Annotated in this window: 49 protein-coding genes (2 of these 49 only partly in view); 29 read left to right on the plus strand and 20 right to left on the minus strand. The window is 67.0% G+C overall.

Annotation, left to right across the window (positions count from 1 at the left end; genetic code table 11):
* The 9 genes from QFZ83_RS30680 to QFZ83_RS30720 form a co-directional block, all read right to left on the minus strand.
* Positions 1-791, minus strand: the 5' portion of a protein-coding gene (locus QFZ83_RS30680) for a branched-chain amino acid ABC transporter permease (RefSeq protein ID WP_306881083.1). The gene continues 130 nt to the left of window position 1, outside the view; the window shows 791 of its 921 coding nt (coding positions 1-791); its start codon is at positions 789-791; its stop codon lies off the left edge, out of view.
* A 129-nt stretch (positions 792-920) separates the two neighbouring features.
* Positions 921-2,126 carry an ABC transporter substrate-binding protein gene (locus QFZ83_RS30685; RefSeq protein WP_013538853.1) on the minus strand — a complete coding sequence of 402 codons (1,206 nt, stop codon included), beginning with the start codon at positions 2,124-2,126 and terminating at the stop codon, positions 921-923.
* Positions 2,127-2,319: 193 nt separating this feature from the next.
* Complete coding sequence (atpE, locus tag QFZ83_RS30690; RefSeq protein ID WP_306881084.1) at positions 2,320-2,559, minus strand: F0F1 ATP synthase subunit C; 240 nt, start codon at positions 2,557-2,559, stop codon at positions 2,320-2,322.
* 144 nt (positions 2,560-2,703) lie between these two features.
* On the minus strand, positions 2,704-7,425 hold the full coding sequence (locus tag QFZ83_RS30695; RefSeq protein ID WP_307512133.1) for an RICIN domain-containing protein: 4,722 nt from the start codon (positions 7,423-7,425) through the stop codon (positions 2,704-2,706).
* A gap of 150 nt (positions 7,426-7,575) precedes the next feature.
* The gene (locus tag QFZ83_RS30700) at positions 7,576-8,436 is read right to left on the minus strand and encodes a class I fructose-bisphosphate aldolase (protein ID WP_013538856.1); all 861 of its coding nucleotides are present in this window, start codon (positions 8,434-8,436) and stop codon (positions 7,576-7,578) included.
* A 48-nt stretch (positions 8,437-8,484) separates the two neighbouring features.
* A complete protein-coding gene (locus QFZ83_RS30705) occupies positions 8,485-9,477 on the minus strand; it encodes an aldo/keto reductase (protein ID WP_307512135.1) in 993 nt (330 codons plus the stop codon).
* Positions 9,474-10,508: an ABC transporter permease gene (locus tag QFZ83_RS30710; RefSeq protein WP_041942736.1), complete on the minus strand. Its 1,035-nt coding sequence runs from the start codon at positions 10,506-10,508 to the stop codon at positions 9,474-9,476. The genes QFZ83_RS30705 and QFZ83_RS30710 overlap by 4 nt, the downstream gene beginning before the upstream one ends.
* On the minus strand, positions 10,505-12,025 hold the full coding sequence (locus tag QFZ83_RS30715; RefSeq protein ID WP_307512138.1) for a sugar ABC transporter ATP-binding protein: 1,521 nt from the start codon (positions 12,023-12,025) through the stop codon (positions 10,505-10,507). Before QFZ83_RS30715 ends, QFZ83_RS30710 begins: the two co-directional genes overlap by 4 nt.
* Positions 12,022-13,068 carry a substrate-binding domain-containing protein gene (locus tag QFZ83_RS30720; protein ID WP_206176813.1) on the minus strand — a complete coding sequence of 349 codons (1,047 nt, stop codon included), beginning with the start codon at positions 13,066-13,068 and terminating at the stop codon, positions 12,022-12,024. The genes QFZ83_RS30715 and QFZ83_RS30720 overlap by 4 nt, the downstream gene beginning before the upstream one ends.
* Before the next feature lie 179 nt (positions 13,069-13,247).
* Here QFZ83_RS30720 and QFZ83_RS30725 point away from each other — a divergent pair, with 179 nt between their 5' ends.
* Genes QFZ83_RS30725 through QFZ83_RS30735 form a run of 3 tightly spaced genes read left to right on the plus strand, consistent with a single transcriptional unit; the run spans position 13,248 to position 17,316 of the window.
* The gene (locus QFZ83_RS30725; RefSeq protein WP_307512139.1) at positions 13,248-14,795 is read left to right on the plus strand and encodes an FGGY family carbohydrate kinase; all 1,548 of its coding nucleotides are present in this window, start codon (positions 13,248-13,250) and stop codon (positions 14,793-14,795) included.
* Complete coding sequence (locus QFZ83_RS30730; RefSeq protein ID WP_307512140.1) at positions 14,792-16,552, plus strand: glycerol-3-phosphate dehydrogenase/oxidase; 1,761 nt, start codon at positions 14,792-14,794, stop codon at positions 16,550-16,552. Before QFZ83_RS30725 ends, QFZ83_RS30730 begins: the two co-directional genes overlap by 4 nt.
* A 2-nt stretch (positions 16,553-16,554) precedes the next feature.
* Complete coding sequence (locus QFZ83_RS30735; RefSeq protein WP_306881091.1) at positions 16,555-17,316, plus strand: GntR family transcriptional regulator; 762 nt, start codon at positions 16,555-16,557, stop codon at positions 17,314-17,316.
* A 13-nt stretch (positions 17,317-17,329) separates the two neighbouring features.
* Here the strand turns inward: QFZ83_RS30735 and QFZ83_RS30740 are convergent, their stop codons facing one another.
* The gene (locus tag QFZ83_RS30740) at positions 17,330-18,223 is read right to left on the minus strand and encodes a DMT family transporter (RefSeq protein WP_306881092.1); all 894 of its coding nucleotides are present in this window, start codon (positions 18,221-18,223) and stop codon (positions 17,330-17,332) included.
* A gap of 9 nt (positions 18,224-18,232) precedes the next feature.
* A complete protein-coding gene (uvrA, locus tag QFZ83_RS30745) occupies positions 18,233-21,349 on the minus strand; it encodes an excinuclease ABC subunit UvrA (RefSeq protein WP_307512141.1) in 3,117 nt (1,038 codons plus the stop codon).
* A 172-nt stretch (positions 21,350-21,521) separates the two neighbouring features.
* Between uvrA and ssb the strand changes: the two genes are divergently transcribed.
* On the plus strand, positions 21,522-22,103 hold the full coding sequence (ssb, locus tag QFZ83_RS30750; RefSeq protein ID WP_307512143.1) for a single-stranded DNA-binding protein: 582 nt from the start codon (positions 21,522-21,524) through the stop codon (positions 22,101-22,103).
* A 119-nt stretch (positions 22,104-22,222) separates the two neighbouring features.
* Positions 22,223-24,211: an ATP-binding protein gene (locus tag QFZ83_RS30755; protein ID WP_373457519.1), complete on the plus strand. Its 1,989-nt coding sequence runs from the start codon at positions 22,223-22,225 to the stop codon at positions 24,209-24,211.
* Between the two features lie 9 nt (positions 24,212-24,220).
* On the opposite strand, the gene QFZ83_RS30760 is transcribed toward QFZ83_RS30755, so the two are convergent.
* Together QFZ83_RS30760 and QFZ83_RS30765 are read right to left on the minus strand one after the other, a co-directional pair.
* Entirely contained in the window at positions 24,221-24,649 is a 429-nt protein-coding gene (locus tag QFZ83_RS30760) for a GFA family protein (protein WP_307512145.1), read from the minus strand.
* 27 nt (positions 24,650-24,676) lie between these two features.
* Positions 24,677-25,390, minus strand: coding sequence for a YebC/PmpR family DNA-binding transcriptional regulator (locus QFZ83_RS30765; protein ID WP_307512147.1), 714 nt, complete (start codon positions 25,388-25,390; stop codon positions 24,677-24,679).
* A 131-nt stretch (positions 25,391-25,521) separates the two neighbouring features.
* On the opposite strand from QFZ83_RS30765, the gene QFZ83_RS30770 reads away from it, so the two are divergent.
* The 4 genes from QFZ83_RS30770 to QFZ83_RS30785 are packed head-to-tail and all read left to right on the plus strand — an operon-like array spanning position 25,522 to position 28,382.
* On the plus strand, positions 25,522-26,367 hold the full coding sequence (locus tag QFZ83_RS30770) for an isocitrate lyase/phosphoenolpyruvate mutase family protein (protein WP_307512149.1): 846 nt from the start codon (positions 25,522-25,524) through the stop codon (positions 26,365-26,367).
* Positions 26,368-26,408: 41 nt separating this feature from the next.
* Entirely contained in the window at positions 26,409-27,167 is a 759-nt protein-coding gene (locus tag QFZ83_RS30775) for an energy-coupling factor ABC transporter ATP-binding protein (RefSeq protein WP_307512151.1), read from the plus strand.
* Complete coding sequence (locus tag QFZ83_RS30780) at positions 27,160-27,753, plus strand: energy-coupling factor transporter transmembrane protein EcfT (RefSeq protein ID WP_307512152.1); 594 nt, start codon at positions 27,160-27,162, stop codon at positions 27,751-27,753. Before QFZ83_RS30775 ends, QFZ83_RS30780 begins: the two co-directional genes overlap by 8 nt.
* Positions 27,754-27,803: 50 nt before the next feature.
* The gene (locus QFZ83_RS30785) at positions 27,804-28,382 is read left to right on the plus strand and encodes a biotin transporter BioY (protein WP_013538873.1); all 579 of its coding nucleotides are present in this window, start codon (positions 27,804-27,806) and stop codon (positions 28,380-28,382) included.
* A 3-nt stretch (positions 28,383-28,385) separates the two neighbouring features.
* Here the strand turns inward: QFZ83_RS30785 and QFZ83_RS30790 are convergent, their stop codons facing one another.
* Positions 28,386-28,853, minus strand: coding sequence for a DUF6314 family protein (locus QFZ83_RS30790; RefSeq protein WP_307512153.1), 468 nt, complete (start codon positions 28,851-28,853; stop codon positions 28,386-28,388).
* A 257-nt stretch (positions 28,854-29,110) separates the two neighbouring features.
* Between QFZ83_RS30790 and QFZ83_RS30795 the strand changes: the two genes are divergently transcribed.
* On the plus strand, positions 29,111-29,491 hold the full coding sequence (locus QFZ83_RS30795; protein WP_013538875.1) for a hypothetical protein: 381 nt from the start codon (positions 29,111-29,113) through the stop codon (positions 29,489-29,491).
* Between the two features lie 87 nt (positions 29,492-29,578).
* On the opposite strand, the gene QFZ83_RS30800 is transcribed toward QFZ83_RS30795, so the two are convergent.
* A complete protein-coding gene (locus QFZ83_RS30800; protein WP_306881100.1) occupies positions 29,579-30,619 on the minus strand; it encodes a hypothetical protein in 1,041 nt (346 codons plus the stop codon).
* A 272-nt stretch (positions 30,620-30,891) separates the two neighbouring features.
* On the opposite strand from QFZ83_RS30800, the gene QFZ83_RS30805 reads away from it, so the two are divergent.
* The 5 genes from QFZ83_RS30805 to mnmA are packed head-to-tail and all read left to right on the plus strand — an operon-like array spanning position 30,892 to position 37,190.
* A complete protein-coding gene (locus QFZ83_RS30805; RefSeq protein ID WP_306881101.1) occupies positions 30,892-31,497 on the plus strand; it encodes a hypothetical protein in 606 nt (201 codons plus the stop codon).
* Complete coding sequence (locus QFZ83_RS30810; protein ID WP_307512155.1) at positions 31,494-33,335, plus strand: VanW family protein; 1,842 nt, start codon at positions 31,494-31,496, stop codon at positions 33,333-33,335. The genes QFZ83_RS30805 and QFZ83_RS30810 overlap by 4 nt, the downstream gene beginning before the upstream one ends.
* The gene (locus QFZ83_RS30815; RefSeq protein ID WP_306881103.1) at positions 33,332-35,008 is read left to right on the plus strand and encodes an FxLYD domain-containing protein; all 1,677 of its coding nucleotides are present in this window, start codon (positions 33,332-33,334) and stop codon (positions 35,006-35,008) included. Before QFZ83_RS30810 ends, QFZ83_RS30815 begins: the two co-directional genes overlap by 4 nt.
* A gap of 45 nt (positions 35,009-35,053) precedes the next feature.
* Complete coding sequence (locus tag QFZ83_RS30820) at positions 35,054-36,031, plus strand: LLM class flavin-dependent oxidoreductase (protein ID WP_306881127.1); 978 nt, start codon at positions 35,054-35,056, stop codon at positions 36,029-36,031.
* Positions 36,032-36,089: 58 nt separating this feature from the next.
* A complete protein-coding gene (mnmA, locus tag QFZ83_RS30825) occupies positions 36,090-37,190 on the plus strand; it encodes a tRNA 2-thiouridine(34) synthase MnmA (protein WP_306881104.1) in 1,101 nt (366 codons plus the stop codon).
* Here mnmA and QFZ83_RS30830 read toward each other — a convergent pair.
* From QFZ83_RS30830 to QFZ83_RS30840, 3 genes are all read right to left on the minus strand, one after another.
* Complete coding sequence (locus QFZ83_RS30830; RefSeq protein ID WP_306881105.1) at positions 37,180-37,677, minus strand: NUDIX hydrolase; 498 nt, start codon at positions 37,675-37,677, stop codon at positions 37,180-37,182. The genes mnmA and QFZ83_RS30830 overlap by 11 nt on opposite strands.
* A gap of 7 nt (positions 37,678-37,684) precedes the next feature.
* Positions 37,685-38,125: a DUF4019 domain-containing protein gene (locus QFZ83_RS30835; RefSeq protein ID WP_013538883.1), complete on the minus strand. Its 441-nt coding sequence runs from the start codon at positions 38,123-38,125 to the stop codon at positions 37,685-37,687.
* Between the two features lie 89 nt (positions 38,126-38,214).
* On the minus strand, positions 38,215-38,919 hold the full coding sequence (locus QFZ83_RS30840; protein ID WP_306881106.1) for a response regulator transcription factor: 705 nt from the start codon (positions 38,917-38,919) through the stop codon (positions 38,215-38,217).
* Between the two features lie 428 nt (positions 38,920-39,347).
* Here QFZ83_RS30840 and QFZ83_RS30845 point away from each other — a divergent pair, with 428 nt between their 5' ends.
* From QFZ83_RS30845 to QFZ83_RS30890, 10 genes are all read left to right on the plus strand, one after another.
* Positions 39,348-40,478 (plus strand): Re/Si-specific NAD(P)(+) transhydrogenase subunit alpha, encoded by a 1,131-nt coding sequence (locus QFZ83_RS30845; protein ID WP_306881107.1) that lies wholly within the window; start codon positions 39,348-39,350, stop codon positions 40,476-40,478.
* 33 nt (positions 40,479-40,511) lie between these two features.
* Positions 40,512-40,844 (plus strand): NAD(P) transhydrogenase subunit alpha, encoded by a 333-nt coding sequence (locus tag QFZ83_RS30850; protein ID WP_013538886.1) that lies wholly within the window; start codon positions 40,512-40,514, stop codon positions 40,842-40,844.
* Positions 40,841-42,340: an NAD(P)(+) transhydrogenase (Re/Si-specific) subunit beta gene (locus tag QFZ83_RS30855; protein ID WP_307512157.1), complete on the plus strand. Its 1,500-nt coding sequence runs from the start codon at positions 40,841-40,843 to the stop codon at positions 42,338-42,340. Before QFZ83_RS30850 ends, QFZ83_RS30855 begins: the two co-directional genes overlap by 4 nt.
* A gap of 109 nt (positions 42,341-42,449) precedes the next feature.
* Positions 42,450-44,129: a long-chain-fatty-acid--CoA ligase gene (locus QFZ83_RS30860; RefSeq protein ID WP_306881109.1), complete on the plus strand. Its 1,680-nt coding sequence runs from the start codon at positions 42,450-42,452 to the stop codon at positions 44,127-44,129.
* A gap of 51 nt (positions 44,130-44,180) precedes the next feature.
* Positions 44,181-45,185 (plus strand): ABC transporter permease subunit, encoded by a 1,005-nt coding sequence (locus tag QFZ83_RS30865; RefSeq protein WP_013538889.1) that lies wholly within the window; start codon positions 44,181-44,183, stop codon positions 45,183-45,185.
* The gene (locus QFZ83_RS30870) at positions 45,185-46,099 is read left to right on the plus strand and encodes an ABC transporter permease subunit (RefSeq protein WP_373424086.1); all 915 of its coding nucleotides are present in this window, start codon (positions 45,185-45,187) and stop codon (positions 46,097-46,099) included. Before QFZ83_RS30865 ends, QFZ83_RS30870 begins: the two co-directional genes overlap by 1 nt.
* 22 nt (positions 46,100-46,121) lie before the next feature.
* Positions 46,122-47,150, plus strand: coding sequence for an ABC transporter ATP-binding protein (locus QFZ83_RS30875; protein WP_307512161.1), 1,029 nt, complete (start codon positions 46,122-46,124; stop codon positions 47,148-47,150).
* Positions 47,147-48,190: a dipeptide ABC transporter ATP-binding protein gene (locus tag QFZ83_RS30880; protein ID WP_307512162.1), complete on the plus strand. Its 1,044-nt coding sequence runs from the start codon at positions 47,147-47,149 to the stop codon at positions 48,188-48,190. Before QFZ83_RS30875 ends, QFZ83_RS30880 begins: the two co-directional genes overlap by 4 nt.
* Positions 48,191-48,228: 38 nt before the next feature.
* On the plus strand, positions 48,229-49,860 hold the full coding sequence (locus QFZ83_RS30885) for an ABC transporter substrate-binding protein (protein WP_307512164.1): 1,632 nt from the start codon (positions 48,229-48,231) through the stop codon (positions 49,858-49,860).
* Positions 49,861-49,863: 3 nt separating this feature from the next.
* Positions 49,864-50,628, plus strand: a complete 765-nt coding sequence (locus tag QFZ83_RS30890) for a 5'-methylthioadenosine/adenosylhomocysteine nucleosidase (RefSeq protein WP_307512166.1) — start codon at positions 49,864-49,866, stop codon at positions 50,626-50,628.
* On the opposite strand, the gene corA is transcribed toward QFZ83_RS30890, so the two are convergent.
* Positions 50,621-51,607 carry a magnesium/cobalt transporter CorA gene (corA, locus tag QFZ83_RS30895; protein ID WP_013538896.1) on the minus strand — a complete coding sequence of 329 codons (987 nt, stop codon included), beginning with the start codon at positions 51,605-51,607 and terminating at the stop codon, positions 50,621-50,623. The two genes, QFZ83_RS30890 and corA, sit on opposite strands and share 8 nt — an antisense overlap.
* A gap of 213 nt (positions 51,608-51,820) precedes the next feature.
* On the opposite strand from corA, the gene QFZ83_RS30900 reads away from it, so the two are divergent.
* The 4 genes from QFZ83_RS30900 to hprK all read left to right on the plus strand — a co-directional run bounded on the left by QFZ83_RS30900 (position 51,821) and on the right by hprK (position 56,330).
* The gene (locus QFZ83_RS30900) at positions 51,821-53,938 is read left to right on the plus strand and encodes an ATP-dependent helicase (protein ID WP_307512167.1); all 2,118 of its coding nucleotides are present in this window, start codon (positions 51,821-51,823) and stop codon (positions 53,936-53,938) included.
* A 321-nt stretch (positions 53,939-54,259) separates the two neighbouring features.
* Positions 54,260-54,589, plus strand: a complete 330-nt coding sequence (gene hpf / locus QFZ83_RS30905) for a ribosome hibernation-promoting factor, HPF/YfiA family (RefSeq protein WP_013538898.1) — start codon at positions 54,260-54,262, stop codon at positions 54,587-54,589.
* Between the two features lie 221 nt (positions 54,590-54,810).
* A complete protein-coding gene (locus QFZ83_RS30910) occupies positions 54,811-55,278 on the plus strand; it encodes a PTS sugar transporter subunit IIA (RefSeq protein ID WP_093127334.1) in 468 nt (155 codons plus the stop codon).
* Between the two features lie 98 nt (positions 55,279-55,376).
* Positions 55,377-56,330: an HPr(Ser) kinase/phosphatase gene (gene hprK / locus QFZ83_RS30915; RefSeq protein ID WP_013538900.1), complete on the plus strand. Its 954-nt coding sequence runs from the start codon at positions 55,377-55,379 to the stop codon at positions 56,328-56,330.
* A gap of 115 nt (positions 56,331-56,445) precedes the next feature.
* Here hprK and fur read toward each other — a convergent pair whose 3' ends face one another.
* Positions 56,446-56,676, minus strand: the 3' portion of a protein-coding gene (fur, locus tag QFZ83_RS30920; protein WP_013538901.1) for a ferric iron uptake transcriptional regulator. The gene runs 189 nt beyond the window's last position; 231 of the gene's 420 nt are visible here — the last part of the coding sequence; the start codon falls outside the window, past its right edge; its stop codon occupies positions 56,446-56,448.

Genomic DNA, 56,676 nt, shown 5'->3' on the forward strand with positions numbered 1-56,676 from the left:
AGCATCGGCACGAACGCGCGGCCGATGGTGTCGACCACGCCCACCAGCAGGGCGGCCACGAAGGCACCGCGCACCGAACCGATGCCGCCGATCACCAGCACCACCAGCGCCGGGATCAGGATGGCCTCGCCCATGCCGACCTGCACCGCGACGATGGGCCCCATCAGCGCGCCTGCCAGTGCGGCGAGTGCCGCGCCGAGCAGGAACACGCCGTTGAAGATGCGGCCCACGCGCACGCCCATCAGCTCGGCCATCGGCCGGTCGGATGCGCCCGCGCGCACCCGCATGCCGATGCGCGTGTGGTTCACCAGAAGGTAGAGCGCGAGCGCCACCAGCAGACCGCCGATGAGGATCACGAGGCGGTAGGCCGGGTAGGGCAGGCCCTCCATCAGGTTGACCGGACCCGAGAGCGCGGCGGGCGTCGGCGCCATCACCGGCGAGGGGCCCCAGGCCATCGTCACGATGTCGTCGGCCACCAGGATCACGCCGAAGGTGGCGAGCACCTGCGCGAGGTGATCGCGGGTGTAGAGGCGGCGCATCAGCAGCACTTCGAGCAGCAGCGCCACCACGACGGTGACCGCCACCGCGATCACGATGGCGGCGGTGAACGAGCCGGTTCGTGTGTGCGCCTCGGCCGCCACGTACGCGCCCGACATGAACAGCGAACCGTGCGCGAGGTTCAGCACGTCCATGATGCCGAACACCAGCGTGAGGCCCGCGGCGAGCAGGAACAGCATCAGGCCGTAGCCCAGGCCGTTGAGCAGCTGCTCGAGAACAAGAATTCCACTCATAGGATGAAGAGCGTTGCCCGTGGTTTCATTCGAGAAACACCGAGGAACCGGCTTGCCGGGCCTCAGGTGTTGCCCCCGGTGGGGGAAGGAGAAGCGGACACGAAGTGCCGCGCGGTCCTGGGGCGAGCCTTACTTCAAGGGGCACTTGTCGGCGTAGCTGTCGCCGTAGTTCGTCAGCACGGTGTTGATCAGCTTGTTCGTGACCTTGCCCTGCGCATCCTTGCCGATCACGCGCAGGTAGAAGTTCTCGATGGGGTAATGGTTGTTCGCGTACTTGAACGCGCCGCGCGTGGAGGCGTAGTTGGCCTTCTTCAGCGCTGCGACCACGGCTTCGCGGTTCTGTGCGTTGCCGCCCGATTGCTTCACGGCCGCGTCCATCGCGAGGATCGCGTCATAGGCCTGCGCCGCGTACACCGACGGGTAGCGGCCGTTGTATTCCTTGCGGAACGCGGCCACGAACGCCTTGTTGGCGGGGTTGTCCAGGTCGTGCGCCCAGTGCGAGGTGTTGAAGAGGCCAAGCATCGGCTCGCCGACGGCGCCGATCACGTCCTCGTCGGCCGAGAAGCCGCTGGTGACCAGCGTGATGTCCTTCGACAGACCCGCGCCCACGAACTGCTTGATGAAGTTGATGCCCATCGCGCCGGGCAAGAAGAAGTAGATCGAGTCGGGCTTGGCCGCGCGCAGCTGCGCGAGCTCGGCGGCGTAGTCGATCTGGCCGAGCTTGGTGTAGAGCTCGTCGGCCACCTGGCCCTTGAACTGGCGCTTGAAGCCGCCCAGTGCATCCTTGCCGGCGGGGTAGTTGGGGGCGATGAGCACGGTCTTCTTGAAGCCGCGGTCTTGTGCGAACTTGCCTGCGGCCTCGTGGAACTGGTCGTTCTGGTAGGCGGTGCCGAAGAAATACGCATTGCACTGTGCGCCCGCGAACTGGCTCGGGCCGGCGTTGGCCGAGAGGTACGGCACCTTGGCGTTGAAGAGCGTGGGGCCCACGGCCAGCGCCACGTTGGAGCCGATGGGGCCGCTGAAGATGTCGATCTTGTCGCGCTGGATCATGCGGTCGACCAGCTGCTTGGCCTGGTCGGGGCTGCCGGCCATGTCGGCCTGCACGAATTCGACGTCCTGCCCGCCGAGCTTGCCGTTCAGTTGCTTGATGCCGAGCGCGAAACCGTCGCGCGCCTCGGCGCCCAATGCCGCGAAAGGCCCCGAGATGTCGAGGGCCAAACCCACCTTCACGGGGGCGGCCATGGCCGAAGCCGCGGTACCAAGGGCTGCGCCGCAGAGCAGCAACGAGACGAGGGTGCGCGGCAGCGCGGGCGACTTCGGGGACAGGTGGCTCATGGGTTCTCCGAGGGAGGAAGGATGAAACGATGCACCGGCACCGCGTCATGCAGCACCGGCAACATCGAACCGTTGATGGCTAAATACTTTAGCCGTAAACGATTTAGTGTCAACGGTGCTAGCACGAATGGTGCCAATGAAACGTGTCACTTCCTGGTGCGGAGGCCCCGTTTCCGGGGCTCCTGAACCGTGTTCAGCCGAAGGGGTTGGCGGTCGCAAACCAGAGGCCGATGCCGGTGGCGATGATGAACGCGCCGTCGGTCACGCCCGCGATCAGGAAGAACTTGGTCTGCAGCACGTCGACCATCTCGGGCTGGCGTGCGGTGCTCTCCAGGAACTTCTGGCCGACCAGTCCGATGCCCAGGCACGAGCCGAGCGCTGCGATGCCGATCAGCAGGGCGACTGCGAGGGGAAGGATATTGAAGCCGGCCATGGTGTTTTCTCCTGGTGGTTGGTTGATCGATGGACGTACTTTCCCGCAACGGGTGCGCACGGTCCATGACGTGGGAGGTCATGGGCGGGGCGAAAAAAAGCCGGCCGCGGTGAAGCGGCCGGCTTTCAGGGGAGCATCAAACCGTCAGGGCAGCTGTGTCCAGCTCTGGTTGGTGCCGCCGTTGCAGGTCCAGGTGATGAGCGCCGTGTCCTGCGCCGTCGAGGCGTTCGGCACGTCCAGGCACGAACCCGAGGCGCGGTTCTTGATCGTGCCGCCCACCAGGCTCCACTGCGTCGTGTCGCCGGCCGAGCAGGCCAGTTGCACCACCGCCGCGTTCGTCGTCGCGGTGCCGCTCTGCGCCAGGCACAGGCCGCTGTGTTCGGCCTTGAACTGCACGTAGCCGCCCGCGAGGCTCGTCACCGTGAACTTCTCGTTGTTCGCAGTGCCGCACGGCCACTGCACCGCCGTCGCGCCGCTGGCGGTCGACACGCCCTTGATGTTCACGCACAGGTTGCTCAGGTTCGAGCGGATGCGCGTGATCGTCGGCGTCGGGTCGCTGTCCTGCGACCGCACGTACTCGCGAATCGCCACCACGTCGGCGGGCGGCAGGCTGCTGGCGTTGCCGTGGCCGCCGGCGAGCACGTCCTGCAACGTCGCGGCCTGTCCGTTGTGGAAGAAGGCCGTGGTGTTCCAGGTGCCCACGAGCGTCGGCGTGTCGAAGCCCACGCCCGCCAGCGGCTGGTTCATGCCCTTGCCCGACGAGAGCTGGATGGTGCCCACGTCGTGCCGCTGTCCGTCGCGGAAGGTGGCGCCGGTGTGGCAGGTCACGCACTGCGCCGAGGCGAACAGCGCCTGGCCCCGCGCCGCATCGACGCTGAGGCTGCCGTCGGCGTTGCGCGCCGGGCTGCGCATGTACTTGTTCAGCGAGGTGAGGTAAGCCGCGAGATCGTCCAGCTGCGCGTTCTTGCCGGCCTTGGGGGCGCCCAGCGGGTCTTGCGTGGCCGTGAAGTCCGCGTTCGAGAGGAAGCCGGTGCCGCCGAACTCGTTGCGGATGTCGTTCTCGAAGTCCTGCACCTCGTCGAAGTTGGCCGTCCAGTGCAGCTTGCCGTGGCCCAGGCCCCGTCGGCCCATGAGGCTGATGGTGCGGCGCAGGCCTTCGCCGCGTTGGGTGAAGTCCCACACCATGCCGTCGTCGCCGGCATCCGCGTGGCAGCTTGCGCAGGAGATGTAGTTGTCCTTGCTCATGCGCCGGTCCGACGCGTTGTAGAACACCTGCTTGCCGCGCAATGCCGCGGCCGCCATCGGCTCCTGCGCCACTGTCGAGACGTTCTGCAGGAAGACCGGCGCCGCGGTCTCCGAAGCCAGCACCGAGGCCACGTCGTGCACCGACACCGAGCGCGCGAGGAAGTTGTTGACGAACAGGCGCTTCCTCGCCGCGTCCAGGTACAGGCCATGCGGCGCGCTGCTGGCGTTGATTTCGCCCCGCACCGAGCGGCTGTACGGATCGACGATCGCCACGCGGTTGCCTTCCATCTGCGCGACGAAGAGGTAGTCGCCCGACGGCGAGTACAGCGCGGCGCGTGCCGGTGCCCGGTCGTCGAAGTCGATCTGCTCGGCGAACACTTCCGCGGCCGTCTGCAGGTTGACCTGCGAGAGGATGGAACGCACCGTCTGGTCGTGCGACAGGTTGGTGCCGTCCCTGAACTTGCCGCGCACGATGTTGTCCTTCTTCGAAGGCAGCACCGCCCGCGTGCCGTCCGGCGAAATGATCACCTGGCTCAGGTAGTTGGCGACGCCTCGCGCGCGGCTCTCGGTATCGACCGTGGTGGTGTCGACCGGCAGGGCGATGGTGGTCATCGCGCTCATGCTCTGCAGGTTCACTTTATGCAGTTGGCCGCCGGTCATCTTCGACTTGAAGCGCGTGACGTAAGCCACCTGCGCATCGCCGCTCACGGCAATGCCGCGCAGGTTGCCTTCGAGCGCGACCGCGCCAGTGGTGCTGCCGTTGCTCGGGTCGAAGCTCATCAGCACCGACTTGCTCTCCAGCGTCAGCAAGCCCTTGGCGCCATCGGGCGTGAAGGCCACGCCGTAGGGGCCGCTGCCGTAGGCGAGCGGCACGGTGGCCGAGACGCTGCCGTCGGCCGCGTTGAGCGCCACCAGCTTGTCCTCGCCCTGCACCGTAACCCAGATGCGGCCGTCGGGGCCGACGGCCAGCGTCTTCGCCTCGTCGCCCACGCGCACTTCCCAGCGCTTGGCCAGCGTCTGCGCGTCGATGGCGGCGACCGTGCCGCTGTCGGGGTTGACCGAGTACACCGAGTTCGCATCGCCCGCGATGTTGGTCGTGTGCGTGGGCGCCCGCGCCGTGGTCGGAACGATCACGGTGAGGTTGTAGGTGTAGAAGGTCTCGCGGCCGTTCGCATCCTTCACCGTCAGCGTCACGGTGAAGTGGCCGGGGCGGTTGTAGGTGTAGGTGTAGTTCGGCTGATTCGAGTAGGCGGTCTGCGTGCCGTCGCCGAAGTTCCAGCGGAACTGCGCGCCGCTGCTGCCCAACGTGCCGGGGTTGAACACCAGTTGGCCGTTGACCAGCTTCGGTCCGCCGCCGATGCCGGGGTCGCCGATGATGGCCTGCCCGCGCAGCGTGTTCACCTCGGTGTCGGACAGCACGCGGCCGTAGACACGCACTTCCGCCAGCGTGCCCTTGAAGAGCGCCGTGTTGCCCTGGATCTGGCCCAGCACGCTGAACTTGTTCGTGAGGCCCTTGGTGCCGGTGAGGCCCGCGGAGGTGGTCTTCACGCCGTCGACGTACACCGCCTGCGCGCCAGAGGCCGCATCGCGCGTCAGCACCACGTGGTGCCAGTTGCCGTCGTTCACCGCCGCGGTGGAGGTGGTGCCGCCGTCGTTGCCGACCGACAGCTTGATGCGCCCGCTGGTGTCGAGCCAGCCCCAGAACACATCGTCCGCGCCACCCGACTGGTCGCGCCCGAAGATGCCGGGTGCGGTCCAGGAGTTCGCACCGCCCGCCTGCGTGGTCTTCATGTAGAAGCTCAGCGATGCGGTGCCGCCGAGCACGGTGGCCACGGAATCGTTCTTCAGCGGCACACCGGCGGTGCGGTTCGCGAAGTTCATGCCGATGCTCTCGAACGCGTCGCCCGAGGCCGGCGTGCCGCCGTTGTTGCCGATCTGGTCCGAGAGATTGCCCGCCAGCGTCCAGTAGTGCATCAGGTTGATGTCGGTCGCGTTGCCGGTGTTGAAGGTCGAGCGGTAGTCCGCGCCGATCGCGTTGCCCGCATAGTCCTTCAGGCCGTTGGCGGGCAGGAACACTTCATAGCTCGTGCCCGGCTGCAGCGGCTGGTCGGGATGGAAGTTGACGATGCCCAGCTGCACGCTGTAGGTGCCCGCCAGCGTGTTGCCGCCCACCGGGCGCACGATGAAGGTGTTGGAGTTCACGCTCTCGGGGCGGATGTTGTCCGTCATGCCGAGGCCGACGCGCGAGGTCAACGCCTGCTGCTTCGCGCCGTTGGCGGGAGAGACCTGCTTGACTTCAGGCTTGGTGATGTCGGGGTCCACCGAGTGCACGACGAAGCCGCTGCCCGAGCCGTGGTCATTGCCCACGAACACAAGGTTGCCGAACATCGCCACCTGGCCGTTGTCCGAGTGCGAGAAGTTCGGGTCGTCCTCGCGCAGGATGCTGCCGCGGCCCACTTCCACGTGGTTGAGCGGATTGCTCACGTCCACCTTGTGGATGCGCGTCTGCGCGCCTTGAATGACGTAGTTGTCCTGCGTGGCGCAATAGAGCTGCTCGTCGATGACCAGCCGGTTGTCCTCGGCCACGAAGCGCGAGCGGTCGGAGAGGTCGTAGCTGTACATCTTCGCGCCGCTGTTGCGCGTGGAGACGTGCAGGTTCCGGCCGTCGAAGCAGGTCGCGTAATAGAACGGCGTGGTGCCCACGATGGAATCGAGCACCTTGGGGTTGAGCGGGTCGGAGATGTCCAGGCTCGCGAAACCGCCGTTGCTTTCCATCGCGGTCAGCACCATGTGGTTGCCCATCGTGAAGATCGGGCCGATGCGGAAACCGCCGAGTTCGCCCGTGGGCACGGGGTTGGGTTTGCCCGCGCCGCGGTTCGCGACCACGGCGTTCGCGGGGTCCGTCGCATCGACGATGAAGATGCCCCGGCCAGCCGATGCCACGTACAGATAAGGCGCCTGCCACCAGAGCTGCCAGGCCACGTTCTCGTAGTCGCCGGCGTTCACGCCGGGCAGCGCGAGTTTCTTGACCTGCTTGATGTCGTTGACGTCGGTGAAGTCCCAGAACTCGACGCCGTTGATGCTGGGCAGCACCACATACGTCTTGCCGCCGATCTTCGCGGTGCCGAAGGAGTGCGTCTCGCGGAACTCCTTGGTGCGCCCCCCTGTGGCGTCATCGGGCTCGTAGATCTTCTTCACGAGCCGGATCTGGCGCGGGTTCGACACGTCGTACAGCAAAAATCCGCCCGGGCCGAGGCCGCTGTCCGGCGCGAAGGAGGTGAGGAAGTAGCCGTTGACCATGATGCCGGCATTCATGCCGTAGTCCTTGCGGCCCGCGTAGGTGGCGGGCACCTCGCGCGACTCGTAGGCGCTGCTGTGCGCCGGATCGAGCGGGTGGTTGGGGCTGGTGATCATCGACACCGGCTTGAACAGTTCCGCCGAGGTGTAGGTGAGGTTGCCCAGGCCCGGCCCTTGCAGCGGGAGCGGGTCGGCGACGGCTGCGGAAACCGCCGTGGCCATGTTGCCGAGGGTCGTCATCGGACTGACCCCGGTGATTGCCGCGTGCGTCAGCAGTGTGACGAACGGCACCATCAATGCCATCACGTAATACCGGATCTTCATCGTTGCCTCCAAGTTGTTAGAAGTTCGCAGGGGGACCCACTGACTCGTTTCTTCTTCTCTGGCTCGACTTGCAAAGTGCGCGCGCAGCACGCACCCCGGCAGGCGACGGGTGATCGCCTGCCGTAAACCCTCTCTCCCTTGGCAGCGGCGTTACTTGCCTTGCTTCGTGCCGCCGGATTCGTAGATGTCCAAGGCCGCCTCGGCGCTCGCGTCGCGGTGGATCATTGCCATCAGCGCACTGACCACCGCGGACGGATTGCCGTGCTGATAGACATTGCGTCCGTACACCATGCCGACCGCGCCCTGGTCCAGCAGCGTGCGCGAGCGCGCGAACACCTGCGACAAGTCTTCGCGTCCGCCGCCGCGCACAAGCACGGGGCAGCGCGCGGCCTGCACCACGCGGTGGAAATCCTTCGGGTCGCTGGTCGGGTCGGCCTTGACGATGTCGGCGCCCATCTCGCGCGCGAGGCGCACCAGCGTCACGATCTTTTCGGCATCGCCATCGACCATGTAGCGGCTGCCGGGCGTGGGCGACTGCATCACCAGCGGCTCGATCATCAGCGGCATGCCGTAGCGGTCGCAGTCGGCGCGCACGCGTGCGATGTTCTGCACGCATTGGCGGAACAGGTCGGGTTCGTTCGGCAGCATGAACAGGTTCACGACGACGCAGGCCGCGTCGCGCTGCACGGCCGGCAGCACCGGGTCGTGTTCGTTCTGCAGCTGGGCCCACATCACGCGGTGAAGCGTGGCGTTGTAGGGGTTGCCCATGTCGATGCGCATCACCAGCGCGGGCTTGTCGCGGCCGGGGCGGTCCTGCAGCAGGTCGGACTGGCCGTAGTTGAGTTGCAGCGCATCGGGGCCGGCGGCCACGAGCTTGTCGATGACCTGGGGCATGTCCTCCAGGCCGTCTAGGAACGAGGGCTCGTTGCACACGCCGTGATCGAGGGCGATGTCCAGGCAGCGGCCGTTGGTGAGCAGGCGGTTGAGCCGTGCTGTCTTGTCTTTCGACATGGGAAAGAACTCCTTGTTGGGGTCGGAAATGAAGAGGGGGCCGGGTTGTCAGGCGAGCGCGGAGAGGTGGCGCTTCGCCGCGGCGTCGATCAGTCGCAGGGCTTCGTCGCCCAGTTCGACCGCGCCGGCACCGGCGTTCTCGATCGCCTGCTGGCGCACGCGCGCGCCGCACAGCGCGACGGCGACCGTGCCGCGTGCGACGGTCCACGCGATCATCATCTGGCCGAACGAGCAGCCGAGCCTGGCGCGGATAGGATCAAGCGCTTCGAAGAAAGCCTTGAGCGTCGCGCGATTGGCCGCGCTGAAGCGCGGGTTGCTCGCGCGCTGGTCGTCGCCCTTGAACTCGCGCTCGGGGTCGATGGGGCCGGCCAGAAGGCCGAGCGCCAGCGACGAGTAGCCGAGCACCGCGACGTTGTGCTCGCTGCAAAGGGGCGCGAGCGTGGCCTCGATCTCGCGGTCGATCAGGCTGTAGCGCTCCTGCGCCGCATCGACCGGGCCGTAGCGCAGGTATTCGGCGAGCGTTTCGGGGCTCACGTTGCTCACGCCGATGGCGCGGATCTTTCCCTGCTTCTTCAGGTCGAGCAGCGCGTCCATGGTCTCGGCCACGGGCGTGGTGCTGTCCTGCCAGTGCGTGATGTAGAGGTCGATGTAGTCGGTCTGCAGGCGCTTCAGGCTCTCTTCGCATTCATGAAAGATCGACTCGCGCCCGAGGAAGCGGTACACCGGATGGCCGTCTTCTTCGAAGAAGTGCGTACCTTGTTGTGTGTGCCAGACGAGGCCGCATTTGGTGGCGATCACGGCTTCTTGCCGGCGTCCCTTGAGCGCAGTGCCGACGATGCTTTCGGAGCGGCCGAGGCCGTAGGCCGGCGCGGTGTCGATCAGGTTCACGCCCGCGTCGAGCGAGGCCTGGATGGCGATGACGGCGGCCGCGTTGTCCCCGCCGCCCCACATCCAGCCGCCCATGGCCCAGGTGCCCAGGCCGATGGCCGAGCATTCGATGCCCGACGGGCCCAGGGTGGTCTTCTTCATCTCGCTCTTCATCGCGTCTTCTTTCTGGTGTTCATGATGTGGTCGATGGTCACGGCCGCGAGCAGGATCAAGCCCTTGATCACGTCCTGCCAGTAAGGCGACACGTCCAGCAGGATCAGCGAGCTGGTCACCACCGAGAGGAGCGCCAGGCCGAGGACGGCGCCCAGCACCGTGCCCGAGCCACCCTTGAGGCTGGCGCCGCCGATCACGGCAGCCGCGATCACGTTCAGTTCCATGCCCATGCCGAAGGTCGGCGTGGCGGCGCCGAAGCGCGCGGTGTAGATCACGCCCGCGAGGCCCGCCGAAGCCGAGCACAGCACCGTGACCCAGAACTTCACGCGGCCCACACGAATGCCCGAATAGAGCGCCGCTTTCTCGTTGCTGCCCGTGTAGAACACGCGGCGCAGGAGCGTCGAGCGGCGCAGCACGAAGTCGCTCACCACCACGATCGCCAGGAAGATCAGGATGACCGCCGGCACACCGAAGAGCGTGCCCTGTCCGATGAACTTGAACTCCGCCGGCAGCGAGAACAGCGACTGCGGCGTGCCCTGCGTGAGCGCGAGACACAGGCCCCGCACGATCACCATGAAGGCCAGCGAGGCGATGAAGTGATTGAGGCCGATGCGCGTGACGCAGCCGCCGATCATGGCGCCGATGAGCCCGCACATGCCGATGGCCACCAGGCTCGCGAGCCACGGGTCCACGCCCATCAGAAAGAGCTTGCCCGTCACCACCATCGCGAAGCACACCACCGAGCCCACCGAGAGGTCGATGCCGCCGACGATCAGGAGGATCGTCATGCCCACCACCACGATGCCTTCGATGGAGAAGGACAACAGCATCGCGCGCACGTTGTCCCAGGTGAGGAAGTAGGGCGATGCGAAGCTCATCGCGATGCAGAGCACCGCGATGATCAGCAGCAGCCCTGCTTCTCGCATGCTCGTGAGTTTGTTGGCGGGTTTCACGGGGTCGCCTCCTGATTGGCCAGATTGCCCAGAATTCCGAGGAGGAAGGCCCGCATCGAGTTGTGCCGGGTAGTTCATGCTGTTTCCTGTTCGCAGAGTCCGGAAGCCAGCCGCAGCAGGGCTTCTTCCGTCATTTCGTTAGCTTCAAGTTCGCCCGCGACCTGGCCGTCGCGGATCACGAGAGCGCGGTCGCAGAGGCCGATGATCTCGGGCAGCTCCGACGAGATCACGATCACGCCCACGCCCTGGTTCGCGAGCTCGCGCAGGATGTGGTGGATCTCCGACTTCGCACCCACGTCGACGCCGCGCGTGGGCTCGTCCATCAGCAGCACCGACGGGTTGGTGGCCAAGAGCTTGGCGATGGCCACCTTCTGCTGGTTGCCGCCCGAGAGGCTGGAGACCTCGATGGCGACGCCGTCCGATTTCAGATTCAGCTTGGCACCGAGCGTCTTGGCGAGCTTGTGTTCGGCCGAGCGCTGCAGCAGGCCCCAGGCCGAGCTCACGCGGCCGAGCGCCATCGACGACACGTTCTGCGCGATCGGCAGGTCGAGGAACACGCCGGCCGCCTTGCGGTCTTCGCTGAGGTAGGCGATGCCTGCGCGCAGCGCGTCGCTGTACTTGCGGATGGTGAGCGTCTTGCCGGCGAGGCGCACCGTGCCGCGCTTGGCAACGCGCAGGCCGCAGATGGTTTCGGCGAGTTCGCTGCGGCCGGCGCCCATGAGGCCCGCGATGCCGAGGATCTCGCCGCGCTTGAGCGCAAACGAGACGCCGTGCACGCGCTCGCCGTCGGCGATGTCGTTCACTTCGAGCACGGGGCCGGAGGATTCCGAGGTTGGGGACGCGGATTGCTTCGGCGGGTAGTAGTTGCCGAGATCGCGCCCGACCATGCGGCGCACCAGCTCGTCGGGGGTCGATCCGGCCAGCGGTCCGCAGTGCACATTGCGCCCGTCGCGCAGCACGGTGACGCGGTCGCAGTGCGTGAAGATTTCCGCCATGCGATGGCTGATGTAGATGATGCCGATGCCCTGCGCCTTCAGGTCGTGCAGCACGCGGAACAGCGCCGCCGACTCGTTGTCGGTCAGCGCGGCCGTGGGCTCGTCCAGGATCAGCACCTTGCAGTCGAGCGTGAGCGCCTTGGCGATCTCCACCAGTTGCTGGCTGGAGATGCTGAGGTCGCCCACCGGCGTGGCGGGGTCGATGTCCTGCCCCAGCCGGCGCAGCACCTTGGCCGCGCGTTCGTTGAAGCTGGCGTAGTTCATCCACGCCGCTTTGCCGGCGTTGATTTCCGGCATGAAGATGTTCTCGGCGACGGTCGCATCGGCGCACAGCGCGATCTCCTGGTGCACCAGGCCGATGCCCAGGCGCATCGCGTGCGCAGGGCCGTCGATCACGACCTTCTGGCCGTTCAGCAGGATCTCTCCCTCGTCGGGGCGGTGGATGCCGTCGATGATGTTCATCAACGTCGACTTCCCCGCGCCGTTCTCGCCGCACAGGGCGTGGATCTCGCCCGCATGCAGCGAGAAGTCCACGCCCGAGAGCGCGCGCGAAGCGCCGAAGCGCTTGCTGATCCCCTTCAGTTCGAGCAAGGCGCTCACTCGCCGATTCCCTTGGTGCCGCGGCGCGCGAGGTACTTGTCCCAGTAGAAGTCGTCGGCGTTGGCCTTGCTCACCACGGCCAGGCCGTTGTCCAGGAAGGGCACGGCCATCGGGTTCGTGCCGTTGCGCTTGGCGTCGTTCATCGGGTCGATGAGCGAGGGGTTCTTGGCCAGGAACAACATCATCATGCCCATGTAGCCCTGCATGCCCTGGTTCGGGTTGATGGCGCCGAACACGTCGCCGGACTTGATCATGTCCAGGATCTTGGCGTTCACGTCGCAGCACATCACCTTGATGTTCTTCTTGGTCTCGACCTTGGCCTGCGCCGCGCCGAGCGCCGAGTTGGCCTCGGGCATGAAGAGCGCACCCAGGTTCGGGTTGGCTTGCGCGAGGCTCAGCACCGCCTGGTAGGCCTTGTTCGGGTCCTGGTTGCTGGCGGCGCGGCCGACCAGCTTCATGCCCGTGTGCTTGGTCTTCATGCGGTTCACGAAGGCGGCGATGCGGCGGTCGTGGTTGTCCTGGCCCGGGTTCTCCAGCACGGCGTATTCGCCCTTGCCGCCCAGCGACGCGGCAATCGCGTCGGCGGCCTGCGTGCCTTCGCGGTCGTTGTCCGAGGTGACGAACGAGGTGCGCTTCGAATTCGGCGAATCGGCCGCGAAGGTGACGACCGGGATGCCCATCGCCGCGGCGCGGTTGATCGGCTCGATGAACGGATCGGGGTTCATCGGGTGCAGCAGGATGCCCGCGGGCTTGCGCGCCAGTTCCTGCTCGAACGACGCGAGCTGCTTGTTCACGTCGTACTCCGGAGTGCCGGTGTAGCGCGTCTTCACGCCGAGCGTGCGGCCGAGCTGCTTCATCATTTCGTAGACCGGGAACCAGTACTCCACGCCGGAGACCATCACGTTCATCACGTAGACGTCGCTGGCATTGCCGCGCAGGCCCGTGCCTGCGGCAGGGGCAGCTGCTTGCTGTTGCGCGAACGCGCTCGCACCGGCCAGGCCGATACCGGCGGCGGCTGCGGACTTCAGGAAATTACGCCTCATTCTTTGTCTCCTCACGTTGACTGGCAGAGCTTGCGACCTGCTTTTCGGGCAGGTCTTCGGGACCTCGGTGTCACATCAGTTGTTATGACAGGCTAGAATGTAATCCCGGCCCGATTGCCCCGAGTACTAGGGGAAACGCTACTGGCGACGGCCTTTTTTTCCGCCGAAGCTGTTATGACATGATGCCAAACATACTGATCGGCGTGGACATGGGCTCGAGCAGCCTGAAAGCCCTGGCCCTCGAAGCCGGAAGCGGCCGAGCCGTTGCCCTGTCCCGCATGCCTTTGCCGCACGACCGGCTCGCCGGCGGCGGCTGCGAAGTGCAAGCCGCGGCCATCCGCGCCGCGCTCACCCACGTGCTGCGCGACGTGGCCCACCAGCTCGGGCCGCGTGCCGCCGAGGTTCGCGCCATGGCCTGCACCGGCCACGGCGCCGGCCTCTACGCGCTCGATGCGAACAACGAACTGGTCGGCGGCCGTGCCGTCGCCTCGACCGACCAGCGCGCCGATGCCCGCGCACGAACGCTCGCCAAAAGCCAGGGTGCGCGGCTCTTCGAAGACGTGGGCTGCGGCCCATGGCCCGGCCAGCCGACGGTGATCGCCGCCGAGCTCCTGGGCGCCGATGCCGTGCAGCGCGGCGAGCTGCGCCGCCTGCTGTTCGCGAAGGACTACCTCGGCTTCCTGCTGACCGGAGAAATCGCCACAGACGCCAGCGATGCGAGCACCGCCGGCCTGGTGTCGCTCGCCACCGGCGGCTGGTCGCAGATCGCCTTCGATGCCTCGGGCCTTACGGACCTGGGCGCGCACAACTTCGGCCCGATCCTGCCGAGCGGCACGGTGCTCGGCAAGCTGCGCGCCTCCGAGGCCGCGCTGTGCGGCCTGCCTGCCGGCATTCCCGTCGCGATGGGCGCCATCGACCTGCTCGCCTCGATGACCGCCATCTGCGCCGAACGCCGCGGCCGCGCCGTGCAGGTGTTCGGCACGTGGTGCGTGAACGCCGTCATCGGCCCGGTCATGGCGCCCAAGCCGGCCGTCGCCTCCATCGTGAATTTCGGCCGCACGCATGAGCGGCTCTACATGGAGAACAGCCCGTCCTCGATGGCCAACATCGCGTGGCTCGCGGGCGTGCTCGCGCTGCCCGATGCGCGCGCTGTGGTCGACCTCGCGATGACCGTGCCGCTCGGCGCCAACGGCCTGCGCTTCGCGCCTTTCATCAATGGCGGCGGTGGCGTGACGGCAGGCTTCGTGGGCATGAAGAGCCATCACACCCGCGCCGACATGGCACGCGCCGTGGTCGATGCCGTGGCGGCGCTGCATGTGCGCCAGACGGCGCGCCTGGCGGCCGGCGGCCTCGCCGTCTCCGCATCGACCGTGCTGGGCGGCGGTGCGAGCGATGCACGCCTCGTGCGCCTGCTCGCCTCGTTCCTGGGCCGCCCGGTCGAGCGCTGCGCCGACGACGAGACCGGCGCACGCGGCGCCGCGCTCTACGCAGCCATGTCGCAGGGCCTGGACGACGCGGCCGCGGGCAGCGCGCTGCTCGCGCCGTGCGACCTCATCGAACCCGATGCACGGGACGCACGCGCCCATGCGGATTTCAACGCCGATTTCAACGAACTGATCGACAGCATGTCACCTGTATTCACCCACATCGCGGGCGGTGCGCAGAGCGCCGCACGGCCGCCCGAAGGCGCTCGCACCGCAGCGCGCAGCGCGGAGGTTTCTCCATGAGCGCTTGGCAACTTCCCTTCGTGCGTCCTGCCTCTTTGGCGGACCGTCATTTTTCGACCGTGATCGTCGGTGCCGGCATCAACGGCGTCGGCGTGTTCCGCGATCTCTCGCTGCAGCGCGTCGATTGCCTGATCGTCGACAAGGGCGACTTCGGCGCCGGTGCCAGCAGCGCACCCTCGCGCATGATCCACGGCGGCCTGCGCTACCTGGAGAACGGCAGTTTCTCGCTGGTGGCCGAGGCCACGCGCGAGCGCAACCTGCTGCTGCGCAACGCGCCGCACCTCGTGCGCCCGCTCAAGACCGTGGTGCCGCTCGCGAACTTCTTCGGCGGCCTCATGAGCAGCGCGCTCAAGTTCTTCGGCCGCACGCCGCCGCAGCGCACGCGCGGCCTGCTGGCGGTGGCGCTGGGCCTGCGGCTCTACGACATCCTGGGCCGCCGCCAGCGCGTGATGCCGGGGCACCGCATCAGCCGCGTGCCGACCAACGACCGCGGCCTCTTCCGCGCGGCGATCCGCTGGACCGCGACCTTCTTCGATGCGTGGATCAGCCATCCCGAATGGCTCATCCTCGAACTCATCGGCGATGCCTGCCGCGACCAGCCGCGCTCGGCCGCCGCCAACTACTGCCGCGTGATGGGGTGTGCGGGCAACATCCTCACGCTGCGCGACGAACTCACCGGCGCACTCGTGCGCGTGACTGCCGACACCGTGGTGAACGCCACGGGCGCGTGGCTGGACCGCAGCGCGGCCGTGCTCGGCGGCGCAGGCCCGCGCGTGATGGGCACCAAGGGCTCGCACCTCGTGCTCGACCACCCCGCGCTGCGCGATGCGCTCGACGGCCGCATGGCGTATTTCGAGGCGGTGGACGGGCGCGTGTGCATCGTCTATCCCTTCCTCGACCGCGTGCTCGTGGGCTCGACCGACATCCCGGTCGAAGACCCGGACCAGATCGTCACCGAACCCGCCGAGGTCGACTACCTCATCGACGTGCTGCGCGAGGTGTTCCCCAACATGGCCTTCGGGCGTGACCACGTGGTCTACACCTATGTCGGCGTGCGGCCGCTCGCGCGCTCCGATGCCGACAAGCCGGGCCAGATCTCGCGCGACCACTCGGTGGTGGTCGATCCGCCGAGCGCGACGCGCGACATTCCCATCGTCGGCCTCGTCGGCGGCAAGTGGACGACCTTCCGCTCGCTCGCCGAGGAAGCGACCACTGAAGTGCTGCAGCTTCTGGGGCGCTCGCGCACCGCATCGACCGAGTTGCTGCCCATCGGCGGTGGTGCAGACCTGCCGGCCGATGCGGCCGCGACCGAACGCTTCATCGAGAAGATGACGGCCTCGGGCATGGGCCGCGCGCGTGCGCAGAACCTGCTCGCGCGCTACGGCTCGAAGGCGCTGTCGCTCGCGCAGCGCCTCGCCGCCTCCGGCGACGTGCCGTTGCAACACGCGCCCGACTACTCGGCCGCCGAGCTCTCGTACCTGTGCCTGGAAACCGGCGTGGTGCATCTCGATGACCTCGTGATCCGCCGCACGCTGCTGGCCATTCGCGGCCTCGTCACCGATGCCGCGTTGGCCGAAATCTCGGGCATCGCGGCCGAGGCGCTGGGCTGGGACGCGGCCCGCGCGCACAAGGAGCTGCGCACCTGCGCGACCGCCCTGCGCGAGCATCACAACGTGCGCCTGCAGGCCGTGGCGCCCGACGTGGAACCTTCTTTCGATGCATCATTGATGGCCAGCTCCGCCCTCGGCCAGTCCTAAAAGTGAACAGTCCCAACGACACCCTGTCGACCGTGCTCGACCGCAACTCCGAGTCCCCGCTGTGGGCCCAGTTCCGCGATGCGATCCGCCTGCAGATCCTGCAGGGCGTGCTGCCCATCGGCGCCAAGCTGCCATCCGAAGCCGAGCTGGGCGACCAGTTCGGCATTTCGCGCATTGTGGTGCGCGAGGCCCTGGCCGACCTGGTGCGCAACAACCTCATCTACAAGATCAAGGGCCGTGGCGCCTTCGTGTCGGCGCGCGAGCGCGATGAGGATTTCGTCTCCACGGTGCTCGGCTTCTCCGACGAAATGGAGCGCAAGGGCCGCTCGGTGCGCACGCAGATCCTCACGCAGGAACTGCGCGCGCCCACCGAGCAGGAAGCCGCATCGCTGGGGCTCACGGAGCCCGATGCGCAGGTCGTTGCGCTCAAGCGTCTTCGCAGTGTCGACGGCGAGCTGCGCCTCCTGGTCGAGACGGTGGTGCCCGCGGACCTCACGCCGGGGCTGCACCGCACGCGGCTGGACGACCGTTCGCTCTACGACGTGCTGCGCCGCCAGTACGGCCTGCGCCTGGTGCGCGCCGAGCGCTGGATCGATGCGGTGCTGCCCGATGCCGAAACCTGCAAGCTGCTAGACCTGCCGCACCCCGAGCCGCTGTTGCGCATCGAGTCGATCGCCTATGGCGCGAACGGCCGGCCGCTGGAGCACTACCGCGCGTTGCACCGCTGCAAGGAGAGCCGCCTGCACGTGCAGACGACGACCTGAGTTCTCTGCTCGGTCAGGCCTTGGCGGCGTTGCCGCGCGAGGGCCAAAGCACCGAGGCGATCGCCACCATCATCAGTGCGACCGCGACCCAGTCCTGCCAGTGCACGACCTCGCCGAGCCACACCGCGCCGCTGAACACGCCGAGCACGGGGATGAACATCACGCTCAGGGTCGAAGCCACCGGCGGCAGGCCGCGCGCGAGATAGAACCACGCGGCATGCGCGAAGCCGAAGATCAGCACGGCGTTGTAGAGGATCGATCCCCAAGTCACCGGGCCCGGCCATTGCCGCGGGCCGCGCTCGAAGAGCAGCGAGAGCACCGTCATCACGACGGCGGTCATCGCCGTCATCCAGAACGAGAGCGTGAGCGTCGGCAGCCCGATGCGCGTGTGGCGCAGCAGCTGCGTGCCCAGCGCCCATGTCGCTGCGGCCACCAGCGCGAGCGCGACGTAGCCGGGCCGCCCCGCGAAGTCGGTGAGCTCATGCCACAGCAACAGCCCCACGCCGACGGCACAGGCTCCCACGCCGATCCAAGAACGCCGCGTGAGCACGGCAGAGAACAGCAGCGCGCCGATCACCGCCGAGAACACCGGCATCGTGTACCCCAGGATCGCCGCGCGCCCGCCCGACAGCGCCTTCACCGCAAGGATGATGCAGGCATGCCAGACGAACATGTTGGTCGCGCCCAGCCACACCAGTTCGGGCCACGCGCTGCGCGGCACGCGGAACGGCACCTTCATCCACACCAGCGCCAGGCCCAGCACGGGCAGGCCCAGCCAGATCGAGATCGCGCGGAAGGCGAGCGGCGGATAGTCGGCCACGCCCAGTTTCATCACCGGCCAGTTGAAACCCCAGGCGAGGGTCAGGAGGACGAGCAGGACGAACTGGCGCGGGGTGAAGGAGGGCATCTGTGAGGTCTACAGCAAACGCTTGAGATAACGCCCCGTATGGCTCGCCTCGTTCGCGGCGATGTCCTCGGGCGTGCCTTCGCCCACCACCGTGCCGCCGCCGGCACCGCCTTCGGGGCCCATGTCGATGAGCCAGTCAGCCGTCTTGATGACGTCCAGGTTGTGCTCGATCACAACGATCGTGTTGCCCGCGTCGCGCAGCTGGTGCAGCACCTTCAGCAGCAGCTCGATGTCGGCGAAGTGCAGGCCGGTGGTCGGTTCGTCCAGGATGTAGAGCGTGCGGCCCGTGTCGCGCTTGCTCAGCTCGAGCGCAAGCTTCACGCGCTGCGCCTCGCCGCCCGAGAGCGTGGTGGCCGACTGGCCGAGCTTGATGTACGAGAGGCCCACGTCCAGCAGCGTGCGCAGCTTGCGCTCGATGGTCGGCACGGCCTTCAGGAACTCGTGCGCGGTCTCGACCGTCATCTCGAGGATCTGCGCGATGTTCTTGCCCTTGTACTGGACCTCGAGCGTTTCGCGGTTGTAGCGCTGACCGTGGCAGACCTCGCAAGGCACGTACACGTCGGGCAGGAAGTGCATCTCGACCTTCACCACGCCGTCGCCCTGGCAGGCCTCGCAGCGGCCGCCCGCCACGTTGAAGCTGAAGCGGCCCGGGCCGTAGCCGCGCTCGCGCGCGGTGTTGGTCTCGGCCATCAGCTCGCGGATCGGCGTGAAGAGGCCCGTGTAGGTGGCCGGGTTGCTGCGCGGCGTGCGGCCGATGGGGCTCTGGTCGACGTTGATGACCTTGTCGAAATACTCGATGCCCTCGACCGACTCGTGCTCGGCGGGCTCTTCGTGCGCGCGATACAGCGTGCGCGCGACGGCGGTGTAGAGCGTGTCGTTCACCAGCGTCGATTTGCCGGAGCCCGAGACGCCGGTCACGCACGTCAGCAGGCCGACCGGGAAGGCGACGCTCACGTTCTTGAGGTTGTTGCCGGTGGCGCCGACGACGCGGATTTCCTGCAGGTCGGTTTGCGAGGCGATGTGCGCCGCTTCGCGCGCGGCACGGCGTTCGGCCGCGGGGCTCTGCGGAAAGCGCGAAGGCTTCTTGCCTTCGTTGAAGGCCGGCTTCTTCACAGCGGGCAGCCACGCGGTGCGGTGCTTCGGCACCTCGATCTTCTTCGTGCCCGAGAGGTACTGGCCGGTGAGCGAGTCGGGGTTGGCCGACACCTCGGCGTAGGTGCCCTGCGCCATCACGCGCCCACCGTGCACGCCGGCGCCGGGGCCCATGTCGATCACGTGGTCGGCGGCGTGGATCATGTCCTCGTCGTGCTCGACCACGATCACGCTGTTGCCGATGTCGCGCAGGTGCTTGAGCGTGCCGATGAGCCGGTCGTTGTCGCGCTGGTGCAGGCCGATGCTGGGCTCGTCGAGCACGTACATCACGCCCGTGAGGCCCGAGCCGATCTGCGAGGCCAGGCGGATGCGCTGTGCCTCGCCGCCCGAGAGCGTCTCGGCGCTGCGGTCCAGGCTCAGGTAGTTCAGGCCCACGTCGTTGAGGAATTTCAGGCGCAGGCCGATCTCGCGCACCACCTTGTCGGCGATGTCGGCCTTGGCGCCGCGCAGCTTGAGTGTCTGGAACCAGGCGAGCGAATCGCGCAGCGTGAGGTGGCTCAGTTCGAAGATCGCCATGCGCGGCGGCTCGCCGCCGTCGGCCGGGCGCGCCGATTCATCGACCAGGAACACGTTGCGGGCTTCGCGTCGAAGGCGCGAACCGCCGCAGTCGGGGCAGGGCTGAAGGTTGCGAAAGCGCGCGAGGTCTTCGCGCACCATCACCGAATCGGTCTCGCGGTAGCGCCGCGTCATGTTGGGGATGATCCCCTCGAAGGGGTGCTTCTTCGTGAGCTTCTTGCCCGCGAAGTTGCCCGATTCCATGGTGTAGTTGAACTTGATCTCTTCAGCCGCCGAGCCGTTCAGCAGCACCTGCTGCACCGAGGCGGGCAGCGACTCGAAGGGCGCATCGACGTCGAACTTGTAGTGCTTCGCGACGCTCTCGATCATGCTGAAGTAATAGCCGTTGCGGCGGTCCCAGCCCTTGATGGCGCCGCTGGCGATCGAGAGCGACGGGAAGGCGACGACGCGCGCCGGGTCGAACACCTCGCGGTGACCGAGGCCGTCGCAGCTCGGGCACGCGCCCACGGGCGAGTTGAACGAGAAGAGGCGTGGCTCGAGCTCCGACAGCGAGTAGTGGCAGATCGGGCAGGCGAACTTGGCGTTGAACAGGTGTTCCTTGTCGGCCACCCCTTCAGCGCCCAGCTCGAGCGCAATCGCACGGCCTTCGGCCAGGCGCAGCGCGGCCTCGAAGCTCTCGGCCAGGCGCTGCTGCATGTCGGGTCGTGCGCGCAGGCGGTCGATGACGACGTCGATGTCGTGTTTCTCGGTCTTCTTGAGCTTGGGGAGGTCGTTGTATTCGTACGTCTGGCCGTCGACGCGGAAGCGCACGTAGCCGGCGGCCTGCATCTCGGCGAAGAGTTCGAGGAACTCGCCTTTCTTCTCGCGCGCCACGGGCGCCAGGATCAACAGGCGCGGCTCGTCGGGAATGGCGAGCGTGGCGTCCACCATCTGCGAGACCGTCTGAGCCTGCAGCGGCAGGTGGTGGTCGGGGCAGTAGGGCGTGCCGGCGCGGGCGAAGAGCAGGCGCAGGTAGTCGTGAATCTCGGTCACCGTGCCCACGGTGGAGCGCGGGTTGTGGCTGGTGGCCTTCTGCTCGATGCTGATCGCGGGCGACAGGCCTTCGATGACGTCCACGTCCGGCTTGTCCATCAACTGCAAAAACTGCCGCGCATAGGCCGACAGGCTCTCCACGTAACGCCGCTGCCCTTCGGCATACAGCGTGTCGAAGGCCAGGCTCGACTTGCCCGAGCCCGACAGGCCGGTGATCACCACCAGCTTGTTGCGCGGAATGTCCAGGTCGACGTTCTTCAGGTTGTGGGTGCGCGCACCGCGGATGCTGATGCGCTGCTGCGCCAGCACCGCGCCGAGGTAGGTGTCGCGTTCGAGTTGCGCGTCGCGTGCGCTTTCCTCTTGGGCGGCGAGTTCTTCAGTGGCTTTGGAATTCAAGGGGGCGATCGTCCGAGGGCAACCGGACATGATAGTCCGAGCAGCATTTCATGGCCAATGGACGGCTTCTGGCGCTTTCATGGCTGCTTCGCTGGCCGGCGTGTTCCGGGAGCCCGGCGGTGGCGCCCCGCCGGCCGGCATCGGGCACAATCCCCGGTTCTCTTTCTCCTCCTCCTTCATCTACTTATCAGGGGCAGTGCATATGGCATCGGTCAATAAAGTCATCGTCGTCGGCAATCTGGGGCGCGACCCCGAAATGCGTACCTTCCCGAGCGGCGACCAGGTCGCAAACGTCACAGTGGCCACCACCGATCGCTGGAAAGACAAGCAAAGCGGCGAAATGCGCGAAGCCACCGAATGGCACCGCATCGTCTTCAACGGCCGCCTGGCCGAAATCGCCGGCCAGTACCTGCGCAAGGGCTCGCAGGTGTATGTCGAAGGCTCGCTGCGCACGCGCAAGTGGACCGACAAGGACGGCATCGAGAAATACACCACCGAAATCCGCGCCGACCAGATGCAGATGCTGGGCAGCCGCCAGGGCCAGGGCGGCCCATCGGGCGGTCCGGAAGACGACGGCGGGTATTCGCAAGGCGGCGGCGGTGGTGGCGGCTACTCGCAGGGTGGCAATGGTGGTGGTGGTGGTGGTGGTGGTGGTGGCGGCGGCGGCGGGTACGCTCCCCGCGCTCCGGCTGCGGCACCCCGGGCACCCTCGGCTGCACCGCGCCAGGCACCGGCCAAGTCGTCGACGGGCTTCGACGACATGGACGACGACATCCCGTTCTGACCCGACCCTTCTCTCCCGTATGACCGAGGCTCCCTCATTGCTGCTTCGGTCATGCGTCTTGCCCGGCACCTCCTCGTCCCCGGCAACGCCTTGAACCCCGTCCCGCAGCCCGCACCCCGATGAACGTCCCCGTGGTGCGCGAGCTGCGTGCGTGGTTCTTCGAAGGCCTCTCGAAATACCGCGCCGCGCCCCTCTGGGCGAATGTGGTGCTGGTCGTCTCCCTCGCCCTCCTGGCGCTCATGATCGTCTTCTTCGGCGGTTCCTCCGCCGCGCCAGGCGTGCCAGCGACCCGGATCACCCACGCCGATTGGCAGGTCACCGAAGCGCCGGGCTTTCGCGAACCCTCGATCGTCATGGACAGCCGGGCCCTGCCCTACACCTGGCAGCCCATCGAGCTGCCTCTGTCCCTGCCCATCGCGCTGCTGCGCCAGGCCGACGACCGCTTCATCGCCAGCGCAACGCGCACCACGTGGCTGCGCGTGGCCGTGCACGACCTGCCCGTCACCACGGGACCGCTCGCGCTGTACGGCGTGCGCATCAAGACCGACGGCACCATCGCGGTGTATGCCGACGGCCGGCTGGTTCACCGCGACCAGGAAAACGGACCGCTGTGGAACAGCACCCGCACGCCGCTGTGGGTGGTGATCGAGAAAACGCCCGATGCCGTACCGCTGAAGGAAATCCTCATCCGCCTGGAGCACACGCGCAATGCGCAGGTGGCGGTGTCCTCGCTGTGGCTGGGCCCGGTCGATTCGCTGAAGGACCGCTACAACAAGCGCCTGTGGTTCCAGCAGGACCTGCCCGCCATGCTCGGCGCGGCCTTCATGGCGGTGGGCCTGTTCGCACTGTTCGTGTGGTTCCGGCGCCGGCACGAAACCGGCTACCTGCTTTTCTTCAACCTCGCGACCACTTCGTTCCTGCGAGGCCTGCATTTCTACGTGAGCCTGCCGGTGGCCAACGACTGGTTCGCATGGCTCACGGTCAACTCGCTGTTCTGGCTGGTCGCGGTGGTGCACTTTGCGCTGCGGCAATTGCATGGCCGCCCGCTCAAATGGCTGACCTGTGGCGTGGTCGGCTGGACCGCGCTGATCGGCGTGCTGACGCTGCCGGGCCTCGGCATCCTGACGAACACCCCACAGGTCACGCCGCTCATCTACATCGGCGCGGCCGCCATGGGCGGTGCCGTGGCGCTGGTGGGCGGCATCAGCGCCTGGCGCCGCTCGAACGAAGGCCGGCTGGTGGCCGTCGGCATCGGCGTGTGCGTGCTGCTGGGCCTGTCCGACTGGCTGCTGCAGAACAACTTCGCGAATCCGGAGGGCTGGTACCTGGGGTCCTACACCAACGCCGTGACCTTCGCCGTCTTCGGCACGCTGATGTACCGGCGCTACGTCAACGCCATCGCGGAGGTGGAGCGGGTCAACGCCAACCTGGCCGAGCGCCTGCAGGCGCGCGAGGCCGAGCTCGAACAGAGCCACCGCCGGCTGCGCGAGGTGGAAAAGCGCCAGACCATCAGCGACGAGCGCCAGCGGCTGATGCAGGACATGCACGACGGCCTGGGCTCATCGCTCATCAGCGCGATCCGTTCGGTGGAGAACGGGCGCCTCAGCGACGAGAAGGTGTCGCACATCCTCAGAAGCTGCCTGGACGACCTGAAGCTCACCATCGATTCGATGGAGCCGCTCGAGGAAGACCTGCTGCTCCTGCTGGCCACGCTGCGCTACCGCCTCGGTCCCCGGCTCGAGGGCTCCGGCGTCGCGCTGCGCTGGGAGGTGCAGGAGATACCGCCGCTCGACTGGCTCGACCCGACCAGCGCGCTGCACATCCTGCGCATCGTGCAGGAGAGCATCGCCAACATCCTGCGCCACACGCGCGCCACCGAAATCCGCGTGGGCACCGCGCCCGAGGCCGAGGGCGTGCGCGTGACCATCGAGGACAACGGCCAGGGCTTCGAGGTCGACAAGGCGATGGCCGAGGCCGGCGGGCGCGGCATGCAGAACCAGCTGCGCCGCGCGCAAGCCGTCGGCGGGGGCGTCAGCTGGCGCTCGGGGCCGACGGGCACGCTGTTCACGCTGTGGCTGCCGCTGCAGCGCAAGCCGCGGAAGGCTTGAAGCCCGCGCTCAGTCGGCGTCCGCGTGCCCTTGATGCTGCGGCAGGTTGTCGTTGATCGCGAACCACGGCGCCTTCGAGCCGACGAAGATGTGCGCGCTGGGTCGGATGGTTGGGTCGTCGACCAGCGTGCCCAGGGTGACGTGCACGAACATGCCCTCGCGCACCACCGAATACAGGAACGAGCCGCACTTGCCGCAGTGAATGTCGCCGGCGTCTTCTTCGCCGTGGATCAGCAGCGTGTCGGCGCCCTGCGTGATCGACAGCTTGTGCCGCTCGATGCCTGCAAAGGGCTTGAAGGCCGAGCCCGTCGCGCGCCGGCAGTCCGCGCAGTGGCAATTGAGGGCGTAGGTGAATTCGTCGGCCACCGCGTAGTGGACGGCCCCGCACAGGCACTTGCCGGCGAGCGTGCGGACGGTGGTTGTTCTGGGGCTTGTCACCGGCGTCTCTCGTAAGCGAAGGAGGCTTCAGCCCGCCAGGCCCACGTACACGTTCTGCACATCGTCGTTCGCGTCGATGGCGGCCAGGAAGACTTCGACTTCCTCCAGGTCCGCGGCGCTCAGGCTCGCCGGATCGACCGGGTTCTTCGGCTTGTAGCCGAGCTTGGCCGACAGCACCGTGAAGCCCTGCGCCGGCAGCGCGCGGCTCACGAGGTCCAGGTCGGTCGGGTCGGTGAGGAACACGGTGGCATTGCTTTCGCCGGCCGGCTCGAAGTCCTGCGCGCCGGCTTCGATGGCGGCGACCTCGGGGTCGGCCGTGGCGTTCGCGGGCTCGGCTTCGATCATGCCGACGTGGTCGAAATCCCATGACACCGAGCCCGAGGTGCCCAGTTGGCCCTTGCGGAACAGCACGCGCATTTCAGGCGCGGTGCGGTTCACGTTGTCGGTCAGGCACTCGACCATCACCGGCACGCGGTGCGGCGCGAAGCCCTCGTAGATCACATGCTCGAAATGCACCGCCTCGCCCGTGAGGCCCGCGCCCTTCTTGATGGCGCGGTCCAGCGTGTCCTTGGGCATCGAGACCTTGCGGGCCTGCTCCACCACCAGCCGCAGGCGCGAATTGGAGGCCGGGTCGGCGCCGTTGCGCGCCGCGATCATGATTTCCTTGGCCAGTTTTCCGAAGAGGCGGCCCTTGGCATTGGCGGCCAGGTCCTTGTGCTTTGCTTTCCACTGTGCGCCCATGGCGGTGTTCCTTCGATTCGGGGGAGCTACTGTAGCCGCAGCGCGCCGGGCCGCAGTTTTCTCCAAGTTTCGGGGGCGGGGCGTCGCTACGCTCGCGTCGTTTCCTCATCCATCGATACAGACGACACACCATGCCCTCCATCGAAACAAGACAACAGCAAACGGAAACCTTCCACCGACTCCACGCCGGCGCCGATCCTTTGGTGCTCGTGAACGCATGGGACGCGGTCAGCGCGCGAATCGTCGAGCGGGCCGGGGCGAAGGCCATCGCCACCACCAGCGCGGGCATCGCCTGGGCGCTCGGCTACCCGGACGGCGAGCGCGTGCCCGTCGATGAACTGCTCGCCGCCACCGCGCGGATCTGTCGTGTGAGCCGCGTGCCGGTCACGGTCGACATCGAACGCGGCTTCGGCGACACCACCGAGGCTGTGTGCGACCTGGTGCGCGCCTTCATCGACATGGGCGTGGCCGGCATCAACATCGAAGACGGCACGCTGCCCGGCACGCGGGAACTCGTGCCGCCGGAAATCCTTTGTGAGCGCGTCGCTGCGCTGCGCCAGCTGGATGCGCGCCTCTTCATCAACGCCCGCACCGACACCTACTTCGTCGCCAACGACGACCCCGCCGCGCGCTACCAGGACACGCTGCGGCGCGCCCGGCTCTACGCATCGGCCGGCGCCGACGGCATCTTCGTGCCGGGCATGTCGAAGCTGGAGGAAATCGCGAGCCTTGCTGCTGCGGTGCCCCTGCCGGTGAACGTCTACGCCGGCCACACCCAGGCACCGCCGGTCGCGGTGCTCGCCGGCGCTGGCGCGAGGCGCATCAGCCTGGGCTGCGGCCCGCTGCAGGCGGCGCTCGGGCTGCTCGGACGCATCGCCGCCGAGGCCTTCGACGGCAGCGACGCCGGCTTTCGCGCGATGGGCGCCGGGATGCTGTCCGCAGGCGAGATCAACGCCCTTTTTTCCGGCACGTCCTGAGAAAAAGGCTGCAGGAAGGCTTGGGGTACAGTGGCGACCCCTTGCCGCAGCCGACCCCTACCGACCCCCTCGTCCCGTACAGCATCCGCCTCGAATCGGTCACGCTGGTTCGCGGCGAACAGCGCGTTTTCGACGGGCTGACGCTCAGCCTCGACGAAGCGCGCATCGGCCTCGTCGGCGACAACGGCGCGGGCAAGAGCAGCCTGTTTCGCCTCATCAGCGGGCTCGACCAGCCGCAGCAAGGGCGCGTCGTGGTGCATGGCTGCGACACCCAAGGGACGCAGGCCGACCGCCGCCAGCTCTCGCAGCACGTGGGGCTGATGTTCCAGAACCCCGACGACCAGATCATCTTTCCGACCGTGGCCGAGGAGCTCGCGTTCAGCCTCACCGCGCGCGGCGAAACCCGGCAGGCGGCGCGCGAGCGGGTGCGCGAATTCCTGGCCGAACGCGGGCTCGCGGCGTGGGCCGGGCGCGCCATCGGCGAACTGAGCCAGGGGCAGCGGCAGCAGGTGTGTTTGCTCGCGCTGCAGATCGGGAAGCCCGCCACGCTGCTCCTCGACGAACCTTTTGCAAGCCTCGACCTCTTGAGCCAGGCGCGGCTCGCGGCGCAACTCGAAGCCACCGGCCAGCAGATCGTCGTCTCCACGCACCTGCTCGAGCATGTGTACGACTTCGAGCGCGTGCTGTGGCTCGAACAGGGCCGGGTGCGCGCCGATGGCCCGGGCCGCGAAGTCTGCGAGGCCTATGCCGAGAACGTGCGCCAGCGCGCCGATGCCGAGCGGGGCGCCGCCCGTGCGTAGCCTCTACTCGTCGCATCCGACCTGGATGCATGCGCTGCCGGCGTGGGTCAAGCTCGCGGTGCTTTCGGTGTGCGGCACGCTGCTGGTGCTGGTCGAGCGGCCGGTTCACTTGGGCATCGCGTGCATCGTGGTGCTGCTGCTTTTCGCATCGCTCGGCCGCACGGCGTGGCTGCGCGTGCGGATGCTGGTGGGCATCGCGATCGGCTGCGCGCTGATCGTCGGCTTTCACTGGTTCCTGGGCACGACTGTGCTCGGCGTGGCGAGCGCGCTGCGGCTCGCGAGCGCGGCCGTGCTCGCGCTGATGCTGACGCTCACCACGCGCTTCGAAGACCTGCTGGCGGTGCTCGAAACCCTGATGCAGCCGCTGCAGCGTTTCGGCGTGCCGACCGAGCGGATCGCGCTCGGCATCGGCCTGATGCTGCGCTTTGCCGAGAACTTCTATGTGCAGTGGCAGCGCCTGGACGACGCCTACCGCGCCCGCGCCGGGCATGGCGGCGGGCTGCGGCTGCTGGCGCCGCTGACCATCCGCACGCTGCAGACCGCCGAGCGCGTGGCCGATGCGCTGGCCGCGCGGTTGGGCCGCTAGCCGCACGTGCGGCGCAGAATCCGACGAACACCCCCTCTCCGAATCGCGTCATGACCACCACCGGCTCCATCACCTCGTCCCGCTCGCTCTCGTACATCGCGCTGTTCGCCGCGCTGATGGCGGTGTTCGGCCTGATTCCCAAGGTCGACCTGCCGTTCGGCGTGCCGATCACGCTGCAGTCGCTGGGCGTGATGCTGGCCGGCTGCCTGCTGGGGCCGCGGCGCGGCTTCTTCGCGATTGCGCTGTTCCTGCTGGCGGTGGCGCTCGGGCTGCCGCTGCTGCCGGGCGGGCGCGGCGGGCTGGCGGTGTTCGTCGCGCCGGCCGGCGGCTTCCTGTTCGGCTGGATGTTCGGCGCCTTTGCTTGCGGGCTGCTGATGCGCCGCATGGCCGGCGCGACCGGCAAGGGGCTGCTGGCCGCCGCGTTCCTGTCGTCGGTGGTCGGCGGGATCGTCGTGGTCTATGCCTTCGGCATCGTCGGGCTCTCGCTGATCGCCCACATGTCGCTCACGCAGGCGGCGCTGGCGATGCTGGTGTTCATTCCCGGCGACCTCATCAAGTGCGGCATCTGCGCGATGCTCGTGCAGACGGTGATGCGCGGCATGCCGAGCTGGCGGCTCGACCGCGACTGATCTTCAGGCGCCGCGCCGCTTGAACACGGTGCGCGAGAGGTAGTCCTTGCGCGGGCCCTTCACCAGGTGCTCGATGACGAATGAGCCGTCCGTGCGGAACCGGTAGACGCTGTCGTACTGGTCGGCAACGCAGAGGTGGCCGGCCGATCCGACGAGCTCGTCGCCTTCGCGCACGATTGCGATTTCGTGGAAGAGCCGCAACGGCGTCTCGGCGAAATACACCGAGAAGCCATCGGTGATGCCTTCGAAGACGTACTCGCGGTGCCCGTCGAACGACTGTCCGTCTGGCAACTGGATACGGCCTTCCTCGCGGTATTTCAGCCAGGCACCGTGATGCCGCATGAACCGGGCGGTTCCGCGCATGGTGGCCTTGCCCTCGATGGTGCGGTCCAGGTCCCACGTGCCTTCGAGCCGGTCGAAGACCGTGTCCGGCGTGCCCCAGGCGAGGGGCGGGAGAGGCGTCGTTTCCATGTCCCGAACTCTAAGCCAGCCCGAGTTCCCTGACCTTTGAGCATTGATTGTTTCCGTTCTGTGAACGCCGCGGTTCCTTTTGCTAAGGGTTTTTACGTAGATGGCGTCGCACAATACATCCACAGACCGGCCCCCAAGCCGATCTGGGTGAACAGGGCCCCGAGCGAGGTGGCCGCCCCCCGGAGGGACGGTGACCCACCCAAGACCGGTTCGAAATCATCCGAAGCAAAAACTGAACTGAATTGAAGGAAATCCAAATGACCGCCTCGAAGATCCTCTCCGCCGTTGCTGTTGCCCTGATGGCTGTTGCCGGTGCCGCCCACGCCGAAAGCTATGACGGCGTCCACCAACTGACCTCGGCTGCCTCCCGCGCCGATGTCGCCAGCCAGGCCGTGGTTGCCGCGCACAGCGCCAACCCGTACGCCACCGGTGCCAACGCAGGCCCTGCGCAAGTGTTCGTGTCGTCGACCAGCCGCGCTGCCGTCCGTTCGGAAGCCGTTGCCGCCGCACACAGCGCTGATCCGTACGCCGAAGGCGCATCGGCTGGCGTGGCCCCGCTGGTCGCCAGCACCGTGGACCGCAACGCCGTTCGCGCCGCAGCCCGCGCTGCCGCTCGTGGCGACGCGCTGCCGCTGTAATCCTCCGAGAGCGTCAGCTCTTGTCGAAGCCGGCCCTGCGAAAGCAGGGGCCGGCTTTTTCTTGTCGTCTCGTTTCGCACGCCCGAGTCAGCGCGCGGGCAGCAGCCGCAGGCCGGCGACGACGAAGGGCGCGCTGTCCGGCGCGGCCGCTTCGTGCAGCGTGACGAACCACTGCGCCGGCGCGTCGTCGGGAGCGGGGCGCGCGCAAAGCTCGCACGCATAGAGCACCCGGCCGGCGCGGGTCATGTCGTCTCGCAGGGCAACCACCTCGTCGCGGCATTCGTCCATCACGCTCCAGCGGCCGTCGGCTTCGCTGCGGATCGACCGCCGCATCAGCCGCACGGCGATGCGCTCCGGCGCCACCGTGCGCTCGCCTGCATGCGCGTCGGGCACGGTTGCCAGCAGACGCACGTCGAGCGGCTCGCCGACGCGAAAGCCTTCCCCGCGCTCCAGCGACATGCCGCTCAAGGCCACGCGCACACGGCGCCGCTCGCGCAAGGTCGTGGCGGCGAAGACGACGGTCAGCACCGAGAACATCGCGAACACCGGCAAGCCGACCACCATCCAGAGCCATTGCCAACCGCCGGCCAGCGCCCAGGTCATTGCCCTGACGCCGAAGACCGCGAAGAAGGCCAGCACCGCGAGCGCGACGAACCAGGCCACCCAGTCGCCGATGGATCTGCGCACGCGTTCCGTGGCTTGCGGTGCATCGGAGGTCCATTCGGCAGGGAGCGTTTCATCGACCGGTGGCAAGTCGGCTGATCGTCGATCGGGTGGATCGGGCCATGGCGTCCAGAAATCTTCCGCCGTGTTCTCCAGCGCGATCCATTGGAGATCCGTCCAGGCCGGCAGGTAGGCCGTGGCGGTTTCCTCGCCTTCCACCCGCAGCGTGGTGCCTGTCGCGCCATCGGGCGCCGCCTCCTCGAAGCCGCGCGGGTACACGCCGGGCGCCCGGTGCATCCGCCGCGCCTGCAGGTCGACGATCAGCGTGTCGCCGCCGGCCTCCACCGCCTGGTAGCGGCCGTCGGGCGAGACATACCCGTAGCCCGGCGTGTGTCCGGAAAGATGGGCGATGCGTGCGACGGACGGATGAAGGCGGGCCATGGAAGAGGCGACGAGCATAGCCATGCGTCCGGCGTTCCATGTGGCCCCATGCCGGTGCGCCACTAGGCCGAAAGTTCGCGTGGGCCGGCCGTGCGGCGGGCGGCCACTGGGCCAAAAGGCGCATTGCCTTGCCGCAGCGCATCAATCATGATGGCGGCGCGGAAGGGATGGCCTCCCGACCTCATGCTTTCGCATTACTGCGCCACTGTGGTGCGGACACGCGAAAATACGACGACGTTTCCGCCAGGAAAAATGAAAGCATGACCCGTCGCCCGTGATGCGACAACCCAACACGCATGGCTCTAACTCTTGCCCCTGAAGATACGCGCGGACGCATTCACGACCTTGTGTGGTGCGGCTTCTATCCCGATGCCGATGTCGAGTGGATGATCACCGACGAGTATCTGGACCCCGACGAGCTCACGAGCGAAGACAGGGCCTGGGTCAAGGCCGAGGTGGCCAGCATCTGCGCCGCCAAGCACGCAGCCGAGGCCCAGTGGCCGGCAGAGACCGAGTACGACCGGCTCGAAGCCATGTTCGCCCAGCTGCGCAGCGAGAAGATCATTGCCCTGCATCGCGCCGGCAACACCCTCTCCGACGGCCACGACGACGTGCGCGAGCACTGGCGCGCGGCCGGGCGGCTGGCCTCGGGCATCCGGGGCTGCTGCTTCTATCACTCGCAGGACCTCGATACGGCGGTGCGCACCGGCCGGCTGCACCTGGCGTTCAGCGGCGGGATGATTCCCGAGATCGAGCAGCGCGAGGCCAACACCGTGGTGATCGGCCACCGCATCATCGAACTGCTGCGCGCGGCCGGCTTCCAGGCGAACTGGAGCGGCAACATCAACGAGCGTATCGAGGCCGACCTCGGCCAATGGCGCAAGCGAGGCCCGTCGGTGTGAGCGTGCGGGCCTGGCAGCCGCCGCGCCGCATCGACGCCATCGATTTCTGGCTGCGCTCCCGGCTGCTGGCCGGCGCCCACGCGCTGCGCGAGGCGCTGCGGCCTTCGGCGCGGCGCTGGCACGGCGATGCCCATGCATTGGCCGATGCGCCGGTGCTCGCGCAGTACCGAACCCCGCTCTGGTCCGACGGACGCGCGGACGAATTTCCCCTCGTGGCCGGCAAGGTGCAGAACCTGCGCGTGGCGCGCCGCGCCTTCGATGCCATCGAGGTGCCCGCCGGGGAGGTGCTGAGTTTCTGGCGCCAGCTGGGCCGGCCGAGCGCCTCGCGCGGCTTCGTGCAGGGTCGCGAACTGCGCGGCGGCTGCGTGGTGCCGACGCTGGCCGGGGGCCTGTGCCAACTCTCGAATGCGCTCGCCACCGTGGCGGCCCGCGCCGGGCTCGAACTGGTGGAGCGCCACGGACACACCGCGCGCATCGAACAGGCCGCCGATGCGGCGGGCGATGCCGTGGACGCGACGGTGTTCTGGAACTACGTCGATCTGAAGGTACGCGCGAAGCATGCGTGGCGGCTCGAAGTCGAGCTGACTTCCGATGAGCTGGTGCTGCGCATCCGCGCGCGCTCGCCGATCGCGATGCCGGCGGTGCCGATGGCGCTGCGGCGGGCGAGCGAAGAGGGCGCCAGCGCTGCGTTGCCGCTGGCACGCGGCTGTCTGAGCTGCGACCAGACGGCCTGCTTCCGGCACCGCCTGCTCCCTGCTGTGGCGCAGCAAGGACGCACGGCCGTCCTGCTCGACGCGTGGACGCCCGAGTTCGCGCGCTATCTCGCCGCACACCAGACCGGCGCCGACCGCATGCAGCCGGTGCCGCTGCGGCTCGCGTTCTGGCGCGCCGGGCCGGCCACGGGCCGGCACCGGGAAGCCGTCGCGGATGGCGCCGCATCCGTCCAGTCGCCGTGGTGGGCCAGCCTGCGCCGCACCGTGTGGCAGCGGCTCTGGGCGCGGCATGCGGGTCGGCGGCAGGGCAGCCTGATCGACGGACAACGCTGGCTCGCGCTCGCCTTCGCCACGCGCCTGAAGCCCGAGCACACGCAACTCGTGATCGACCAGGCGCTGTTGCCGCATCTGCAGCAACTCGGCGCGCTCGACGGTCGCCGCGTCACGGTGCTGGCCAGCGCCTTGCCGATGGCGGAGATCGAACGCCGGCTCGATGCGGCCGCGCAGCGCTGGCCCGGTGACGCCACGCTGCGCGACTTTCGCGCGGATGCCGCGCTCGTGCAGGCCGAAGCCGCGGCGTTTTCGCGGGTTGCAGCGGTGGTCACGCCGCATGCCGAAGCCGCAACGCATCTGGCCGCGATGGCGCCGCGGGCGGCATCGTTGCGGCTCGATTGGGTGCTGCCTGCCGCTCGCGACATCGATGCCGCCCGCGATGCGCCGCCGTTGATCGTTTTCGCCGCAAGCGCGCTCGCGCGAAAGGGTGCGCGCGAACTGGCCGCGGCGCTGCAAGGCTGGCCGTGCCGCCTGCGCGTGCTCGGATCGCCCTCGGACGATGCCCAGCTCTGGCGCGGCATCGGCAGCGTCGAGCACATGCACTGGCGGGGCGACGGGTTGAACGGCGCTTGCGTGGTCGTGCTGCCCGCGCACATCGAGCACGCACCGCGCGCGCTGCTGCGCGCCCTGGCGGCCAGCATGCCGGTCGTGGCATCGAGCGCCTGCGGCCTCGCCGGACTGCCCGGCGTGCGTGAAGTGGCAGCGGGCGATGTGGAGGGTCTGCGTGCGGCATTGAAGAACGCCTGCAACGCGGACGACGGCAAAAACAAGAACGACGAAAGCGCTTCATGACCATCGATCTCCAGACGCTCAAGTGCGGCGAATGCGGCAGCAGCGTGCTCAAGCGCACTGGCCTCAACGAATACACCTGCGATCACTGCGGCTCGGTCACGCTGGTGGAAGACAAGGTCTCGGACCGGCTCGAGCGCGTGCTGGACCAGGTCAAGAACGAGGCGGGCCGGCGGCTCGCGGCCGAAGAGGCGCTGCGGCAGAAGCTGATGCTGCGCAAGGTCGGCATCGGCATCGCCGTCGTTTTGGCAGTGGTGCTGGTGGCGCGCGTCGCCGAGCTGCTGATCGCGTCGCGCCAGCCCGCCGGGACGCAGCAGCCCGTGGTGGCCGCGTTCGTCGACCGCACCATCCCGGTGGACGGCCTGAAGCTCGGCGAGCCGCGGCAGGTGCTGCTGGGAAGCGGCAGTTCGGCGCAACCCAAGCTGCTGGTGGTGGCGCGCAACGAGACCGGCAAGCCGCTGTCGCGCGCGGGCATCCGGGCGACGTATTACGACGGCGACAGCAAGGTGGACGAGCGCACCGAGACGCTGCCGATCTTCGTGCTGGAGCCGGGCGAAAGTGCGCCCGCGCTGATCGACATGCCGAACGGAAAGAACGTCACGCGGCAAGAACTGCAGGTGCAGAAGCTCGCCGAGCCCTACACCGCGACCGAGGGGCCGCGCATGACCTTCTCGCGCGTGCGGCTGGTGCAGCAGGGCGAGCGCGTGCGGCTGGTCGGCCGCATCGACAACACGCGCAAGGACGCGGCCATCGTCGGCGGCATCGACGTGCTGGCCACGCTGTACGACGACGCTGGACAGGTGATCGGCTTCGGCCACGGCTATGCGCAGGCGAGCGAGCTCAAGCCCGGCGGGCAGACCTCGGTGGACGTGAGCGTCGCCCGCTTCGGCCGCGGGGCTGCGATCGCGGCCTGGGACTACCGCATCGGCTACAACATCGTCGATGCCTCGGGCTCGCGCACGCCGGTGCGGAGCGCCGACCGGGTGATCCGCACCGCGGCCGGACCGGAGAGCTTCAATCCCGACCTGCGCCTGGGTACGGAAGACCTGCTGGCCGAGGACAGCGAGCGCTTCGATCCGAAGGACCTCGAGCTGCTGCCGCTGGTCGATGGGCGCAACAACATCCAGCAGCGGCTCTTTCTGGGCGAGCTGGTGAACCACAGCACCGATGCGATCGTGCTCGCGCCGGGCGGCGTGATCTCGCGCTTCAGCGGGAGCAAGGCGCATGGCACGACGAACATCACGGGCCTCGCGTACCTCTATCCGGGCGAGCGCTTCCCGATCTTCCTGGAGCCGGAGGACATGGAGCGATTCACCTCGACCCGCATCGAATGGAAGCCGATGCGCCGCGCCGCATTGCCGGGCCCGCGCAAGCCGCTCGAAGTGAAGGTGACAGGTACCAAGGCAGAGCTCGGCAGCGTGCTGCTCAACTTCAGCCAGCGCTTCACCTACAAGAGCGTGGAGGTCACGGGCAGCGTGAAGAACCCGGGCAACGCCATCATCGGCAAGGTGCGGCTGTGGGTGAGCCTGCGCGACCGCAACGGGCAGCTCACCGGCTTCAAGCTGGTCGACAACCTGCCGGCCATCGCGCCGGGCGAAAGCGTGCCGTTCCAGGTGGACATCACGCAGAACGGCCGGGACTTTGCAAGCGTTTCGACGCTATATCAAACCGAATAGCCCCTGCCGGGGCGGCGTTGGACGGATCGCGCCATGATGGCGCCCATGATTCCGTTCTCGATCCTCGACCTCTCCCCCATCACCGAGGGCAGCGACGCCGCGCAGTCGTTCCGCAACTCGCTCTCGCTGGCGCAGCACGGCGAAAAGCTCGGCTACACGCGCTACTGGCTCGCCGAGCACCATGGCATGCCGGGCATCGCGAGCGCGGCGACCGCGGTGCTGCTGTCGTACATCGGGGCGGGCACTTCGTCCATTCGCATCGGCGCCGGCGGCGTGATGCTGCCGAACCATTCGCCGCTCGTCATTGCCGAGCAGTTCGGCACGCTCGCGTCGCTGTACCCGGGGCGCATCGACCTGGGGCTCGGGCGGGCGCCGGGCTCCGACCAGCGCACGGCGCGTGCGCTGCGCCGCAATCTCGAATCGGATGCCGACCAGTTCCCGCAGGACGTGGTCGAACTGATGGATTTCATGTCGAAGACGCCGCAGCAACCGGTGCGGGCGGTGCCCGGCGAGGGGCTCGAGGTGCCGGTGTGGATCCTCGGCTCCAGCACCTTCGGCGCGCAGCTCGCGGCGCACCTGGGCCTGCCTTATGCCTTCGCCTCGCACTTCGCGCCGCAGCAGATCATGCAGGCCATCCAGATCTACCGCGAGACCTTCAAGCCCTCGGCGCAGTTGAAGAAGCCGTACGTGATGCTGGGCTTCAACGTGTTCGCGGCCGACACCGACGAGGAGGCCGAGTTCCGCGCCACCTCGTGGCAGCAGGCTTTCGTCAACCTGCGCAGCGGCCGCCCCGGCCGCCTGCCGCCGCCGGTGGAGAACTACCGCCAGAAGGTCGGGCCGGCGGAGAACGCGCTGCTCGACTCGGTGCTGTCGTGCTCGGCGGTCGGTTCGGTCGAGACGGTGCGCAAGGGCGTCGAGGCTTTCGTCGCGCGCACCGGGGCCGATGAACTGATGATCACCTCGCAGGTATTCGATCACGCGGCGCGGCTGCGCTCCTACGAGCTGCTGGCCGGCATCCGCTAAAGGCCGATTTCCCACACGCCCGAGCCCGCTACCTCCGGGCTGGGACAATGGCGGGCTTATGGCAAAGCAACGGATCGTGGTCGGACTGAGCGGCGGAGTGGACTCCGCCGTCACCGCGCACCTGCTCAAGCAGCAGGGGCACGAGGTGGTCGGCATCTTCATGAAGAACTGGGAAGACGACGACGACAGCGAGTACTGCTCGTCGAACATCGACTTCATCGACGCCGCCAGCGTGGCCGACGTGCTGGGCATCGAGATCGAGCACGTCAACTTCGCCGCCGACTACAAGGACCGCGTGTTCGCCGAGTTCCTGCGCGAATACAAGGCCGGCCGCACGCCGAACCCCGACGTGCTGTGCAACGCCGAGATCAAGTTCAAGGCTTTTCTCGACCACGCGATGCGCCTGGGCGCGGAGAAGATCGCGACCGGCCACTACGCACGCGTGCGGCTGAACGAAGCCACTGGCCGGCACGAGTTGCTCAAGGGGCTCGATCCGTCGAAGGATCAGAGCTATTTCCTGCACCGCCTGAACCAGGCGCAGTTGTCGAAGACGCTGTTCCCGGTCGGCGAGCTGCACAAGACCGAGGTGCGTCGCATCGCCGAGGACATCGGCCTGCCCAATGCGAAGAAGAAGGACTCGACCGGCATCTGCTTCATCGGCGAGCGGCCGTTCCGCGACTTCCTGAACCGCTACATCTCCAAGGAGCCGGGCCCGATCAAGGACGACCGCGGCCGCAAGCTCGGTGAGCACCAGGGCCTGAGCTTCTACACGCTGGGGCAGCGGCAGGGGCTGGGCATCGGCGGCGTCAAGGAGAAGGGCGCGCAGCGCGGCTCGGGCGACCATTCGCCGTGGTTCGTGGCGCGCAAGGACATCGAGAAGAACACGCTGTGGGTGGTGCAGGGGCACGACCATCCGTGGCTGCTGTCGTCGGCGCTGAATGCGGACGATGCGAGTTGGGTGTCGGGCGAGGCGCCCGCGGCGGGCAGCTACGGCTCGAAGGCGCGCTACCGGCAGGCGGATGCGGGATGCGAGCTGTCTGATGGCGCGAATGGGGCCTTCAGCCTGCGCTTCGGCGCGCCGCAATGGGCAGTGACGCCGGGGCAGTCGGCCGTGCTGTATGACGGCGAGCGCTGCCTCGGGGGCGGCGTCATCGTCTGACCGGCGGCGGGGTCCGCACCGATTCGTCGATGTGGATCAATTCGAGCCGGTGGCGCTGGCCGGCCAGATAGTCTTCGACGCACTGCAGCAGCAACGGGCTGCGATGCCGCGCCACGCTGGCGCGAATTTCATCAGGTGTCATCCACAGCGTGCGCACGATGCCTTCGTCGAGTGCTCGACCTTCCTCCTTGGCGCCGAGCACGCCGGTGAAGGCGAAGCGCATGTAGGTCACGTCTTCTCCCTGCTCGGCCTTCGGCCGCGAGCGCGCCATGTAGATGCCGACGAGCGCGGTGGGGGTGAAGTGGTGGGCAGTTTCCTCGAGCGTTTCGCGAATGCACCCTTCTTCCGGCGATTCACCGGGGTCCAGATGGCCCGCAGGCGTGTTGAGCATGAGGCCGTCGGCAGTGTGCTCCTCGACCAGCAGGAAGCGGCCGTCCTGCTCGATCACCGCGGCCACGGTGACGTTGGGCTTCCAGCGCACAGCCATGGCCTGCTCAGCGCAGCACGTAGCCGCTGAAGCGCCAGGTGCGGTCGCGGTCGAGGTGAAAGCTCACGAGTTCGCGCAGGGTGCCGTCCGGCTTGTTGGCGAAGCGGGTCTCGTATTCGACACTGACGTACTGGCCGGCGGTGTCCGCGTCGGCATCGGCCACGACCTGGCGGTTGACTGCCACCCAGGTGCGCTGCTGGGGCGCCCCGAGTGAGGCGCGGCTCTTGGCGACCTGACCGGTGAAATCGGCGCGGGTCACGCGCTTGCGGGTGGCCGGCGTGGCGCCGTCCCAGAGTTCGCCGGCCTTGCCCTGGTCGATCATCTGGATCGCCTGCATGCCGCCGCGCACCATGTCGCTGGGCTCCACGATGTCCTGCGCGGCCGCCAGGCCGGTGAAGCTGCTCCAGAGCAGTGCGGCGGAGACCAGCAGCCGGGTCATGCGGTTCATCGTCTCTTTCCTTGTTGCGAGTGCAGTTGGAGACTGTAGCCCGGCGGAGATTCCCGGCCTGTCGGGTCGGCACCACGCTGCGCCAGGTGCTATCGCGAGGGCAGAGTGTTCGCCTCGATCGTTTCCAGCCGGTAGCCCAGTCCGTAGATGGCCAGCAGCAGGAAACCGTTCGCAGGGCGAAGATCGAGCTTCGTTCTCAGGCGCGACACGTGGGTGTCGAGCGAGCGCGAGAGCGCCTCGACGCCCAGCCCCCACACCGCCTCGTGCAGGTGTTCGCGCGAGAGCAGCCGACCGAGGTTCTGGAACAGGAAGAGCGCCAGTTCGTACTCGCGGTTCTTCAGTTCGACCAGCTTGCCCCGGACCTTCAGCACGCGCGAAGGCGGGTAGAAATGGTACGGGCCGAAAACCAGCTCGGACTCGTGCTTCGCGGGATAGGACCGCCGCAGCAGAGCAGTAACCCGGGCTTCGAGTTCGCCGGCCCGGATGGGCTTGGCCATGAAATCGTCGGCCCCGCTGTTGAGGGCCTCGACCATGTCGGCTTCATCGCGCCTGTCGGTCACGAAAAGTATGGGCAACCGGCTCTTGAGTTCGTGCCGGATGGCCTTCACTACATCAAGCCCCTTGATATCCGGAAGGCTCCAATCGAGGATCAACAAGTCGAAGGTCTGCCTGCGCAAGGACTGCAGCAGCGTTTTTCCTTCGGTGTACATGTGGGACTCGTGTCCGAGTCCCGCCATGGTGTGATTGATCAACTTGAGCTGTTCCGCCCCGTTGTCCAGTACGGCAATACGCATTCCATCCCCTTTTCCTCCCTTCGCCAGCCTCAGTGAGCGGACGATTGACAGGAAGTGTATCTATCTGCGTCTGACGTAAGAAATAGAGATTGCAACTAATGCACGCTAATTGCGTTTTTCGAGCCGAAGCTAAACATAGTTGACTACAGTTAAATACAAATGCTGTTAATCGCACCCTCGGCGTTTACGGATTGGCATTGATCCGTGGCTTCTTGATCGCGATCAAGACGCCGATCAGGGCTTCGGGCGAGACTGCCGGCTCCGACCGGCAAATACCCGAAGTCGCTATAAATTGAATAGCTATACCGATAGCATGCATGGGGCCTGGCAGGCAAATTCGTTGCGACATTCTTGCGACACGAGCATCTGTAATCTTGCTGTAAGCTCTGCCCGCATTCCGTGCTGCCCCTTCCCCTGAGGAGATCTCTATGCTGATAGGCGTGCCTGCCGAAACCGCGGCTGGCGAAACCCGAGTGGCCGTGACACCTGAAACGGTGAAGAAACTGGTCGCTTCCGGGCATATCGTTCGTGTTCAGTCGGGAGCCGGCGTTGCAGCCAGCGTCACCGATGCGGCTTACCAGACCGCCGGCGCGGAAATCACGGACCAGGCGGGCGCGCTGTCCGCCGACATGGTGCTCAAGGTGCGCACGCCCAGCGACGCCGAGGCAGCGCTGATGAAGCCAGGCGCCGTCGTCATCGGCATGCTCAATCCGTTCGATGCCGCGGGCCTGCAACGCCTGGCATCGGCCGGCGTGACCGGCTTCGCGCTCGAAGCGGCCCCCCGCACCACCCGCGCCCAGAGCATGGACGTGCTCTCCTCGCAAGCCAACATCGCCGGCTACAAGGCCGTAATGATCGCGGCCGACCGCTACCAGCGCTTCTTCCCGATGCTCATGACCGCGGCCGGCACGGTGAAGGCCGCGCGCGTCGTCATCCTGGGCGTCGGCGTGGCCGGCCTGCAGGCGATCGCCACGGCCAAGCGCCTGGGCGCGGTCATCGAAGCCTCCGACGTTCGCCCGAGCGTCAAGGAGCAGATCGAATCGCTCGGCGGCAAGTTCATCGAGGTCTCCTACGACACCGATGAAGAAAAGGAAGCCGCCGTCGGCGTCGGCGGCTACGCCAAGCCGATGCCCCCGAGCTGGCTCGCACGCCAGCAGGTCGAGGTTGCCAAGCGCGTCGCTCTGGCCGACATCGTCATCAGCACCGCGCTCATTCCCGGCCGCGCCGCGCCGACGCTCATCACCGAGGACATGGTCAAGTCCATGAAACCCGGCTCGGTGATCGTGGACATCGCCGCTGGCAAGGGTCCTGGCGGTGTCGGCGGTAATTGCCCGCTGTCGGAAGCCGACAAGACGGTCGTGAAGCACGGCGTGACCATCGTCGGCGAAACCAATCTCGCGGCGCTCGTGGCGGCCGATGCATCGGCGCTCTATGCGCGCAACGTGCTCGACTTCCTCAAGCTCATCGTCACGAAGGAAGGTGCGCTCAAGATCGACCTGGAAGACGACATCGTCGCCGCCTGCCGCATGACGCAGGACGGCCAGGTCACGAAGAAGTAAGCGAACAGCGAACAAGCGAGGAGAACAAGCGCCATGGATCCCGTTTCCCACACAGTCATCAACCTGATCATCTTCGTGCTGGCCATCTACGTCGGCTACCACGTGGTCTGGACCGTCACGCCCGCGCTGCACACGCCGCTGATGGCCGTGACCAACGCGATCTCGGCGATCGTGATCGTGGGCGCCATGCTGGCGGCCGCGCTCACCACCACGCCGCTGGGCAAGACCATGGGCGTGCTCGCGGTGGCCCTGGCGGCAGTGAACGTCTTCGGCGGCTTCCTGGTCACGCGGCGGATGCTGGAGATGTTCAAGAAGAAGGACAAGAAAGCCGCCGCACCCAAGGCTGAAGAGGGAGCTTCCAAGTGAGCATGAACCTCGTCACGCTGCTGTACCTCGTTGCCAGCGTCTGCTTCATCCAGGCCCTGAAGGGCCTGTCGCATCCCACCACCTCGATCCGCGGCAACATCTTCGGAATGACCGGCATGGCGATCGCCGTGCTCACGACCATCGCGCTGATCCACGGACAGGCGCGCTCGCTCAACGTCGACTTCGGCACCGGCATCGCCTATGTGCTCGCGGCCGTGGTGGTCGGTGGTGGCCTGGGCGCCTTCATGGCCAACAAGGTCGAGATGACCAAGATGCCCGAGCTGGTCGCCTTCATGCACAGCATGATCGGCCTGGCCGCGGTCTTCATCGGCGTGGCCGCGGTGGCCGAGCCCTGGGCCTTCGGCATCACCGCCGCGCCCGTGGCTGCGCTCATCGGCGCGCAGACGCCGGACGGCGCCGTCATCCTCGACGGCTTCGTGCGCTATGCCATTCCCGCGGGCAACCGGCTCGAGCTCTTCCTGGGTGCGGCCATCGGCGCCATCACCTTCAGCGGCTCGGTCATCGCCTTCGGCAAGCTCTCGGGCAAGTACAAGTTCCGCCTGTTCCAGGGCGCGCCGGTGCAGTTCTCGGGCCAGCACATGCTCAACCTCGTGCTGGGTCTCCTGACCGTCGCACTGGGCCTAGTGTTCGTCTTCACCGAAAGCTGGCCGGCCTTCTTCGCGATGCTGGCCCTGGCCTTCGTGATGGGCGTGCTCATCATCATCCCGATCGGCGGGGCCGACATGCCGGTGGTGGTGTCGATGCTCAACAGCTACTCGGGCTGGGCGGCCGCGGGCATCGGCTTCAGCTTGAACAACGCGATGCTGATCGTGGCCGGTTCGCTGGTGGGTTCCTCGGGCGCGATCCTCTCGTACATCATGTGCAAGGCGATGAACCGCTCGTTCTTCAACGTGATCCTGGGCGGCTTCGGCGGCGAGGCGGCCACCACCGGCGGCGCAGCCAAGGAGCAGCGCCCGGTGAAGACCGGCAGCGCCGACGACGCGGCCTTCGTGCTCGGCAATGCCGAGACCGTGGTGATCGTGCCGGGCTACGGCCTGGCCGTCGCACGCGCGCAGCATGCGGTGAAGGAGCTCGCTGCCAAGCTCACCGAGAAGGGCATCACCGTCAAGTACGCAATCCATCCGGTGGCGGGCCGCATGCCCGGCCACATGAACGTGCTGCTGGCCGAGGCCGAGGTGCCCTACGACCAGGTGTTCGAGATGGAAGACATCAACGGCGAGTTCGGCCAGGCCGACGTGGCGATCATCCTGGGCGCCAACGACGTGGTGAACCCGGCCGCGCACACCAAGGGCAGCCCGATCTACGGCATGCCGATCCTGGAAGCCTACAAGGCCAAGACGGTGATCGTGAACAAGCGCTCCATGGCGGCGGGCTATGCCGGCCTGGACAACGAACTCTTCTACATGGACAAGACCATGATGGTTTTTGGGGATGCGAAGAAAGTAGTGGAAGATATGGGCAAGGCCATCGAATAGGCCGGCGATCCAGGCCCGCAGCAATGCGGGCCAGATCATCGCGGCGCCATTCGAGCGCCGTTTTCGTTTCAGTTACCCGCAAGTTCCAAGACCTGGAGGAGACACATCCATGACCGACCGCCCCTGGCTCAGCAGCTATCCGCAAGGCGTGCCCGCCGACATCGACGCTTCGCACTATTCATCGCTGGTCGGGCTCATGGAAGAGAGCTTCACCAAGTACGCCGACCGCACCGCCTACAGCTTCATGGGCAAGGACATAAGCTACGCGGAGACCGACAAGCAGAGCAAGGCCTTCGCCGCGTACCTGCAAGGCCTGGGCCTCGTGAAGGGCGACCGCGTGGCCGCGATGATGCCCAACTGCCCGCAGTATCCGATCGCTGTGGCGGCCATCCTTCGCGCGGGGCTGATCCTGGTGAACGTGAATCCGCTCTACACGCCGCGCGAACTCGAGCACCAGCTCAAGGACTCGGGCGCCAAGGCCATCGTCATCATGGAGAACTTCGGCACCACGCTGCAGCAATGCATCGCGGCCACGCCGATCAAGCACATCGTGCTCACCTCGATGGGTGACCGTCTCGGTTTCCTCAAGGGCGCGCTGGTCAACTATGTGGTGCGCAACGTCAAGAAGATGGTGCCGCACTTCAGCCTGCCGGGCGCCGTGCGCTTCAACGATGCGCTCGACAAGGGCGCGAGCCGAACGCTGCAGGCCCCGACCATCGGCCCCGACGACGTGGCGGTGCTGCAGTACACCGGCGGCACCACCGGCGTCTCGAAGGGTGCGGTGCTGCTGCATCGCAACGTGATCGCCAACGTGCTGCAGTCCGAGGCCTGGAACGAACCCGTCATGGCGCAGGTGCCGGCCGGCGAGCAGCCCACCAGCGTGTGCGCGCTGCCGCTGTATCACATCTTCGCGTTCACGGTCGGCATGATGCTGAACATGCGCACGGGCGGAAAGCTGATCCTGATCCCGAATCCGCGCGACCTCGCGGGCGTGCTGAAGGAGCTCTCGAAGCACACGATCCACAGCTTCCCCGCGGTCAACACGCTCTTCAACGGCCTGGCGAACCACCCCGACTTCAACACCGTCAACTGGAAGAACCTCAAGGTCTCGGTGGGTGGCGGCATGGCGGTGCAGGCTGCGGTCGCAAAGCTCTGGCTCGAGAAAACCGGCTGCCCGATCTGCGAAGGCTACGGCCTCTCCGAAACCTCGCCCTCGACCACCTGCAACCCCACGAACAGCAAGGCCTACACCGGCACCATCGGCCTGCCGCTGCCGGGCACCTGGCTCAAGCTGCTCGACGACGACGGCAACGAAGTGCCGATGGGCCAGCCCGGCGAAATCGCCATCAAGGGCCCGCAGGTGATGGCGGGCTATTGGCAACGTCCCGACGAAACCGCCAAGGTCATGACGCCCGACGGCTACTTCAAGAGCGGCGACATCGGTGTGGTCGACGAGCGCGGCTACTTCAAGGTGGTCGACCGCAAGAAGGACATGATCCTGGTGTCGGGCTTCAACGTGTACCCGAACGAGATCGAAGACGTCGTTGCACAGATTCCGGGCGTGCTCGAATGCGCGGCGGTGGGCGTGGTCGACGACAAGACCGGCGAGGCCGTGAAGCTCGTGATCGTGAAGAAAGACGAGTCGCTCACCGAGGCGCAGGTGCGCGAATACTGCAGAGCAAACCTTACGGGTTACAAGCAGCCGCGAATCGTAGAGTTTCGTACGGACCTCCCGAAAACACCGGTCGGAAAAATCCTCCGCCGCGAATTGCGCGACGCCAAGAAGTAAGGGTTCGGCCCGGGTAGGGCCACGGCATCGATCTTGCATATTCGCGGGTCGATGTTTAAGTTCATTTGCGTTCGTTTAAGTTTGCTCGTGCCGACCTTCATCGGCATGACGCTGCTGGCCTTCTTCCTCATCCGGCTGGTGCCGGGCGACCCCATTGAAACCATGGCCGGCGAGCGCGGGATCGATCCCGCGCGCCATGCCGAACTGCGCACCGCCTACGGCTTCGACAAGCCGATCCTCGTGCAGTACGGCATCTACATCGGCCGCGTGCTGCATGGCGATCTGGGCAAGTCGATCATCACGCAGGACAAGGTGATGAGCGAGTTCCTCGCGCTCTTCCCGGCCACCGTGGAGCTCGGCGTGTGCGCGATTCTTTTTGCGCTGCTGCTGGGCCTACCCGCCGGCATCCTCGCGGCGGTGCGGCGCAATTCCATCTTCGACCACGGCGTGATGGCCACCTCGCTCACCGGCTACTCGATGCCGATCTTCTGGTGGGGGTTGCTGCTGATCCTGTTCTTCTCGGTGCAGCTCGGATGGACGCCCGTTTCCGGGCGCATCGCGGTGCAGTATTTCATCGAGCCCGAGACCGGCTTTCTCTTGATCGACTCGCTGCGCGCCGGCGATACCGACGCCTTCTGGTCGGCGCTGCACCACCTCATTCTTCCGGCCATCGTGCTGGGCACCGTGCCGCTCGCGGTGATCGCGCGCATGACGCGTTCGGCCATGCTCGAAGTGCTCGGCGAGGACTACATCCGCACCGCGCGCGCCAAGGGCCTTTCGCGCTTTCGCGTGGTGGGACTGCATGCGCTGCGCAACGCGTTGATCCCGGTCGTCACCGTGATCGGCTTGCAGGTGGGCGTACTCTTCACCGGCGCGATCCTCACCGAGACGATCTTCTCCTGGCCCGGTGTCGGCAAGTGGCTCATCGAGGCCATCGGCCGGCGCGACTATCCGGTGCTGCAGGGCGGCATGCTGCTGCTCGGCGGCATCGTGATGCTGGTGAATCTTCTGGTCGACGTTGCCTACGGCGTCATCAATCCCCGTATTCGACGCTGATGATGAACACCACTTCGACCCCCACCATTCCGACGACGGGCGCCAACACCGCGCCGCCCGGCCCCTGGCGCGAGTTCTGGACCGCCTTCTCGGCGAACCGCGGCGCGGTCATCGGGCTCGCGACCATCGTCGTGCTGCTGCTCGTTGCGTTGTTCGCACCGTGGATCGCGCCGCACGCGCCCAACGAAACCAACAGCGCCGTGTTCTTGCAGCCGCCTGCATGGCAGCAGGGCGGAACGTGGAGCTACCTGCTGGGCACCGACGCCATCGGGCGCGACATCCTGTCGCGCCTCATGTACGGCGCGCGGCTCTCGCTGTCGATCGGTGTCGCCGTGGTGGCGTTGTCGGTGGTGGCGGGCGTGGTGCTCGGGCTCATCGCCGGGTTCTTCCGTGGCGTGCTCGAGATCGCGATCATGCGGCTCATGGACATCGTGCTCACGCTGCCGAGCTTGCTGCTCGCCATCGTGATCGTCGCCATCCTCGGCCCGGGGCTCGTCAACGCGATGCTCGCGGTGGCCATCGTGGTGCTGCCGCATTACGTGCGCATCACGCGCGCGGCCGTCATCGCCGAGGTCTCGCGCGACTACGTCACCGCGGCCCGCGTGAGCGGCGCCGGCACGCTGCGCCTGATGTTCCGCGAGGTGCTGCCCAACTGCGCGGCGCCGCTGATCGTGCAGGCCTCGCTCGGCATCTCTACCGCCATCCTCGATGCGGCGGCGCTCGGCTTCCTCGGTCTCGGCGCGCAGCCGCCATCGCCCGAGTGGGGAACGATGCTGGCCGATGCGCGCGAGTTCGTGCTGCGCGCGTGGTGGGTCGTGACCTTTCCGGGTCTCGCGATCCTCGCGGCCGTGCTGGCTTTCAATCTGCTGGGCGACGGTCTGCGCGATGCGCTCGACCCCAAGCTCAAGCGCTGATTCAACGCAAAGGAGAGAAACGATGCCTTTGCTGGACATCAAAGATCTGCACGTCGAATTCCCGACGCAAGGCGGCGTGCTGCACGCCGTCGACGGTGTGAGCCTCACGCTCGAAGAAGGCGAGGTGCTCGGCATCGTCGGCGAATCGGGCTCGGGCAAAAGCGTCACGATGATGGCGCTCATGGGCCTGGTCGGCTTCCCGGGCCGCGTGCGCGCGGAGCACATGCGCTTCGCGGGAAAAGACCTGCTCGGCATCTCCGACAAGGCGCGCCGTTCGCTGGTCGGCAAGGAGGTCGCGATGATCTTCCAGGAGCCGACCACCAGCCTCAACCCCTGCTTCACCATCGGCTTCCAGTTGATGGAAGTGCTGCGCCTCCACCTGAACCTGGACAAGCGCACGGCGAAGAAGCGCGCGACCGAACTGCTGGAGCAGGTCGGCATTCCCGCCGCGTCGTCGCGCCTCGCAAGCTACCCGCACCAGCTCTCGGGCGGCATGAACCAGCGCGTGATGATCGCAATGGCCATCGCCTGCAACCCGCGCCTCTTGATTGCAGACGAGCCGACCACCGCGCTCGACGTGACCATCCAGGCGCAGATCCTCGACCTGCTGCGCGACCTGCAGAAGGAGCGCGGCATGGCGCTGGTGCTCATCACGCACAACATGGGCGTGGTGAGCGAGATGGCGCAGCGCATCGCCGTGATGTATGCGGGCCAGGTGATGGAGCACCAGCGCGTCGACCGGCTCTTCGCATCGCCGCAGCACCCCTACACCGAAGCACTGCTCGCGGCATTGCCCGAGCGAGCGGCGCCCGAAGGACGGCTTGCCACCATCAGCGGCGTGGTGCCCGGCGTGCACGACCGGCCTTCGGGCTGCCTGTTCGCGCCGCGCTGCAGCTACGTCACCACGCGCGCCTGCAACGTGCGTCCCGCACTGCGCGAGTGGCAGGGCGCCGAGGTGCGCTGCCACTATCCGCTCGGCGAGCCGGGTCGCATCGTGGCGATCGAGCAGGACCGGCCGCAACAGGTGCCCGCGGCGGAGGCGCTGCAATGAACAACGACAAGGGCGCGCCCGGCGACGTCGTGGTCGAAGCGACCAGTCTGCAGCGCACCTACGACGTGCGACGCGGGCTCTTTCGCGCGCCGGCGCATCTGCGCGCGGTGGGCGACATCTCGTTCCGCCTCGAGCGCGGCCGCACGCTGGCGGTGGTGGGCGAATCGGGCTGCGGCAAGTCCACGCTCGCGCGCATGGTCGCGCTGATCGAGAAGCCGACGGCCGGGCAGCTCACGCTCGTCGGCGCCGATGCGGTGAACCCGCCGGCCGAGCGCAAGCGCGAGCTGCGCCAGGCCGTGCAGTTGGTGTTCCAGAACCCCTACGGCTCGCTCAATCCGCGCAAGAAGATTTCGGCCGTGCTCGAAGACCCGCTCGCGATCAACACCACGATGGGGAAGTCGGAGCGCGCTGCAAAGGCACGCGAAATGCTCGCCCGAGTCGGCCTGCGCCCCGAGTACGCGAACCGCTATCCCCACATGTTCTCGGGCGGTCAACGCCAGCGCATCGCGATTGCGCGCGCGCTCATGCTGTCGCCGCGCCTCCTGGTGGCCGACGAGCCGGTGTCGGCGCTCGACGTGTCGATCCAGGCGCAGGTGCTGAACCTGCTGGCCGACCTGCAGGCCGAGTTGGGCCTCGCGTACCTCTTCATTTCGCACGACCTCGGCGTGGTGCGCCACATCGCGCATGACGTGCTCGTGATGTACCTCGGCCATGCGGTGGAGCAGGGCCCGAAGGGGCGCATCTTCGCGCGCCCGCTGCATCCGTACACGCAGGCGCTGCTCGCATCGACGCCGGGGCTCAGCAGCCAGCGCATCGTGCTCAAGGGCGAGCTGCCGTCGCCGCTGAATCCGCCCACGGGCTGCGTCTTCAACACGCGCTGCCAGCACGTGCAGCAGCGCTGCCGCGAAGAGCGCCCCTTGCTGCGCGCGCTCGACGAGCGGCTGGTGGCCTGCCACTACGCAGAGAAGTTCCTCGATGGCACGCCGCCCGTGCGCGCCGATGTTCCCGTGCTCGCCGTTCCGATGGCGACGAATCCCTGAGCTCATCCGTTTTTTCAACCGTGTCTGAAGGAGTCCTCATGAAGACCCAATCCTCCGTTTCGCGCCGCTCACGAATGCTGGCGCTCCTGGCACCGACAGCGCTTGCGGCCCTTACCCTGGCCGCGGGTGCTGTGTCAGCCAAGACGCTGGTGTATTGCTCCGAAGGAAGCCCAGAGAATTTCTATCCGGGCATGAACACCACCGGCACGTCGTTCGACGTGACCACGCAGGTCTACAACACCATCGTCGAGTTCGAGCGCGGCGGCACCAAGGTCATGCCGGGACTCGCTGAAAAGTGGGACATCTCGCCCGACGGCACCGTCTACACCTTTCACCTGCGCAAGGGCGTGAAGTGGCACACCACGAGCAAGAGCTTCAAGCCCACGCGCGACTTCAACGCCGACGACTTCATCTTCATGCTCGAGCGCCAGTGGAAGGAGAGCGATCCGTTCTTCAAGGTCACGAGCCAGAACCACTCGTACTTCAACGACATGGGCATGCCCAAGCTGCTGAAGTCAGTGGACCGCATCGATGACTTCACCGTGAAGATCACGCTCAACCAGGCCGAGGCGCCGTTCCTCGCGAATCTCGCGATGCAGTACGCGGGCATCCAGTCGAAGGAATACGCGATCGCGATGCTCAAGGCCGGCACGCCCGAGAAGGTGGACCAGGACCCGATCGGCACAGGCCCGTTCTACCTGGTGCAGTACCAGAAGGACGCGGTCATCCGCTTCAAGGCCTTCCCGCAGTACTGGGGCGGCAAGGCCAAGATCGACGACCTCGTGTTTGCGATCACGCCCGATGCGTCGGTGCGCTGGGCCAAGCTGCAGAAGGGCGAATGCCACGTCATGCCGTACCCGAACCCGGCCGACCTCGACGCGATCCGCAAGGACCCGAACGTGCAGGTGCTGGAGCAGCCGGGCCTGAACGTCGGCTACCTCTCGTACAACACGACGAAGAAGCCTTTCGACGATGTGCGCGTGCGCAAGGCCATCAACATGGCGATCAACAAGAAGGCGATCATCGACGGCGTCTACCTCACGACTGGCGTTGCGGCGAAGAACCCGATTCCGCCGACCATGTGGTCCTACAACGATGCGATCAAGGACGATCCGTACGACCCCGAAGCCGCGAAGAAGCTCTTGGCGCAGGCCGGGTTCCCCGACGGTTTCTCGACCGACCTGTGGGCCATGCCGGTGCAGCGCCCGTACAACCCGAACGCCAAGCGCATCGCCGAGCTGATGCAGGCCGACCTCGCCAAGATCAACGTCAAGGCTGAGATCAAGAGTTTCGAATGGGGCGAGTACCGCAAGCGCCTGCAGGCCGGCGAGCACCAGATGGGCATGCTGGGCTGGACCGGCGACAACGGCGATCCGGACAACTTCATGTACACGCTCCTGGGCTGCGCCTCGGCCAAGTCGGCGAGCGGCAGCAACATCTCGAAGTTCTGCTACCAGCCGTATGAAGACCTCGTGGTGAAGGCCAAGAGCACGGTGAAACAGGCCGACCGCGACGCGCTCTACAAGAAGGCGCAGGTCATCTTCAAGGAGCAGGCGCCGTGGTTCACCATCGCACACGCGGTGCAACTGAAGCCCGTGCGCAAGGAAGTGATCGACTTCAAGCTGAGCCCGTTCGGTCGCCACACCTTCTACGGCGTGGACATCAAGTAAGCGGTGGCTGAGCCCATCGCCATTGTCGCGGCGATGCACGAGGAGCTGAAGGCGCTCCTCGCGCAGATGCCCGATGAGCAGCGGGTGCGCGTTGCCGGGCGCGACTTCTGGGTCGGCCATCTGCATGGCCAGCCCGTGGTCGCGGTGCTGTCGCGCATCGGCAAGGTCGCCGCGGCGGTGACGGCCACGGTGCTGCTCGAACGCTTCGGCGTGCGGGCCATCGTGTTCAGTGGAGTCGCGGGCGGACTCGCGCCGGGCGTGAATGTCGGCGACGTTGTCGTGGCGACCGAACTGCTTCAGCACGACATGGATGCTTCGCCGCTCTTTCCGAAATACGAAGTGCCCTTGATGGGCGTTTCGCGCTTCACGGCCGACGCTGTCATCAGCGATGCGTTGGCGGTCGTTGCAGAAGAGTCGCTGCGTGACCCGGTGGGGCTGGTGGGGCAGGAGGCCGCCGATGAGTTCGGCCTTCGTTCACCGAAGGTCCATCGCGGCTTGCTGATCAGCGGCGACCGCTTCGTCTCGACCGCCGCCGAAAGCGAAGCGCTGCGGCGCCATCTGCCCGATGCACTCGCGGTGGAAATGGAAGGCGCCGCAGTGGCCCAGGTGTGCCACGACTATGGCGTGCCCTTCGCGGCGATGCGGACGATTTCGGACCGCGCCGACGACGAGGCCCACGGCGACTTCGCGCGCTTCATCGCCGAGGTCGCGAGCCGCTACAGCCTCGCGCTGGTCGGCGCGTGGCTCGCGAGGCTGCCGGCTACTTGAGCCAGCCGCGCCGGCGGAAGTACCACATCGGCACCAGCGCGCTCGCCGCCATCAGCACGATGGCATACGGATAGCCCATGGCCCAGTCGAGCTCGGGCATGAACTTGAAGTTCATGCCGTAGATGCTCGCGATCAGCGTGGGCGGCAGCAGCGCGACGCTCGCCACCGAGAAGATCTTGATGGTCTTGTTCTGGTTGATGTTGATGAAACCGACGGTCGCATCCATCAGGAAGTTGATCTTGTCGAACAGGAAGGCCGTGTGGTTGTCCAGCGATTCGATGTCGCGCAGGATCTGCCGGGCCTCTTCGAACTGCTCGGCGTTGAGCATCTTGCTGCGCATCATGAAGCTCACCGCGCGGCGCGTGTCCATCACGTTGCGGCGGATGCGGCCGTTCAAGTCTTCCTGCCGCGCGATGAGGCCGAGCACCTCGCCGGCCAACTCGTCGGTGACGTTGCCCGAGAGCACTTTCTTGCCGGCGACTTCGAGCTCGTCGTAGATGTTCTCCAGCGTGTCGGCCGAGTATTCGGCGTCGGCGTCGAAGAGTTTGAGCATCACCTCTTTCGCGTCTTCGATCAGCCCCGGCGCGCGGCGTGCGCGCATGCGCAGGAGGCGGAACACGGGCACGTCTTCGTCGTGGATCGAGAACAGCACGCCGCGGCTGCGCAGATCGGTGTTGTGCTGGTTGAGGATGAAAGCCACGCGCACGGTGCGCGGGTCTTCGTCGTCGTCGATCAGGAAGTCGGAACGGATGTGCAGTTCGCCGTTGTCTTCCTCGTAGAAGCGGGCGGATTCCTCGATGTCCTCGTCCATCGCGTCTTCGGGAATCGACAGGCCGTAGTACTGCTTGATCCAGCGCTTTTCCTCGAGCGTGGGGGATTCGAGGTCGACCCAGATCGGCTGGAACTTGGAGAGCTCTTCGAGCGACTCGATCTCTTCCTGGACGAGGCGGCCGTTGGCGAGCGTAAAGATGTTGAGCATGGGCTCACTCCCGGGGATGACTGAAACGGTGGGCGAGGGAGGGGCGCTTTCAATTCCCGGGCCCGGCGCGAGCGCGTCAGAGGGGAGTTGAAAGCTGCCGAGACGGGGCGGTTTCCATGGGGAGTCTCCGGTTGCAGCGAGGCGCGATTATGTCACCGGCCACATGGCGGCAACCTGACTGAACTGGACGGACATACAGTAAAGTCGTGCCCCATGCAGACCGCTGCGTCCCCCGTTTTTTCCGCTGCGCCAAAGACCCAGGCCGAGCGCCTTGCCGCGGCGTTGGCCACGCTCAACGACGACCAGCGCGCAGCCGTCGAGCACGGCGTCGGCGCTGCGGTGGCCGACGATCACCGCCCGCTGCTGGTGATCGCCGGCGCCGGCTCCGGCAAGACCAGCACGCTGGCGCATCGGGTGGCGCACCTGATCGCAGACGGGGTCGATCCGCAGCGCCTGCTGCTGCTGACTTTCTCGCGCCGCGCCGCGCAGGAAATGGAGCGCCGCGCGGGCCAGGTGCTGGCCAAGGTGCTCGGCCTCAAGTCGGAACGCCCGCCCGCGCTGCCGTGGGCCGGCACCTTTCACGGCATCGGGGCGCGGCTCTTGCGCGAGTACGCGCAACAGATCGGACTCGACGAGAACTTCACGATCCACGACCGCGGCGATGCCGAAGACCTGATGGGGCTGGTGCGCCACGAGCTGGGCCTGTCTTCCACGGTCAACCGCTTCCCGCGCAAGGGCACGTGTCTCTCGATCTATTCACGCTGCGTGAACACGCGCGCTTCGGTGGCCGAGGTGCTGAAGGACGCCTTCCCGTGGTGCGGCGAATGGGAGGCCGAGCTCAAGAAGCTGTTCGGCGCCTACGTCGAAGCCAAGCAACAACAGAACGTGCTCGACTATGACGACCTGCTGCTCTACTGGGCCGAGATGGTCGCCGAGCCCGCGCTGGCCGAGGCCGTGGGCGCGCGCTTCGACCACGTGCTGGTCGACGAGTACCAGGACACCAACCTGCTTCAGGCCTCGATCCTGCTGGCGATGAAGCCCGATGGGCGCGGCGTCACGGTGGTGGGGGACGACGCGCAATCGATCTACTCGTTCCGCGGCGCGACGGTGCGCAACATCCTCGATTTCCCTTCGCAGTTCAGTCGGGAGGCAAGGGTGGTCACGTTGGAGCGCAACTACCGCTCGACGCAGCCGATCCTCGATGTGTCGAACCGCGTGATCGCGCAGGCGGCCGAGCGGCACGCCAAGACGCTCTGGACCGACAAGCCCTCCGCCGGCAAGCCGCAACTGGTGCTGGTGCCCGACGAGGCGGGGCAGGCGCGTTGGGTGGCCGACAAGGTGCTCGCGCACCGCGAAGGCGGGCTCGCGCTCAAGTCGCAGGCGGTGCTGTTTCGCACCTCGTCGCACAGCGCTGCGCTCGAACTGGAACTGGCGCGCCGCAACATCCCGTTCGTGAAGTTCGGCGGGCTCAAGTTTCTCGAGGCCTCGCATGTGAAGGACCTGCTCGCCGTGCTGAGGTTTGCCCAGAACCCGCGCGGGCGCATGGCGGGCTTTCGCGTCACGCAGCTGATTCCGGGCATCGGGCCCATCACCGGCACGCGCTTGCTCGATGCGATGGACCAGGCGGCCGATCCGGCCGCGGCCGTGCGCGACTTCGTGCCGCCGTCCGCGGCACGCGAGCAGTGGGCCGGGTTCGCCGAGGCCTACGCCGCGTTGCGTGCGCCGTCGCTGGCGTGGCCGGCCGATGTGGAGCTGGCGATGGGCTGGTATCTGCCGCACCTGGAGCGGCTCTACGACGACACCTCCGGCGTGCGCCGTCAGGACGTGGAGCAACTGGTGCGCCTCGCCGCCGGCTACGGTTCGCGTGAGCGCTTCCTGACCGAGCTCACGCTCGATCCGCCCGAAGCCACGAGCGATCGTCCGGGGCCGCCGCTGCTCGATGAGGACTACCTGATCCTTTCCACCATCCATTCGGCTAAGGGCCAGGAATGGAACTCGGTGCATGTGCTCAATGTGGTCGACGGCTGCCTGCCGGCCGATGTGGCGCAGAGCGCGCACGAACTCGAGGAAGAGCGGCGCCTGCTCTATGTCGCGATGACGCGGGCCCGCGACCACCTGCACCTCCTGGTGCCGCAGCGCTTCTACATCACGCAGCAGGCGGTGCGGGGCGACCGGCATCTCTATGCGAATCGCACGCGCTTCATCACGGAATCGGATCTCGCTGGCTTCGAGCAGCAGACCTGGCCACCACCGCCGGTACAGCCGCCCGCGGTGCCTCCGCCCGCCGCCGTGATCGACTTGCGCAACCGCATGCGCGCGGCCTGGCGCTGAAGCGGCTGGCCCTTCGCCCGGGAGGGTCACCGGGCGAGAAGCGCGTTAACACTTGCAAGCAAAGCGCCACGAAGGCGGGCCAAGCTGCAAGGGCAGCTATGGATTCAATAGCGGATTGAAGCAGGCCCCAGGCGCTCTCGCCACCCGGAGAACCCAGGTATTGCAATACCGTGACAGCTTGGGCATAGTGAATCGACCGACCCCTCTTTCTTCCCCTTCCTCCTCTTCTCTCCCTTCTCCCGCACCACACCTGTTTCGCCGGCCACGCTCCATTCCGGAGCGGGGTCATTTCCCCAACCGTCAATTCTCAGGAGGTCATTCATGAATTTGACGATCAGCGGTCATCACCTCGACGTCACCCCTGCCTTGCGCACCTACGTCACGAGCAAGCTGGACCGGATCACACGGCACTTCGACCAGGTGGTCGATGTGAAGGTGATCCTCACGGTGGAAAAGCAGAAGGAAAAGGAACGCCGCCAAAGGGCGGAGTGCAACATTCACGTCAAGGGCAATGACATGTTCGCGGAGTCGAGCCACGCTGATCTCTACGCTGCGGTCGATGAGCTGGTCGACAAGCTCGACCGCCAGGTGGTTCGCCACAAGGACCGCCTGCAGGACCACCATCACGTGGCGCCCAAGCGCGTGATGTGAACAAGGAGCGGGGCTCTCGGGCCCGCTCGCACCACAGGCCGCCTTTGGGCGGCCTTTTGCTTTTCCGACTACCGCCATCGGACTTTGGGGTTTTCTGCTGGTTTCTGCCGGCTTCTGCCTGGGGCAGCGAGGCCTCTGGGCAACATGTAAACAGAAAGTAGATAGGGGGACTGGGGGTTTTTACCAACCGGGTGCATAATCGCCCCCGCTCTGCTCCCACCATGAATCGCCTCGCGTCCATCCTGCCGCCCGCCCAAGTGCTTGTGAGCGTTGACGCTACCAGCAAGAAACGTGCTTTCGAAGAAGCTGGCCTTCTGTTCGAAAGCCTCCATGGCCTGGGGCGCGCCCTCATCACCGACAGCCTCTTTGCGCGCGAGCGCCTCGGCTCTACCGGCCTGGGTCACGGCGTCGCCATTCCGCATGGCCGCATCAAGGGCCTCAAGGCGCCGATGGCCGCGGTGTTCCAGCTGGCGAATCCCATCGGTTTCGACGCTCCCGACGAGCAACCCGTCGCGCTGCTGATCTTCCTGCTGGTACCCGAAGCGGCCACGCAGAAGCACCTCGAAATCCTCTCTGAAATCGCCGAGCTGCTGAGCGACGCCAGCCTGCGCGAGCAGATCAAGTCCAGCACCGACGCCGCCGCCTTGCACGGCCTGATCGCCGGCTGGCAGTCGACCCAAGTCGCCTGAGTGCATGCGTCGGCGTGCGCGGCTGCTGCTAAGCTGCGCGACACCTCCCCTGTCCCTCATCCATCCAATGCCGGCGCCGAGCGCCGCCTTCTGAACGCATGAAGCCGACCGTCATCAGCGCCGATGCCATGTTCGAGGAGTTCCGCGGGTCGCTCCGCTGGGAGTGGCTCGCGGGGCTCGGCGCTTCGGAGCGCCAGTTCGATCCCGAGGTCATCAGCCGCGCCCAGTCGGCGGCCGACCTGGTCGGTTACCTCAATTACATCCACCCTTACCGCGTGCAGATCCTCGGCGCCCGCGAGGTGGCTTATCTCACGCGCGGCAGTCCCGACGACTGCGCGCGCCGTATCGCCCGCATCGTCACGCTGGAGCCGCCGATGCTGGTGCTGGCCGACGGCCAGGCGCCGCCGGACGAGCTGCTGTCGATCTGCGAGCGCGCCCAGTTGCCGCTCTTCGCCACGCGCGAATCGTCGGCCTTCGTGATCGACCTGCTGCGCGCCTACCTGTCCAAGCATTTCGCCGAGCGCACCTCGATGCACGGCGTGTTCATGGACATCCTGGGCATGGGCGTGATGATCACGGGCGAGTCGGGCCTCGGCAAAAGCGAGCTCGGCCTGGAGCTGATCTCGCGCGGCAACGGCCTGGTGGCCGACGATGCGGTCGACCTCTACCGCATCAACCAGAACACCATCGAGGGCCGCTGCCCCGACCTGCTGCTGAACCTGCTGGAAGTGCGCGGCATCGGCCTCCTGGACATCCGCGCGATCTTCGGCGAGACGGCGGTGCGCCGGAAGATGCGCCTGAAGCTCATCGTGCACCTGGTGCGCCGTGACAGCTTCGAGCGCGACTACGAGCGCATGCCCTCGGCGCCGCTCACGCAGGACGTGCTGGGCATTCCGGTGCGCAAGGTCATCATCCAGGTGGTGGCGGGGCGAAACATCGCCGTGCTGGTCGAGGCGGCCGTGCGCAATTCGATCCTGCAGCTGCGCGGCATCGACACCTATGCGGATTTCGTGGCACGCCACCACAAGGCGATGGAAACCGGCCAAGACTGACCCCGTTTTGCCAGGGACACCGCGGAACCGGCTTTGCCGGGCCGCCGGTGTCGCCCCCTGAAAGGGGGTTGGCGAAGCGACACGAAGTGCGCGAAGACTGGGGGTAAGCCCTGTTCTAGCGCTTCTTTACGCAGTCGCCGCAGAGGCCGTAGAGCGACATCGCGTGGTCCTGCAGGATCCAGCCCTTGTCCTTGGAAATCATCTGCTGGCGGCGCTCGATCTCGGCGTCGTAGAACTCCTCGACCTTGCCGCACGAGGTGCAGATCAGGTGGTCGTGGTGCGTGCCTTCATTCAGTTCGTAGACCGCCTTGCCGCTCTCGAAGTGGCTGCGCTCCAGGATGCCGGC

The organism is Variovorax sp. W1I1 (assembly GCF_030815625.1).
In the GTDB taxonomy this organism is placed as follows: Bacteria; Pseudomonadota; Gammaproteobacteria; order Burkholderiales; family Burkholderiaceae_C; genus Variovorax; species Variovorax paradoxus_C.

What these genes read in the sequence shown, in the direction of transcription:
- QFZ83_RS30685 (WP_013538853.1), bottom strand. Translation starts at nt 2,126, where the DNA reads ATGAGCCACCTGTCCCCGAAGTCGCCCGCGCTGCCGCGCACCCTCGTC.
- atpE (WP_306881084.1), bottom strand. Translation starts at nt 2,559, where the DNA reads ATGGCCGGCTTCAATATCCTTCCCCTCGCAGTCGCCCTGCTGATCGGC.
- QFZ83_RS30695 (WP_307512133.1), bottom strand. Translation starts at nt 7,425, where the DNA reads ATGAAGATCCGGTATTACGTGATGGCATTGATGGTGCCGTTCGTCACA.
- QFZ83_RS30700 (WP_013538856.1), bottom strand. Translation starts at nt 8,436, where the DNA reads ATGTCGAAAGACAAGACAGCACGGCTCAACCGCCTGCTCACCAACGGC.
- QFZ83_RS30705 (WP_307512135.1), bottom strand. Translation starts at nt 9,477, where the DNA reads ATGAAGAGCGAGATGAAGAAGACCACCCTGGGCCCGTCGGGCATCGAA.
- QFZ83_RS30710 (WP_041942736.1), bottom strand. Translation starts at nt 10,508, where the DNA reads ATGAACTACCCGGCACAACTCGATGCGGGCCTTCCTCCTCGGAATTCT.
- QFZ83_RS30720 (WP_206176813.1), bottom strand. Translation starts at nt 13,068, where the DNA reads ATGAGGCGTAATTTCCTGAAGTCCGCAGCCGCCGCCGGTATCGGCCTG.
- QFZ83_RS30725 (WP_307512139.1), top strand. Translation starts at nt 13,248, where the DNA reads ATGATGCCAAACATACTGATCGGCGTGGACATGGGCTCGAGCAGCCTG.
- QFZ83_RS30730 (WP_307512140.1), top strand. Translation starts at nt 14,792, where the DNA reads ATGAGCGCTTGGCAACTTCCCTTCGTGCGTCCTGCCTCTTTGGCGGAC.
- QFZ83_RS30740 (WP_306881092.1), bottom strand. Translation starts at nt 18,223, where the DNA reads ATGCCCTCCTTCACCCCGCGCCAGTTCGTCCTGCTCGTCCTCCTGACC.
- uvrA (WP_307512141.1), bottom strand. Translation starts at nt 21,349, where the DNA reads ATGTCCGGTTGCCCTCGGACGATCGCCCCCTTGAATTCCAAAGCCACT.
- ssb (WP_307512143.1), top strand. Translation starts at nt 21,522, where the DNA reads ATGGCATCGGTCAATAAAGTCATCGTCGTCGGCAATCTGGGGCGCGAC.
- QFZ83_RS30755 (WP_373457519.1), top strand. Translation starts at nt 22,223, where the DNA reads ATGAACGTCCCCGTGGTGCGCGAGCTGCGTGCGTGGTTCTTCGAAGGC.
- QFZ83_RS30765 (WP_307512147.1), bottom strand. Translation starts at nt 25,390, where the DNA reads ATGGGCGCACAGTGGAAAGCAAAGCACAAGGACCTGGCCGCCAATGCC.
- QFZ83_RS30770 (WP_307512149.1), top strand. Translation starts at nt 25,522, where the DNA reads ATGCCCTCCATCGAAACAAGACAACAGCAAACGGAAACCTTCCACCGA.
- QFZ83_RS30785 (WP_013538873.1), top strand. Translation starts at nt 27,804, where the DNA reads ATGACCACCACCGGCTCCATCACCTCGTCCCGCTCGCTCTCGTACATC.
- QFZ83_RS30790 (WP_307512153.1), bottom strand. Translation starts at nt 28,853, where the DNA reads ATGGAAACGACGCCTCTCCCGCCCCTCGCCTGGGGCACGCCGGACACG.
- QFZ83_RS30795 (WP_013538875.1), top strand. Translation starts at nt 29,111, where the DNA reads ATGACCGCCTCGAAGATCCTCTCCGCCGTTGCTGTTGCCCTGATGGCT.
- QFZ83_RS30800 (WP_306881100.1), bottom strand. Translation starts at nt 30,619, where the DNA reads ATGGCTATGCTCGTCGCCTCTTCCATGGCCCGCCTTCATCCGTCCGTC.
- QFZ83_RS30805 (WP_306881101.1), top strand. Translation starts at nt 30,892, where the DNA reads ATGGCTCTAACTCTTGCCCCTGAAGATACGCGCGGACGCATTCACGAC.
- QFZ83_RS30815 (WP_306881103.1), top strand. Translation starts at nt 33,332, where the DNA reads ATGACCATCGATCTCCAGACGCTCAAGTGCGGCGAATGCGGCAGCAGC.
- QFZ83_RS30820 (WP_306881127.1), top strand. Translation starts at nt 35,054, where the DNA reads ATGATTCCGTTCTCGATCCTCGACCTCTCCCCCATCACCGAGGGCAGC.
- mnmA (WP_306881104.1), top strand. Translation starts at nt 36,090, where the DNA reads ATGGCAAAGCAACGGATCGTGGTCGGACTGAGCGGCGGAGTGGACTCC.
- QFZ83_RS30830 (WP_306881105.1), bottom strand. Translation starts at nt 37,677, where the DNA reads ATGGCTGTGCGCTGGAAGCCCAACGTCACCGTGGCCGCGGTGATCGAG.
- QFZ83_RS30835 (WP_013538883.1), bottom strand. Translation starts at nt 38,125, where the DNA reads ATGAACCGCATGACCCGGCTGCTGGTCTCCGCCGCACTGCTCTGGAGC.
- QFZ83_RS30840 (WP_306881106.1), bottom strand. Translation starts at nt 38,919, where the DNA reads ATGCGTATTGCCGTACTGGACAACGGGGCGGAACAGCTCAAGTTGATC.
- QFZ83_RS30845 (WP_306881107.1), top strand. Translation starts at nt 39,348, where the DNA reads ATGCTGATAGGCGTGCCTGCCGAAACCGCGGCTGGCGAAACCCGAGTG.
- QFZ83_RS30850 (WP_013538886.1), top strand. Translation starts at nt 40,512, where the DNA reads ATGGATCCCGTTTCCCACACAGTCATCAACCTGATCATCTTCGTGCTG.
- QFZ83_RS30860 (WP_306881109.1), top strand. Translation starts at nt 42,450, where the DNA reads ATGACCGACCGCCCCTGGCTCAGCAGCTATCCGCAAGGCGTGCCCGCC.
- QFZ83_RS30865 (WP_013538889.1), top strand. Translation starts at nt 44,181, where the DNA reads ATGTTTAAGTTCATTTGCGTTCGTTTAAGTTTGCTCGTGCCGACCTTC.
- QFZ83_RS30870 (WP_373424086.1), top strand. Translation starts at nt 45,185, where the DNA reads ATGATGAACACCACTTCGACCCCCACCATTCCGACGACGGGCGCCAAC.
- QFZ83_RS30875 (WP_307512161.1), top strand. Translation starts at nt 46,122, where the DNA reads ATGCCTTTGCTGGACATCAAAGATCTGCACGTCGAATTCCCGACGCAA.
- QFZ83_RS30880 (WP_307512162.1), top strand. Translation starts at nt 47,147, where the DNA reads ATGAACAACGACAAGGGCGCGCCCGGCGACGTCGTGGTCGAAGCGACC.
- QFZ83_RS30885 (WP_307512164.1), top strand. Translation starts at nt 48,229, where the DNA reads ATGAAGACCCAATCCTCCGTTTCGCGCCGCTCACGAATGCTGGCGCTC.
- corA (WP_013538896.1), bottom strand. Translation starts at nt 51,607, where the DNA reads ATGCTCAACATCTTTACGCTCGCCAACGGCCGCCTCGTCCAGGAAGAG.
- QFZ83_RS30900 (WP_307512167.1), top strand. Translation starts at nt 51,821, where the DNA reads ATGCAGACCGCTGCGTCCCCCGTTTTTTCCGCTGCGCCAAAGACCCAG.
- hpf (WP_013538898.1), top strand. Translation starts at nt 54,260, where the DNA reads ATGAATTTGACGATCAGCGGTCATCACCTCGACGTCACCCCTGCCTTG.
- QFZ83_RS30910 (WP_093127334.1), top strand. Translation starts at nt 54,811, where the DNA reads ATGAATCGCCTCGCGTCCATCCTGCCGCCCGCCCAAGTGCTTGTGAGC.
- hprK (WP_013538900.1), top strand. Translation starts at nt 55,377, where the DNA reads ATGAAGCCGACCGTCATCAGCGCCGATGCCATGTTCGAGGAGTTCCGC.